The 57,671-nt window shown below is 47.0% G+C and carries 48 protein-coding genes and 1 pseudogene (2 of these 49 only partly in view); 29 read left to right on the top strand and 20 right to left on the bottom strand.

Annotation, left to right across the window (positions count from 1 at the left end):
- Positions 1 to 12, bottom strand: the start of a protein-coding gene (locus tag AC6ESO_RS20510) for a TetR/AcrR family transcriptional regulator (protein ID WP_497092993.1). It extends 537 nt beyond the left edge of the window; the window shows 12 of its 549 coding nt (coding positions 1-12); it begins with the start codon at positions 10 to 12; its stop codon lies beyond the left edge, outside the window.
- A gap of 215 nt (positions 13 to 227) precedes the next feature.
- Between AC6ESO_RS20510 and AC6ESO_RS20505 the strand changes: the two genes are divergently transcribed.
- The 7 genes from AC6ESO_RS20505 to AC6ESO_RS20475 all read left to right on the top strand — a co-directional run bounded on the left by AC6ESO_RS20505 (position 228) and on the right by AC6ESO_RS20475 (position 7,065).
- Positions 228 to 1,277, top strand: a complete 1,050-nt coding sequence (locus AC6ESO_RS20505) for an NAD(P)-dependent alcohol dehydrogenase (protein ID WP_497092992.1) — start codon at positions 228 to 230, stop codon at positions 1,275 to 1,277.
- A 34-nt stretch (positions 1,278 to 1,311) separates the two neighbouring features.
- The gene (locus AC6ESO_RS20500; RefSeq protein ID WP_497092991.1) at positions 1,312 to 2,490 is read left to right on the top strand and encodes an MFS transporter; all 1,179 of its coding nucleotides are present in this window, start codon (positions 1,312 to 1,314) and stop codon (positions 2,488 to 2,490) included.
- Positions 2,491 to 2,687: 197 nt separating this feature from the next.
- A complete protein-coding gene (locus tag AC6ESO_RS20495) occupies positions 2,688 to 3,662 on the top strand; it encodes an aldo/keto reductase (RefSeq protein ID WP_497092990.1) in 975 nt (324 codons plus the stop codon).
- Positions 3,663 to 3,748: 86 nt separating this feature from the next.
- Positions 3,749 to 4,144 (top strand): (R)-mandelonitrile lyase, encoded by a 396-nt coding sequence (locus AC6ESO_RS20490; protein ID WP_497092989.1) that lies wholly within the window; start codon positions 3,749 to 3,751, stop codon positions 4,142 to 4,144.
- A 414-nt stretch (positions 4,145 to 4,558) separates the two neighbouring features.
- Positions 4,559 to 5,161, top strand: a complete 603-nt coding sequence (locus AC6ESO_RS20485; RefSeq protein WP_497092988.1) for a hypothetical protein — start codon at positions 4,559 to 4,561, stop codon at positions 5,159 to 5,161.
- 295 nt (positions 5,162 to 5,456) lie between these two features.
- On the top strand, positions 5,457 to 5,819 hold the full coding sequence (locus AC6ESO_RS20480) for a phytanoyl-CoA dioxygenase family protein (RefSeq protein WP_497092987.1): 363 nt from the start codon (positions 5,457 to 5,459) through the stop codon (positions 5,817 to 5,819).
- A 19-nt stretch (positions 5,820 to 5,838) separates the two neighbouring features.
- The gene (locus AC6ESO_RS20475) at positions 5,839 to 7,065 is read left to right on the top strand and encodes a Gfo/Idh/MocA family protein (protein ID WP_497092986.1); all 1,227 of its coding nucleotides are present in this window, start codon (positions 5,839 to 5,841) and stop codon (positions 7,063 to 7,065) included.
- A 256-nt stretch (positions 7,066 to 7,321) separates the two neighbouring features.
- On the opposite strand, the gene AC6ESO_RS20470 is transcribed toward AC6ESO_RS20475, so the two are convergent.
- Together AC6ESO_RS20470 and AC6ESO_RS20465 are read right to left on the bottom strand one after the other, a co-directional pair.
- A complete protein-coding gene (locus tag AC6ESO_RS20470; protein WP_497093015.1) occupies positions 7,322 to 7,498 on the bottom strand; it encodes an IS3 family transposase in 177 nt (58 codons plus the stop codon).
- A 167-nt stretch (positions 7,499 to 7,665) separates the two neighbouring features.
- Positions 7,666 to 8,148: pseudogene (locus tag AC6ESO_RS20465) on the bottom strand (type I restriction endonuclease subunit R); the annotation flags it as partial.
- A gap of 529 nt (positions 8,149 to 8,677) precedes the next feature.
- Between AC6ESO_RS20465 and AC6ESO_RS20460 the strand changes: the two are divergent.
- From AC6ESO_RS20460 to AC6ESO_RS20430, 7 genes are all read left to right on the top strand, one after another.
- Positions 8,678 to 9,523, top strand: coding sequence for a TnsA endonuclease N-terminal domain-containing protein (locus tag AC6ESO_RS20460; protein WP_497092985.1), 846 nt, complete (start codon positions 8,678 to 8,680; stop codon positions 9,521 to 9,523).
- Positions 9,524 to 9,535: 12 nt separating this feature from the next.
- Complete coding sequence (locus AC6ESO_RS20455) at positions 9,536 to 11,743, top strand: TnsB C-terminal domain-containing protein (RefSeq protein WP_497092984.1); 2,208 nt, start codon at positions 9,536 to 9,538, stop codon at positions 11,741 to 11,743.
- Positions 11,730 to 13,400, top strand: coding sequence for an ATP-binding protein (locus AC6ESO_RS20450; protein ID WP_497092983.1), 1,671 nt, complete (start codon positions 11,730 to 11,732; stop codon positions 13,398 to 13,400). Before AC6ESO_RS20455 ends, AC6ESO_RS20450 begins: the two co-directional genes overlap by 14 nt.
- A 159-nt stretch (positions 13,401 to 13,559) precedes the next feature.
- Complete coding sequence (locus AC6ESO_RS20445; RefSeq protein WP_497092982.1) at positions 13,560 to 14,471, top strand: hypothetical protein; 912 nt, start codon at positions 13,560 to 13,562, stop codon at positions 14,469 to 14,471.
- Positions 14,472 to 14,626: 155 nt separating this feature from the next.
- Positions 14,627 to 17,347 carry a TrlF family AAA-like ATPase gene (locus tag AC6ESO_RS20440; protein WP_497092981.1) on the top strand — a complete coding sequence of 907 codons (2,721 nt, stop codon included), beginning with the start codon at positions 14,627 to 14,629 and terminating at the stop codon, positions 17,345 to 17,347.
- A gap of 444 nt (positions 17,348 to 17,791) precedes the next feature.
- On the top strand, positions 17,792 to 18,943 hold the full coding sequence (locus tag AC6ESO_RS20435) for a hypothetical protein (protein WP_497092980.1): 1,152 nt from the start codon (positions 17,792 to 17,794) through the stop codon (positions 18,941 to 18,943).
- 425 nt (positions 18,944 to 19,368) lie between these two features.
- Entirely contained in the window at positions 19,369 to 19,524 is a 156-nt protein-coding gene (locus tag AC6ESO_RS20430) for a helix-turn-helix domain-containing protein (RefSeq protein WP_497092979.1), read from the top strand.
- Between the two features lie 127 nt (positions 19,525 to 19,651).
- Here AC6ESO_RS20430 and AC6ESO_RS20425 read toward each other — a convergent pair whose 3' ends face one another.
- The 5 genes from AC6ESO_RS20425 to AC6ESO_RS20405 form a co-directional block, all read right to left on the bottom strand.
- Complete coding sequence (locus AC6ESO_RS20425; RefSeq protein WP_497092978.1) at positions 19,652 to 20,557, bottom strand: ABC transporter permease; 906 nt, start codon at positions 20,555 to 20,557, stop codon at positions 19,652 to 19,654.
- A 104-nt stretch (positions 20,558 to 20,661) separates the two neighbouring features.
- A complete protein-coding gene (locus tag AC6ESO_RS20420) occupies positions 20,662 to 21,441 on the bottom strand; it encodes an ABC transporter permease subunit (RefSeq protein ID WP_497092977.1) in 780 nt (259 codons plus the stop codon).
- A 326-nt stretch (positions 21,442 to 21,767) separates the two neighbouring features.
- Positions 21,768 to 22,109 carry a nuclear transport factor 2 family protein gene (locus tag AC6ESO_RS20415; protein WP_497092976.1) on the bottom strand — a complete coding sequence of 114 codons (342 nt, stop codon included), beginning with the start codon at positions 22,107 to 22,109 and terminating at the stop codon, positions 21,768 to 21,770.
- A gap of 39 nt (positions 22,110 to 22,148) precedes the next feature.
- Positions 22,149 to 22,940, bottom strand: a complete 792-nt coding sequence (locus tag AC6ESO_RS20410; RefSeq protein WP_497092975.1) for an SDR family oxidoreductase — start codon at positions 22,938 to 22,940, stop codon at positions 22,149 to 22,151.
- 136 nt (positions 22,941 to 23,076) lie between these two features.
- Positions 23,077 to 24,234 carry an MFS transporter gene (locus AC6ESO_RS20405; RefSeq protein WP_497092974.1) on the bottom strand — a complete coding sequence of 386 codons (1,158 nt, stop codon included), beginning with the start codon at positions 24,232 to 24,234 and terminating at the stop codon, positions 23,077 to 23,079.
- 274 nt (positions 24,235 to 24,508) lie between these two features.
- Between AC6ESO_RS20405 and AC6ESO_RS20400 the strand changes: the two genes are divergently transcribed.
- From AC6ESO_RS20400 to AC6ESO_RS20390, 3 genes are all read left to right on the top strand, one after another.
- Positions 24,509 to 25,384, top strand: a complete 876-nt coding sequence (locus AC6ESO_RS20400; protein WP_497092973.1) for a LysR family transcriptional regulator — start codon at positions 24,509 to 24,511, stop codon at positions 25,382 to 25,384.
- Between the two features lie 182 nt (positions 25,385 to 25,566).
- A complete protein-coding gene (locus AC6ESO_RS20395; protein WP_497092972.1) occupies positions 25,567 to 25,884 on the top strand; it encodes a DUF1330 domain-containing protein in 318 nt (105 codons plus the stop codon).
- A complete protein-coding gene (locus AC6ESO_RS20390; RefSeq protein ID WP_497092971.1) occupies positions 25,881 to 26,336 on the top strand; it encodes a DinB family protein in 456 nt (151 codons plus the stop codon). The genes AC6ESO_RS20395 and AC6ESO_RS20390 overlap by 4 nt, the downstream gene beginning before the upstream one ends.
- 270 nt (positions 26,337 to 26,606) lie before the next feature.
- On the opposite strand, the gene AC6ESO_RS20385 is transcribed toward AC6ESO_RS20390, so the two are convergent.
- The 3 genes from AC6ESO_RS20385 to AC6ESO_RS20375 are packed head-to-tail and all read right to left on the bottom strand — an operon-like array spanning position 26,607 to position 30,122.
- Positions 26,607 to 27,722: a Ger(x)C family spore germination protein gene (locus AC6ESO_RS20385; protein WP_497092970.1), complete on the bottom strand. Its 1,116-nt coding sequence runs from the start codon at positions 27,720 to 27,722 to the stop codon at positions 26,607 to 26,609.
- A gap of 13 nt (positions 27,723 to 27,735) precedes the next feature.
- Entirely contained in the window at positions 27,736 to 29,073 is a 1,338-nt protein-coding gene (locus AC6ESO_RS20380; RefSeq protein ID WP_497092969.1) for a spore germination protein, read from the bottom strand.
- The gene (locus AC6ESO_RS20375) at positions 29,070 to 30,122 is read right to left on the bottom strand and encodes a GerAB/ArcD/ProY family transporter (protein ID WP_497092968.1); all 1,053 of its coding nucleotides are present in this window, start codon (positions 30,120 to 30,122) and stop codon (positions 29,070 to 29,072) included. The genes AC6ESO_RS20380 and AC6ESO_RS20375 overlap by 4 nt, the downstream gene beginning before the upstream one ends.
- A gap of 265 nt (positions 30,123 to 30,387) precedes the next feature.
- On the opposite strand from AC6ESO_RS20375, the gene AC6ESO_RS20370 reads away from it, so the two are divergent.
- On the top strand, positions 30,388 to 30,897 hold the full coding sequence (locus AC6ESO_RS20370) for a DinB family protein (protein WP_497092967.1): 510 nt from the start codon (positions 30,388 to 30,390) through the stop codon (positions 30,895 to 30,897).
- Between the two features lie 98 nt (positions 30,898 to 30,995).
- Here AC6ESO_RS20370 and AC6ESO_RS20365 read toward each other — a convergent pair whose 3' ends face one another.
- Entirely contained in the window at positions 30,996 to 31,472 is a 477-nt protein-coding gene (locus tag AC6ESO_RS20365) for a GyrI-like domain-containing protein (RefSeq protein WP_497092966.1), read from the bottom strand.
- A 23-nt stretch (positions 31,473 to 31,495) separates the two neighbouring features.
- Positions 31,496 to 31,975, bottom strand: coding sequence for a hypothetical protein (locus tag AC6ESO_RS20360; RefSeq protein ID WP_497092965.1), 480 nt, complete (start codon positions 31,973 to 31,975; stop codon positions 31,496 to 31,498).
- A gap of 107 nt (positions 31,976 to 32,082) precedes the next feature.
- Here AC6ESO_RS20360 and AC6ESO_RS20355 point away from each other — a divergent pair, with 107 nt between their 5' ends.
- Both AC6ESO_RS20355 and AC6ESO_RS20350 read left to right on the top strand, forming a co-directional pair.
- On the top strand, positions 32,083 to 33,054 hold the full coding sequence (locus AC6ESO_RS20355; protein WP_497092964.1) for a helix-turn-helix transcriptional regulator: 972 nt from the start codon (positions 32,083 to 32,085) through the stop codon (positions 33,052 to 33,054).
- Between the two features lie 22 nt (positions 33,055 to 33,076).
- A complete protein-coding gene (locus tag AC6ESO_RS20350; RefSeq protein ID WP_497092963.1) occupies positions 33,077 to 34,030 on the top strand; it encodes a phosphotransferase enzyme family protein in 954 nt (317 codons plus the stop codon).
- Positions 34,031 to 34,111: 81 nt separating this feature from the next.
- On the opposite strand, the gene AC6ESO_RS20345 is transcribed toward AC6ESO_RS20350, so the two are convergent.
- From AC6ESO_RS20345 to AC6ESO_RS20325, 5 genes are read right to left on the bottom strand one after another with little or no spacing between them, the layout of a single operon-like run.
- Positions 34,112 to 35,176, bottom strand: a complete 1,065-nt coding sequence (locus AC6ESO_RS20345) for a BtaManbiosPhlase (protein WP_497092962.1) — start codon at positions 35,174 to 35,176, stop codon at positions 34,112 to 34,114.
- 21 nt (positions 35,177 to 35,197) lie between these two features.
- Positions 35,198 to 36,160, bottom strand: coding sequence for an MTP-1 family protein (locus AC6ESO_RS20340; protein ID WP_497092961.1), 963 nt, complete (start codon positions 36,158 to 36,160; stop codon positions 35,198 to 35,200).
- Positions 36,161 to 36,189: 29 nt separating this feature from the next.
- The gene (locus AC6ESO_RS20335) at positions 36,190 to 37,029 is read right to left on the bottom strand and encodes an ABC transporter permease subunit (RefSeq protein ID WP_494821650.1); all 840 of its coding nucleotides are present in this window, start codon (positions 37,027 to 37,029) and stop codon (positions 36,190 to 36,192) included.
- Entirely contained in the window at positions 37,016 to 37,891 is an 876-nt protein-coding gene (locus AC6ESO_RS20330; RefSeq protein ID WP_497092960.1) for a carbohydrate ABC transporter permease, read from the bottom strand. The genes AC6ESO_RS20335 and AC6ESO_RS20330 overlap by 14 nt, the downstream gene beginning before the upstream one ends.
- A gap of 14 nt (positions 37,892 to 37,905) precedes the next feature.
- The gene (locus AC6ESO_RS20325) at positions 37,906 to 39,228 is read right to left on the bottom strand and encodes an ABC transporter substrate-binding protein (RefSeq protein ID WP_497092959.1); all 1,323 of its coding nucleotides are present in this window, start codon (positions 39,226 to 39,228) and stop codon (positions 37,906 to 37,908) included.
- A 270-nt stretch (positions 39,229 to 39,498) separates the two neighbouring features.
- Here AC6ESO_RS20325 and AC6ESO_RS20320 point away from each other — a divergent pair, with 270 nt between their 5' ends.
- The 8 genes from AC6ESO_RS20320 (at position 39,499) to AC6ESO_RS20285 (ending at position 53,116) form a co-directional block, all read left to right on the top strand.
- A complete protein-coding gene (locus tag AC6ESO_RS20320; RefSeq protein WP_497092958.1) occupies positions 39,499 to 40,521 on the top strand; it encodes a LacI family DNA-binding transcriptional regulator in 1,023 nt (340 codons plus the stop codon).
- Positions 40,522 to 40,525: 4 nt separating this feature from the next.
- A complete protein-coding gene (locus tag AC6ESO_RS20315) occupies positions 40,526 to 41,164 on the top strand; it encodes a peptide-methionine (S)-S-oxide reductase MsrA (protein ID WP_497092957.1) in 639 nt (212 codons plus the stop codon).
- A 1,092-nt stretch (positions 41,165 to 42,256) separates the two neighbouring features.
- Positions 42,257 to 45,967 (top strand): S-layer homology domain-containing protein, encoded by a 3,711-nt coding sequence (locus AC6ESO_RS20310; protein ID WP_497092956.1) that lies wholly within the window; start codon positions 42,257 to 42,259, stop codon positions 45,965 to 45,967.
- A 114-nt stretch (positions 45,968 to 46,081) separates the two neighbouring features.
- Entirely contained in the window at positions 46,082 to 47,803 is a 1,722-nt protein-coding gene (locus AC6ESO_RS20305; protein ID WP_497092955.1) for an extracellular solute-binding protein, read from the top strand.
- A gap of 103 nt (positions 47,804 to 47,906) precedes the next feature.
- Positions 47,907 to 48,806, top strand: coding sequence for an ABC transporter permease (locus AC6ESO_RS20300; protein ID WP_497092954.1), 900 nt, complete (start codon positions 47,907 to 47,909; stop codon positions 48,804 to 48,806).
- Between the two features lie 15 nt (positions 48,807 to 48,821).
- Positions 48,822 to 49,706 (top strand): carbohydrate ABC transporter permease, encoded by an 885-nt coding sequence (locus AC6ESO_RS20295; RefSeq protein ID WP_497092953.1) that lies wholly within the window; start codon positions 48,822 to 48,824, stop codon positions 49,704 to 49,706.
- 34 nt (positions 49,707 to 49,740) lie between these two features.
- A complete protein-coding gene (locus tag AC6ESO_RS20290) occupies positions 49,741 to 50,778 on the top strand; it encodes a glycoside hydrolase family protein (protein ID WP_497092952.1) in 1,038 nt (345 codons plus the stop codon).
- A 208-nt stretch (positions 50,779 to 50,986) separates the two neighbouring features.
- Positions 50,987 to 53,116 carry a galactose-binding domain-containing protein gene (locus AC6ESO_RS20285; RefSeq protein WP_497092951.1) on the top strand — a complete coding sequence of 710 codons (2,130 nt, stop codon included), beginning with the start codon at positions 50,987 to 50,989 and terminating at the stop codon, positions 53,114 to 53,116.
- A 41-nt stretch (positions 53,117 to 53,157) separates the two neighbouring features.
- Here the strand turns inward: AC6ESO_RS20285 and AC6ESO_RS20280 are convergent, their stop codons facing one another.
- Together AC6ESO_RS20280 and AC6ESO_RS20275 are read right to left on the bottom strand one after the other, a co-directional pair.
- A complete protein-coding gene (locus AC6ESO_RS20280; protein ID WP_497092950.1) occupies positions 53,158 to 54,792 on the bottom strand; it encodes a response regulator transcription factor in 1,635 nt (544 codons plus the stop codon).
- A 4-nt stretch (positions 54,793 to 54,796) separates the two neighbouring features.
- Positions 54,797 to 56,521 (bottom strand): sensor histidine kinase, encoded by a 1,725-nt coding sequence (locus AC6ESO_RS20275; protein ID WP_497092949.1) that lies wholly within the window; start codon positions 56,519 to 56,521, stop codon positions 54,797 to 54,799.
- 256 nt (positions 56,522 to 56,777) lie between these two features.
- Here AC6ESO_RS20275 and AC6ESO_RS20270 point away from each other — a divergent pair, with 256 nt between their 5' ends.
- Positions 56,778 to 57,671 carry the start of a carbohydrate-binding protein gene (locus AC6ESO_RS20270; protein WP_497092948.1) on the top strand. The gene runs 2,040 nt beyond the window's last position, so the window shows 894 of its 2,934 coding nt (coding positions 1-894); its start codon is at positions 56,778 to 56,780; the stop codon falls past the right edge of the window.

The following is a 57,671-nucleotide window of genomic DNA, read 5'->3' as shown; positions in this document are numbered from 1 at the left end:
CACTTTTGCCATTACAGCCCCACCAAACTCTTTATTTTATTAGACAGATTTCGTTTTTCTGTTGAGATATTGACACATTGCTTGATTTTAACCATTGAGTAACTGTTACTTCACAATATAATAATAGACATGAGTTGATTAAACAAATCAATATGTTTTTTTGATTGCTGTTCATAAGTCAATAATGGCTCATGTAAAAAATATGAAATCCTTGGAGGTTATATACGATGATTACTGCTCATGCACGTGCTACATTCAGCCCTGAAGGTCCATTCAAGCTTACAACGATCGAGCGTAGAGAGCTTGAACCGCATGATGTCCTAATTGAAATTAAATATGCCGGAATTTGCCACTCTGACATTCATACAGCCCGCGGGGATTGGGGGCCGGTAAAGTATCCGCTTGTACCGGGTCATGAAATCGCCGGTATTGTCGCAGCTGTTGGCGCGGCAGTTACAAAGCATGCAATCGGCGATCGAGTAGGGGTAGGATGTATGGTTGATTCATGCAGAGAGTGCGCACATTGCAGCAAAGGTGATGAACAGTATTGTTTGAATGGAAATACGGGAACCTATGCTGCAACCGATAGATATGGTCAATATACTCAAGGCGGTTACTCCACCCATATCGTAGTGACAGAAGACTTCGTGGTTCGAATTCCTGACAGCATCGGATTAGATGCCGCTGCGCCGCTGCTGTGCGCCGGAATTACAACCTACTCGCCGCTGCGCCACTGGGGAGCTGGTCCTGGCAAGAAGGTTGCCGTCGTTGGATTTGGCGGACTTGGTCATATGGCGGTCAAGCTCGCACATGCCATGGGAGCAGAAGTTACGGTACTATCACAAACCTTGAAGAAGCAAGAAGATGGACTACGCCTCGGTGCAAGCCATTATTATGCGACAAGTCATCCAGACACGTTTAAGATATTGGCAAATTCTTTCGATTTGATCATTAATACGGTTAGTGCGCCAATTGATACAAATGCGTACCTTTCATTACTCGCGCTGGACGGTACTCTAGTGAATGTCGGTGCCCCGGCCGAACCGATGTCCATTAACGTATTCCCACTTATCCTTCATCGTCGCTCGTTCGCAGGCTCTACAATCGGAGGGATTCGCGAAACGCAAGAGATGCTTGATTTCTGTGCAGAGCACATGATTACTCCCGAGATCGAGGTTATTTCTGCCAACCAGATTGATGAGGCATGGGAACGCGTCTTAGCTTCTGATATAAGATACCGTTTTGTCATTGATATCAGCACAATGATTGACGAGTAACAGGTCCCCCTTGAAGGACCTGGAAGGAATAATTATGAAAACTGAGCGAAATCAATTGCTTGTCTATATCTTGACCCTTGGTGTATTCGGTATCCTTAATACCGAAATGGGCGTGATCGGTATCTTGCCACTGATAGCGGATCATTACCATGTGAGCATCCCATCCGCAGGGTTAATCGTGAGTTTATTTGCGCTTGCAGTTGCCGTCTCTGGGCCGATATTGCCATTACTCTTCTCGGGGATGAACCGTAAGTATGTGATGTTGCTTGTGCTTGGCATCTTTATTGCAGGCAGCCTTGTTTCTGCCTTCACTTCAAATTTCATGGTGTTATTGGTTGCACGGGTTATTCCGGGCTTTTTCCATCCGGTTTATTGTTCATTGGCGTTTACAGTCGCAGCAGCAACTGTCAGCAAGGAAGATGCTTCAAAGGCGGTTGCAAAAGTATTCATTGGCGTGTCTGCGGGAATGGTGCTCGGCGTACCGGTTTCAAGTGTAATCGCATCCGCCACTTCGCTTTCCTATGCGATGTTGTTCTTTGCCGCAGTAACACTGATCGCTTTCATCGCGACACTACTGTTCGTACCTTCAATGCCTGCTTCGACAAGGCTCACTTACGGTACTCAATTGCGTGTTCTACGAAGAGGAATGACTTGGTTCTCCATTGCCGGTGTTATCTTCATGAACGGAGCCGTGTTCGGGGTGTACAGTTACCTTGGCGAGTATCTGAAAACCGTGACGCATTATGCTTGGAACACAATCAGTTTGATGTTGTTCATGTACGGTGTGGCCAACATTGTTGGAAACATGGTCGCTGGGAAGCTGCTGGCGAAGAGTCCATCTAGAACGGTTCTGTCTTATTTGTTCGCAATGCTTGCAGTTTACATCCTGCTTTTCATTTTGGGACAGTTCAGTATGCCTATGGCTTTCATAATCGTGATCTGGGGGATATTGGGCGGCATAGGAGGAAATATCAATCAATATTGGATCGTTTCTGCAGCACCAGAAGCTCCTGAGTTCGCGAATGGTATCTTTCTGACCTCAGCTAACTTAGGTACTACGATCGGTGCAGCAGTATGCGGGCTATTCATAACCGGTGTAAGTACGCAATACGTAGTACTTGGGGGAATCTTGTTCTTAATCCTAAGCGTCGGAACAATTTATCCAAGAATATATCGGAATGGTCAATTCTGGGAACTCAAAGGTGAAGGATAAGTCAACAGCTCTTGTTACTGGGGCGAATAGGTGAATCGGATATGAACTCGTCAAACAAATTTGCCTCGACGGGGTTCAAGGTTTTGTTGACAAGCAGGGCTAGTCGCAAACATTAACTTTTGAAGATTATTCGAATACAGAGAAATTAAGCAGATTATCCAGGTGGATGATTAGAGGAAATAAGGAGGAAGAAGAAAATGGACTACACGAAACTTGGGAATACCGGCTTGGATGTATCCCGGATTTGTCTTGGTTGTATGGGCTTTGGCGACTCCACGAAAGGGCATCATCAATGGGTGCTTGATGAGGAGCGAGCTCGTCCAATTATAAAAAAAGCGCTCGAGCTTGGAATCAATTTTTTCGATACAGCTAATGTGTATGCGGACGGAACAAGCGAGGAAATAGTTGGCGGGGCTTTAAAAGATTATGCAAACCGCGATGAAATTGTCATTGCAACCAAGATCCATGGGCGCATGCATCAAGGGCCCAATGGTGCCGGACTTTCCCGCAAAGCGATTATGAGCGAAATCGATAAGAGTCTAAAACGTTTGAAAACCGACTATGTTGATTTATACCAAATTCATCGCTGGGACTACCATACGCCCATTGAAGAGACCATGGAGGCGCTTCACGACGTAGTAAGGGCTGGGAAAGCACGATATATTGGTGCTTCTGCCATGTGGACGTGGCAGTTTCAGAAGGCGTTACATGTCGCCGAGCGGAATGGGTGGACGCGGTTTGTATCGATGCAAAACCATTTAAATCTCATCTACCGTGAAGAAGAACGGGAGATGCTACCGCTTTGCAAGGAAGAAAAGATCGGAATCATTCCTTATAGCCCGCTCGCTGGAGGGAGATTGGCGAGAGAGGAAGCAACACATCGTGCAGAAACTGATGAAATAGCAAAACAAAAGTACGATGCAACAATAGACGCAGATCAATTGGTTATAGACAGGGTTGCAAGTCTCGCGAATCAGCATGGTGTTCGCCGAGTTCATATTGCACTAACGTGGCTGCTGCATAAAGATCCAGTAACCGCGCCTATCGTGGGTGCTACGAAAATTTCCAATCTCGAAGATGCGAAAGCCGCGCTTTCCATCACATTAACACCCGAAGAGATCGCTTTTCTAGAAGAACCGTATGTACCGCACCGAGTCGTTGGTCATTTCTAAACGCAACGTGGGAGGTTACCTTTAATGTCTTTGGTACAAGCCAACTTTTTGCTAGTAGAATCACAGTCCAAATGGAGGAATTAATTATGGAAATCAGAAGAGTTGGAACACAACCTTCGGGCAAAGGACCATCGGATTACTTTACAGGTACAGTTCGCATCGATCCCTTAGTTGAAGCAACAGATCCAGCGCGAGTAGCTGCAGCAAGCGTAACGTTTGAACCGGGGGCACGGACTGCATGGCATATGCACCCATTGGGACAAACGCTGATCGTCACCGCTGGAAAAGGACGCGTCCAGCGCGAAGGTGGCCAAATTGAGGAAATCAGTCCAGGAGACGTAGTCTGGTTCCCGCCAGGTGAGAAGCATTGGCATGGTGCATCTCCGACCACAGCGATGACACATATTGCCATTCAAGAACGCCTTGACGGAAAAGCGGTTGAATGGCTGGAGAAAGTAAGTGACGAACAATATAGTTCCTAAGACCATCAAGCCGTAACATAGAAATGGAGGGATACTGTGAATAGCTGTGTGAAGGATAGAGAACATCTATTATCGTCCAATCAAATCATTCGTAGCATTGTCAATGAAATGATGGTGGAAGGCGAGAAGGTGATCCGCATTCATACGGCGTGGCAATTAGAGAACGGTTCTATCCTGCTCTACGAATATTCGTCCAGAAACAATCCCTCAAGCACGTTCATCATTTATGACAATTTGAATTGTTATGAACAAATATGTGAAGAACTTCAATGGATTTTAAAAGGGTAGAGGAATAGCTGCAGCAGTCTTAGACTACTTTATTGCGTCTAAGGCTGCTGTTGTTATTTAGTGCTCATCATATAATATCTGTCAGATATCGGACGGATTATCAATGAAGACACCAAGTGGATCGATATGTTGAGACGCATCTTGTACACGCGCAGCAGAGTCGTACCCGGGTATACGTTAAACTTTGGGTCCTGCCATCTGACAGACCCGGTATCCCGATCTTACGGTTTTTGGTCTGCGCTGCTGTCTCACGGCTTGTATTACGGCGATCTGCGGAAGCTGACCCAAGCGGAGAAGGAACATTACCGCAAATGGATCTCATGGGTAAAAACATATCGCGGCAAACATGATTTTTACGAAGACTTCAAAGCTTCCGATGTGTTTCCTCACCCGGATACCCCCGACCATCGGGACCGGAGATATGACCCGTATTCCTATTATGAAGCGGGAAGAATCGATACCTTTGCGGCAAAATGGGACGGTGCTGCGAAAGTAGATGAATTCGGCGAGGGGCTGATTCTCGTGTTCAGACCGGAACACAGCCAAGTGGAGTCCGATACGCTGCCCATGCCTTGGGTACAGGGAAATGCCAACTTCCTCTTAACCAGCGTGACTGAGGAAAAACCAATCGGCGTTTTCTCCGGGGAGGCGCTAAGAGCCGGGATTACGATCACGATAAGCGAATCGCCCGGCGTCATGGTGCTGGAGCTGGAAAGACAGTCGGAGTAGGTCACAGGGGAGGAAGTGCCGGCATGCGAGGGTTAATGAATAAGACGGCAATCGTCACGGGCGGTGCGCAAGGATTAGGGAAAGCCATCGTGAAGAGTCTTAGCGAGGAAGTCTGCAAAGTTTAGCTCCTGGATTTGCAGGAAGAAGGATCCGTTTCAATTTATTTTTTCAGATCTCAAGACTTTTTCAAATAAACGAATAAATAATATAAAAGGGGTTGTAAGGAAGAGGAGATATAGTATTTATCAGATCTTCTAGATCAAGACATTCTCCAGTTAACGAGGAAAACGGCGGCATGTTGATCGTGCCGAAGACGCAAGATTACGACATTGTCTGCCCGGAGGAAGTGGACAGCAACGAATCGTTCGCGGCACACTTTGTTAAACCGCCGAAGGATCGTCAAGCTATACCCACAATTAAGGATCGGGGAGACTTACTCTTTCTCAACGGCAACCTGATTCACGGCTCCTATCGCAACAAGAGCAAAAACCGCTTTCGTCGGGCATTCATTTGCAATTACGCAAACAATTCCTTGACCAAGATTGCAGACTACTACCGCCCTTGTACCACGTGGACGGCACAGTCATCAATAAAGAACCGAACGCCACGGGAGGCCCTTGCGGCGTGGAATTCGCCAATGTCTATCCGCACTGATTAAATCAAGAGGAGCTATGAAGATGGGATTAAAAATAGGTGTATTGGGCGCCGGCGGTCAGTTCGCCCCTTGCTTCATTCCGCTGTTTCAGGCACATCCCCTGGTGGACGATGTGTATTTGGCGGAAATTGTTCCCGAGCGCCTGAATGAAGTATCCCGCCGTTTCGGGATTTCGAACACGTTCTCCTCTCTCGAGGGCTTGTGCCGCAGCGATGTAGATGCGATCGCTATCTTTACGCAGCGTCATTTACACGGGGAACATACGTTGCAAGCGCTGCAGGCAGGCAAGCATGTCTATTGTGCCGTGCCGATGGCACAAACTCTGGAAGAAATATCGGCGATCATCGAGGAAGTGGAACGCCGTCGGCTCATCTATATGACGGGTGAAACGAGTTATTATTATCCGAGCACGATCTATTGCCGTGACCGCTTCGCCAAGGGTGACTTCGGTTCCTTTGTTTACGGAGAAGCGCAGTATATCCACGATATGGCTCACGGGTTCTACGATGCATACAAGTATTCTGGCGGCGAGCGCTGGAAACGGGTGGCCGGCATACCGCCGATGTATTATCCGACTCACTCGGTCAGTATGATTCTATCCGTAACTGGTGCTCGGGCCACGAAGGTGGCGTGTCTCGGATACGTGGATCAAAGCGGCGATGGTGTGTTTGGCAAAGGCAACAATTTATGGGACAACCCATTCAGCAATGAGACCGCTCTGGTTCGGACTTCGGATGGCGGCGTTTGTCGCTTCAATGAGCTCCGCAGGGCTGGTTGGTCAGGGAAGAACAGCGTCTATCTGAGCATGTTCGGAACCGAAGGCAGCTTCGAGGAACATGGTCTATCGCAGCTATGGTCGTCGTTGTCGCATGAGTTGACGGATATAAGCGACCTTATCGCATGCAATGGGTGGCTGGATGAAGAAAGTGCACGAGCGATAGCTCATGTCAGCAAAGAGCTGCAAGGCGATTTCCTCAAGGGTACGGCGAAAGTTCACCCTGCAGATCGTCTTCCTGCGGAATTCATCGACAAGCCGAACGGACATTTCGGCTCCCATCAATTCCTGGTCGACGACTTCGTGAAATCTGTTGTATCAGGCACTTTGCCCCCGAATCACGCATGGAGCGCAGCGAAATATTGCGCCCCCGGCTTGATCGCCCACCAATCGTCACTCAAGGAAGGTGAGTGGATGGATATTCCAGATTTTGGCAATCCCCCGGCGGATTGGGCAATGTTGAACCCCTATTGACTGTAGGCCAGAAGGGACCGTCCAATTCAAGATCGTAAAGGAAGGTTCTTGTGATGAGCATTATTTGTAAAGTCGTCATGATTACCTGACAAGGACTCAAGGGACGCTAGTTTGTCCGCACCTCGATTTTGGAGGTGAAACAACTTTGAGAGAACTTTTTCTAACAAGAGCTTATAATCAAGTAGGAAACGGATGCTCCTGGCATGTGTGAACTGTGACCCGTAAAGGAGACAGTCTATAAAAAGACTTTTCCGTATTACGCAGTTAGAAGATGGCTCCTGAACTCATCAGGAGTCATCTTTTTTAATGTCCATTGGAAGCGTTCAGAATTGTAATAATTAATGTGCTCATTGATCCGTATGCGCAGTTCCGCAAGGGATTTGCAATCGTTGTACTCAAGTTCGTCTTTCATGTGACCGAAGAACGACTCCATATAGGCATTGTCCCAGCAGTTTCCTTTCCGGGACATTGATTGTTTAAACCCAGCCTCTGCAACGAGGAGGCGGATTTTTAGGATGTGTGTAGTACATGCCTTGGTCAGAATGGAAGATCGCTTCAGGATGGACATTGCCATCCAGCCGTCTGATCTTGCTCAATGGGTCCGTCCCACTCAGGGTCGGCAAACAGTCGTGTTACATTGCGGAAATCCATGACAATAAAGTGTGTTTTTCCTTCCTTCTCACGGAGCCGAGTACCACGACCGATAATCTGCTTGAATTCAGTCATAGAGCCAATCATCTGGTCGAGGACAATCAACTTCGTCATCTTGCAATCCGCACCGGTGGAGAGAAGTTTCGATGTAGTTGCAATCACAGGGTACGGAGCAGAAACGGAGATGAAATAATCGAGTTTGCTCTTGCCATATACATCACTGCCTGTTATGCGAACCACATAATCCGGGTTGTTCTTTACCATATCCGAGTTAAGGTTAACCAACGCGATTCTCATCCGCTCGGCATGATCCTCGTTAGCGCAGAAAACAATTGTTTTCTGCATTCTATCCGTATTTTTTAAGTATTCCGTGATTTCCTTGGCGACCTCGTACGTGCGATCTTCGAGGATGATGTTGTAGTCAAAGTCGCTGTCTCATTGTCCCTCATGTAGCCTGCCATTAGCTGATATCGAGTATATGGTATTCCAACCAACCTCGGAATGTTGTCCTCATTGTGGAGTAACTCTTACAACTAAAATACCAGAGTATAATGATACTACAGTTTTTTTAATGAACCTAGCAATTGATTGCAAGTCTTTATTGGATATAAAAGAACATCCTCAACAGGTAACACAACAAAAGTATGATGCCCAGTTAGTGTTAAAAGGCTATTTAACAATTAGTGAGAATCAGTATGTTCTGAAAAGTTTTACATTATCTGACGATCTAGTCTCCTACTTCAAGATTGAGAATTTACAAATAGTTGAACTTACCATTGCATACTTAATATCGCGTCTTGCTTTATCAAGGGGGAACATTAGCAAATCTAAAACAAACCCTCTTGTACATCTCCTGCAAATAAGATACTTATTTGGTTCTTCGAAGAATTTTTTAGAATACGCTACTCCTGCCATTAACTGACCAGTGTGTAAGCATGGAAAATGTATTAGGAGGTATAACATGGCGAAAAGAGATCGGGCATGGACTGATGCAAAGATACAAAAGCGTATTAAGGAAGGCAGAGGCCAAGGTAGCGGTAAAGATTATAAGCCTTGGCTCACTATACATGATGTCCCCTCGAACGGGGTAGTTACCAGAATTAAAAGCTGGACGGTAGGTAGAATTCATCACACCATGTCAAATTTTGAACGATCTTATTTTTACATGGTGGATTGGTCTGACCGCATTACTGATATAAGGGAGCAGTACCCTTTATTACCTCTTCAAAAAACAATTGAGATTGCTAAAGAGTTAGGCATTGAACATCCCAAAGACCCTAAAACAAAGGAAGAAATTGTACTAACAACAGATTTTATGCTGACAGAGAGCGATGAGACGCAGTTTGCTCGTACATTAAAACATGCGGGGGATATGGATATAAGAACTATTGAGAAGCTTACCATTGAGCAACGATATTACCTCGAACTGGGAATTAATTGGAAGGTTGTTACGGACCGAGAACTTCCAAAGGCTTTTGTGCTCAATGTAGAGTGGCTTCATCGATCAAGGTTGTTGGAATTCGCTCCTCAAGAAGTTAATCAGAAGCTTATCGATATACTTGCACCTAAGTTGCTATCTGAGATACGAAAAAAAAATAGACCCTTATCATCGATTACAATCGATTTTGATGAGAAAACAGGCTTGTCTATCGGCTCATCAATGTTTATCGTGCAGCACATGCTCGCAACAAAAAAATGGTCCACTGACATGTATAAGAAGATAAATCCATCGGAAATTATTCATATCTCTGTAAGTGATCAAACGGCTATTCCTCAGACTTTCAACCAGTCTGTCCAATTGGGATAGGAGGTACTTATAATGGATCTCGTGAAAAATGCAATTATTGAATACTTTGATGAAGAAAATAGGAGTACTAAAACAGAACGAATCCTTTGGATATCATATGATAAGGAACAAGTAGTTATTATTAATTTAGACGACAAGTCGAGTTTACCGGAATGGAACAGTTATGCAAGTGTGGTAGAAAGCCTCTCTCAGAATAGAGCAAGGATTTTAGAGAGTGATCCTTATATTGCTGCTTTGGCTTTTGATTCACCAACCCAGAAGAACATTCAATCCAGAGATAAAGCATGGAACCTAATTCGTGACCTTGTCTTGGATGAACCAGATATTTATGACTCAAAGCTTCGCGGAATTATGATAAGCGAATACATTGCCAAAGAACCGAACGCCAAAATCCATAAAACTGAAATATATAGGAAGCTACGCCGTTACTGGAGAGGCGGTAAAACAAAGAATGCACTATTAAACAATTATAAAAACTGCGGCGGACCTGGAAAATCTCGTGAATCTAAAACCGGAATAAAGCGTGGTAGGAAGTCGGCTATAACATTACTTGACCCAACTCGAGTAGTTGGTGTCAATATCACAGAAGAAGATCTACAATTATTCCGAATAGCTATTGCCCGGCACTATCATACTCGAAAAAGAAATCCTTTAAAATATGCTTATGATCGAATGATCGATGAGCTATATAATATAGGCTATTTTTATGAGAATGGGATTAAGAAGCCTGTTCTACCACCTAGTGGGCAGTTGCCAAGATTCGAACAGTTTAAGTACTACTACTACAAAGAAAGAAAAGTAAAGGAGGCATTAAAGAAGCGCTTTGGAGAGCGGAATTTCAATTTAAGAATGAGAGCTGCTACAGGGAATGCAACTGAAAGAGCCCATGGGCCGGGCTTTGAGTATGAAATAGATGCAACAATAGGTACGTTTCATCTCGTACACTCATTAAATCGCTTGAATGTTGGGAAACCAATAACATACTACTCTAAGGATGTATTTAGTCGTCTAGTTTCAGGTTTCTCGATAGGGTTCGAGAACATTAGTTGGCGAACTGCAATTATAAGTCTAGAAAATGCTAGCGTTGATAAGGTTAAGTTCTGTGCGGATTACGGTATAGAAATATCAAGTGAAGATTGGCCAAGTCTATATTTACCGAGACGCTTATTGGCTGACCGTGGTGAGTTTGAAAGCGATTATGTTGAAGACTTAATAGAAAATCTAGGAGTCGATGTATCAAATACACCACCATATAGAGGAGATTTTAAACCTTTCATTGAGCAACACTTTCGCATTATGGATAGTCGAGCTCGTCCAATGCTCCCTGGCGGTGTAGAGAAAGGTGTACCTGAACGCGGAGAGAAAGATCATCGTCTTGACGCCAAACTATCATTGGAAGCTTACTTACAAATTATGATTCTTCTGATTAGAGAATATAATCATTCAATATTACCCGATTATCCGATGGATCAAGATATGGTGAGGGCCGGTCTGGTTCCAACCCCTATTAATTTATGGAACTGGGGCATGAAACATCGATATGTTGGGTTGCATAGTAAACCAGAAGATATTATTAGACTGAATCTTCTGCCCAATGCTGTTGCATCTGTTACTTACGATAAAGGCATATACTTTCGCAAACTGAAGTTGGGCTATACATGTGATAAGGCAATAGAAGAGGGATGGTTTGAAAAGGCGCGTAATAGGGGGACGTGGAAGCTTAAAATAACTTACGATCCGAGAAACGATAATCACATTTATATACCGGATAAAGACGGATTAGGGTTCATTAAATGTAATCTATTGCCACAATATGCTAAGCATTTCGGCGGACTGAGTGAAAGAGAAGTTGAGATCCTTCATATCGCAGAACGAGCAAATATTCAGGAAAGCATGACTGGGCAGAAGGACCTGAAAGCTAACACAATTGCAGAGGTTAGCAAAATTATCGAAAATGAAACAAAAATAACAGATGCATTACGTGATCCTGATTTATCCAAAGCAGAGCTCATACGTCAAACGGATGAAAACAGACTTGATCAAAAGGCTAGATCCCAAGTTGTGTGGGAGCTTGGTGAAGAGTCGGTTGGAGCAGAACTAAAAGGAGCAGTAATCCCGTTTAGAGGTATGAATCAGGTTGAGAGTAAAGACGACGATGATGAAATCTATAATATCCTTATGTCGGAAATCAACCGGAGGAATACAAATGAAACATGTTGATGGAAGAGCTATTTTAAAGGGAACTCAGGTTGAAGCAAATTATGCAGAGCAACAGGTTCCAGCATATAGAGGAAATCCTCTTATAGAGTCACAACCACAGATTAAATCAATCGTGGAAGTAGCAAATTCTTTTGCTCAATATCCAGATTTTGATCATTCGCAGCGCGAATGGCCGGCTAATATCCGGATGCACTGCGTATACCAACTCCAGAACTTTCTGCAACCACTCCCTCTTCATTTCGATATGGAAACAAGGTTCTCAGTAATGATTAGACAAGGTTACGTATCAAGAAACCCAGCATTACCCATTTTTCAAAGACAGTTCTCAACAGGAATTCAGAAGCTTCTTAAGCAAGGCATAGATGAAAATGGTTACAACACTATTGGTAATAGGGCATCAGCTAATGGTTTTTGTATTCTGGGACCTAGTGGAATAGGAAAATCAACTTCAGTCGAGAAAATTTTACTCACATATCCTCAAGTTATTCTTCACAAAAGCATCAAGGGAATGGGAATGCTCAAGCAACTCAACTGGCTGAAGCTTGAATGCCCTTCTGATGGCTCACTTAAAAGTTTATGTGTGGATTTTTTTCACACAGTTGATGAAATATTGAAGGAGAATTACTCAAATATTCACGTTAAGGAACGCTCGACAGCTGAAACGCTGACAGTGCCAATGGCTCAGATCGCCTCATTGCACTGTTTAGGTGTTCTTGTAATTGATGAAATTCAAAACTTGAACTTATCTAAGACTGGTGGTGAAGAGAGGACTCTAAATTTCTTCACTAAGTTGGTTAACGTTTTAGGCATTCCTATTGTGCTTGTTGGGACAGGAAGAGCCACCTATTTATTTGAGAGTGTCTTTGCACAGGCAAGAAGGGCATCAGGAATGGGGGATATGGTTCTAGATCGTCTAACGAAAGGTAAAGAGTGGGAGGTCTTGCTGAATTCAATCTGGAGTTATCAATGGACAAAAAACTACGCAGAAAGAACCGAGGAATTGAGCGGGGTTTTGTATTCTGAATCACAAGGAATTGTAGATATTGCAGTTAAACTGTTTATGCATTCACAGTGGAAGGCAATCTCAACAAAGAAAGAAATCATTAGTGTTGAGATGGTAAGAAAGGCCGCAAGTGAAAACTTGAAACTTATTCAACCAATGATTAGGGCGTTGAGGAGTGGTAACAGGGAGAAGCTAGCTAAAATAAAGGATTTGAAGCCTGAATGGCTTTCTATCAATCAGTATGTACTTGAGTCAGAAGTACCGGTTGAGTTATATGGGAAGGCAGCCATAGATCATAGACGTGCTCAAGAGCAACGGGGAGATATGGACTTGTTGGTTGAATTAATGAAACTGGGGGAGATTCTTGGGATAGGAGCCACTGCTGCGGAGGAACTGGGTAAAAGGATACTTAAAACTGATGTGACTGATATCACGGCAATAAAGAAGTCATATGCAGAAGAAGCAATCGAACTTATCAGTGTTCAATCTAAAAATGCCGGCAGAAGGATTAGGAGAGGTGCCTCAGTCAAAAATAATAAATTGAGAGTAACAGATGCTCTTTCAATTGTTAAAAAAGGGCTAGAAAAAGGAAAGGCTGCAGCGCAGTCCCTGAAGGATGCAGGGTTAACGGCAGGATTTGATGAGTTTGTATAACTTACTTACTAGTCGAGTTAGAACAAGAAGCAATAATTCACTACTTGAGGCCCGCCTTTTGAAGGAGGGCCTCCTAGTTTTGTCTTTATTAAAAACTATTCATATAGTAAAATAGTGGGAAATAACCGTATGCACTATAAGAAGTGGGGAGAATAAAGAATGACCGATGATAATGTGAAAAAGCTATTCAAAAAAGGCTTAGATTACATAATGTATGCCTTTGAAGAAATGTCATCTTTTACAGTACCTGATATAAACACCTCCAAAGAAATACTTGACCAGAATGAAAGATATCTTGATAAATCCGTGTCTTACTTCCATAGTGGGTTAGAAAAAATACTTAAGTGTAAACTAGCTAATTTTCATTTTGCATTTACATTTACAGATATGAAGGCCGCCGATTTGGGGAAATTCGCGAATGGAGATTTACGAAGTGTTTCTCCTGGAGATTCAATGGAGAGACTACAGACTTTACTATCTTCAGTGTCTGCTCAGGAAAAAGCTCTAATAAAGAGTTTTTCAGAAGAAAGAAACAAACTTGAACATTGGTTTATTGAATGGGACTGGGTTAAACAAAAAGAAATACAAAAACTAATGTTTAAAATTTTTACATTTTTAATTAAGTTTATTAATAATCCCGACAATTACGATATTCATGCTCACAAAGATTATTTTGACTTTTTGGGAGAAATTATTCATAAAGCAAATCAGATTGGATACAAAGAGTATAGAACTGCCGAGATATCAAATGAAATTAGTCAGGCAGCTAGTACCGGAGAACACCTAATACAATGTCCATGTTGTGGTGAAGAAGCGTTAAAACTACTTGCAGATCCTATTGGCTCTAAGAACATTAAATCTACTCTGTGCTTGTATTGTGGTGCTGTTTTGTGGAAAGGTGGTTGGTTAGAGTCAGAATACCAGCAGAAATTCGGAAATAAAATAAATACAACATGGAAGTGTTATTACTCCGGTACAGATTGCGACGATGGTAGTTTGTATGACTTACCTGAGAAACATTACTTTTGTTTACAATGCTACAGCATAAAGACGTCTAAAAAAAGAAAGTAATACTAAGAAGAAATCATATACAGAGAAAAAAGAGCCCGCTATTATCTAGGGCTCTTTGGTATTTAAGCACAATGTTCTAATACATTCGCAAGCATAGAATTAATATCTCTTGCATTAAACAATCGAGATTAGTAGACCTATTTGGAGGTAATAAATTGGAATTTCATGGAGCCCACTGGTGGAAGTTTGATTTTCATACACACACACCTATCTCGAAAGACTATGGTAAAGGACAAAACTTTTCCACATTGCAGAAGCGTACCCTACGCGAATGGTTACTAGATTATATGATTAAAGAAATTGATTGTGTTGCAGTTACAGATCATAATTCAGGTGAATGGATCGACAGCCTAAAAAATGAATTACTTCAAATGGAAAATGAGAATGTTCTCGGGTATAGAGCTATTACTATTTTCCCAGGTGTTGAAATAACTGTTCACGGTAATATACATCTTCTAGCAATCTTTGACCCATCTGAATCGTCAACCCACATCAGTAATTTGTTAAGTAGATGCGGTTACTATGGAACTTTAGGTGATTCAGATGATTGCACTGAAAAGTCATTTAACGAAGTGGTAGATATTATTAATAATATGAAAGGTATTGCAATTCCAGCACATGTTGATCAAACTCGTGGTCTATTTCACTCCCAAGAAGGTACTTCCTTAAAAAAGTGTCTAAGTTCAAGTGGATTATTGGCAATGCAAGTATGTGATTATGCTACCCCTAAGCCACAAATTTATGAGGATATGAAGTTGCGTTTAACAGAAGTTTCAGGCTCGGATAGCCACCACCCAGAGACGGCAGGATCAAATTTTACTTGGGTGAAGATGGAGACGCCAAACCTAGAAGCACTTCGGTTAGCTTTACATGATGGTGAAGATGGGGTTAAAAGAAGTGATTCTACAGATTTGAATCCTAATGATGTACATTCTAGGTTCTTCATTAAGTCTATTGAAATTAGAGACGGAGCAAAGGCAGGGAGATCTACGCCATTGCAAATAAACTTAAGTCCCTGGTTAAACACGATTATTGGTGGTAGGGGTTCCGGAAAATCTAGTATCATAGAATACCTAAGATTACCACTAGCTAAGACCTCAGGTCTCCCATTAAGAATTAACGACGAATTTAAGGAATTTAATCAGATTAGAAGAGAACGTGGCAGACCTGGAATGCTCACATCATCAACCCAAATACGTGTGGAAATGAAAAAGGACGGAAGAAATGTTGCCCTGACTTGGCACGAAAATAAGATAACTGAAGAGGTAATGAATGAGGATTTTCAGTGGGTAAGAACTGAGGAGAGTACCAATATTGATGATAGGTTCCCTGTTCGAATCTTTAGTCAAAAGCACTTGTACTCTTTAACTGAGGATCCTAATCATATATTAAATATTGTTGACCAAAATCTTGAAAAGGTTGCATGGACTGAAAAGAAAGAAAGTCTTTCAAAGAAATGGTTGCAATCACGGGCTAGAGAAAGAGATTTAATTTCTAAAATTAATGAAAAAGGTAATATTAAAACTGAGTTAGACGATATAACAGCAAAAATGAAGCTCTATGAAGAGTCAGGGCATAGAACTATTCTGGAGGAGTTTCAGCATTCACAATACGTTCATGACATGTTAAATAATGATGTCAATGAGCTTAATAAGTTTTATGAGACTTTAAATTCTACATTAGGTGATGCACCACGATTAATATTCGGTCATAGTATTTATTCATTTATGGATAATGATTCTTTTGAGGTTATAAAAGGAGAGTCAGAAGAATTTTTACATATTGTCCGAAATATTGATGAATTGTTACAGAAGTTAGTTGAGTTTAAAAATGGTGTCGTACAGAAAGTAGAAAACTTATCTTGGCAAAATGAAAGGAAAAGTCAGGAGCAGAAATATAAGAGTTTCGTAGAGCTTCTCGAATCTAATGGAGAAAAGAATCCTAACTCGTATAGTGAATTTGCTTCGAAAAAGCGAATATTGGAACAAAAGTTAGGGGAATTAGAAATACTCGAAAATCAACTAAGAAAACAGAAAGAAACTTCAAAAGGTATTTATCAAGAGATTGAGCATAATGAGATTAATTTGAGAGAGATGAGGCAAGCGTTTATTACTTCATGGCAAGGTAGTAACCTTAGTGTGAAAATACACCTTAAATTAATGGGCGACATTGCAAGTGCTGAGTCGTCATTTAGAAATATAATTAGGAAACCTGGTAAAGAGTTTGCTAAGGATATTCTGGATAGAGATGAAGACTATAATCCAGAAAAAGGGCTCCTACTTGGACTGCTATCCGAGAATCCATGGGAAGAAAGGGAAAAAATTATAAAAAGGCTTATCGAGGCCGACGAAATCGATAACAAAGGTTTGGGGAAATTATTTGTTAATCATATAAAGTCATTAAAAAACAGCACCCCAGAGGATATTGATAGACTAGTTATCTGGTACCCAGAGGATAAGATCTTATTAAAGTTACTTAACTCAAACAGCCGAGAAGAGGATATTGAAACAGGGTCAGCAGGACAGCGTACTGCGGCTATGCTATCTTTGATGCTGTTATTGGAGGACTCACCAATAATTATTGATCAACCAGAGGAAGATTTAGATACGAAAAGGATTACGGACCTAGTCGTTTCAGGCATTAGAGGTTTTAAGGTGAAACAGCAGATTATCATTATTACTCATAATCCTAATATACCGGTAAATGGAGCAGCTGAAAATATTATTCAGATGAATTTCGCAGGAGGACAGATTCAAAAGCAAATTAGTGGAGCCCTGCAAAAGACGGAAGTAAGGGAAGCCATTTGTGAAGTAATGGAAGGTGGTAAGGATGCGCTGGATAAGAGATACTTTAGAATTTCTAAAGCTCTAGAGTAACCACGTCAAAAAGCTACCAGTTACTTGGTAGGCTTCTTAATTCGGTATATTATCACAGGTGTCGAAAAAGCTGAGTTTAGATTATTGAAGTGCTCTGTATATCCAGAAAAAGTTCCTCTTGTCACAGAATAAAATGTCATTGCTTCTTCAATACGTTCCCATCGTGCAATTTGCTGTGCAAGCTTATTAGCCTCTAGGTTGAGTATTTCGGTTCTAGATAACTGAACAAACATTGCTACACCTCATTTAATCTTTTTTCAAGAATATGATAGAGTGGCGCATAATATAACCTTTATTTTGTGAGAGTTGTTTGGTTTCAAAGCTTTTTCATTCAAGTGGACTATCTGACAGTGTGATAATATAGAATAAGGATTTTGTGATTTGAGGTATAGCATTATGTTAATGCCGAAAAAGATTTGATTTCATCACAAGGGGCCATGAATCATGCATCAATTTCCGAAGAAAATAAAAAGGTGGAAAACATCGCAAAGTTTAATACCTTCTGCTAGTTTAAAGCCATCCAGAACTGTGCAGACTTTCATGTTTTCTACACCTAGCCGTTTAGTAGGTGAGTATGCATCCAGTGATATTCTGATTACCCATGCATTCGGTAAGAAATACGAGCAGTCAATTGAAGGCCCGTATTCTCGAAGCTACTATATATTATCCTATCGCGTACCGGACCCATATAGAGATTTTAAGGGAGGTACAATGCTATTTCCGAGCTATAACTCGCAGTTTTTCCTTATATGTTTATCTGTTCTATTTGGAAAGAGGTTTGATGATAATGGATCGTTGCAGACACATGGGAGTTACAACCTTCCGGACGTTGGAAATTATCCACTATTATCTTCATATTCTGAAGGTTATCATAGTCATTCACCACGTGCGAATATCAGTGTTCCTCTTAATTTGGAGCATTTTAAAATTATGATCCCATTGTTGATGGACGAAAGTATTAACCGCAAGGTAATAGATACTTTTTCAGCAGCTGGAAGGTTTTATTTACAAGCACTTCAAGGGGCAGAAGGGGATTCTGAGGGGGCATATTTAGATCTCATTACATGTGGTGAGATTTTATCTAATTACTATGAATATACAGAAGAGCAGCTTTATGATTCGGCACTATTGGAGCAGTTTAGAATTATTGAAGCGCATGTCCCGAAAGGTGAGTCTGTGGTTCGCAGTCTTAAGAGCAGATTATATCAAGTCAAACGAAAATTTGCCCATTCACTTTTAAATTTTTTGGATCCAGAGTTTTTTACGATAAACGAACAAACTACAGATGTTCCAATTGGGGCATTAAGTTCTGATACTATCGAGAAAGCCGTTAAGGCATCATATGATATTCGCAGCGCTTATGTCCATACAGGTAAATCCTTTGGTGATTATATACAAAGGGAAGGTTGCGAAATGCCAGTAGGTCAATGGAGGAGTGATGATCCTGAGATGAAGGATTTCCTTAAAGCTTTAAATGCTGCTCCAACACTGAAGGGCTTAGAGAGAATAATGCGTTATTGTTTATTGCAGTTTCTTGAATCAAACGAAGTGATCTCTTTACCAAAGTTTCCGTTAGAGGGTACTTCAAATAAGTGAAGAGGAAACAGATTTCGAAGATATATAGAATAGATATTTAATCTATATAGACTAAAAATAGTTCAGAAACAATCCGTGTCATTAAATTGATACGAATTGTTCAGTTACAATATTTATTTATCTGTGGAAAATTATCAAGTTACAAACATTGTCTCTTCAAGAGTTCTGATTAAGTGAATAGATATATGCTTTTACAGTTACAAGGAATATTTAACGCATTCATATTGGTCCGTTGATAAAAATGTGTGGAACCAGTAAAAAACTATGGAACCAGTAGAAGATGTATGGAACTAGTGAAAAAACTGTGGAACCACTGATGCATTGGATTATTAATCAACTAGAAAAGTCCCGATGATGCTCTACATATCATCGGGACTTTTTATGAAGGAGCCTATCCGTGTGAAAAGGATACGTAAATTAATGAGATGACTCAAGTGGAATTCTCCTCATTATTAGGAATTTCGCAAGGAAGAATGAGTGAAATTGAGAAAGATATAACTAAACCTTCGGCTGAAACATTAATTGCATTAAGGAAGAGGTTTGGAGTTGATTTGAATGAGCTTTTGGGCGATGTGGATTGATCCGCTGCTCATTCATATATCGACCGTCTGGGGCTTGCTGGATGCTGCATGACTTCAAAAGGAGTCATGCAGTTTTTTATTCTAACCGAGGCTGACAGTTCACACACCTGCGTGTTTTTTGAAAGCCTTATATTTGCGATACCTTCGCGTATGTCATGCGGTAATGCTTCTCCAACCCGAGTGAGATAAGATGGAAGCCTAGGATGAAGACAATATAAGCGGCGAGTGGCATGAACAGTACCCATTGGTACGCGAACAGGTAGTTGCGCGACTGACCGATGAGGCCGCTCCATTCATTCGTCCGGCTGATGTATTCAAGCGGATCTCTAAGCTGTTTAGTACCGCCGACGAAGATGTTCAGTATCGCCAGCTGTCCGAACAACCCTAGAATGAGCACAATTTCCTGCACGAAAAGGATAAGGAAACTTTCCTTCAAATGCTGCAAGACGTGCTTCCGCAATATGGACCAAGAATCGGCTCCTATCGAGCGGGCTGACAACACGAACTGTTTCTCGCGGATGATCGCCGTCTTGTCCTTCATCGTGCCGGCGATGGAAGGAATACCGAGAATCGTCAGTACGAACGCTAGGATGAGCGCCATCGTTGGCCCGGAAGATGCAGGATTCATCGTTATACCGATCATAATCATCCAGACGATGACGAAGACGGGAATGCCGTTCAGCATGTTCCAGTTTGGCATTCGGTGATTGCGCAACGCTTTCGCCTTGCCGAAGTAGCCGAGCAGCATGCCGATTGCGCCGCCGATCGCTGTGCGGGAGAAGGCAACCGCGACCGAGACAAAAATGGTGTACTTGGATCCAGCGAAGAGCTTGGCGAGGATATCGTATCCGTATTTGTCGGTGCCGAGCGGGTAATCCTTCGACGGCGGGAGCGGCGGAACGATCAACTCGCCGCCTATGGAGCTCACCTGTGCGGACTCGTTGAGATCATGAGGCGCGACGTATTTGCCGAACAGGGAAGCGCAAAGCATGAAGGCTGTAATGATCAAGCCGATTAACAGTGTTTTGTTCATCGAACGATCACCTTCTCCCATCCAAAGATGACGGCGCGAAGTAATGCGTACACGATGGCGTACAGCACAAGCAGCGTGAACAGTCCGTTGACCACAAAGCTGTATTAATATCCGCTGTAATCGAATGCATTAGAGAAGACGAGCAGGGTCACGCCGTTCAGGTTGTACAGATATTCAAAGATAAACAGGTTGCCAAACAGGATGCCCATGAATTTATGAAGATCTGCTTTAATAAAGGGCAGCACGTTCGGCAGGGCATGGAAGAACACGATGTACGATTTGCCGAGACCGCGCGCTCTAGCGAAGGTAATATAATCCTCCGTGAAGGCGTTGTTCATTTGTAGAGCCACGTTCCGGATCATGTAATTGGTCGGAATCAAGATGGCTGAGATCAGTGGTAGGGCAATCGCGGGATCGTCCGTGGACACGCTGGCCACCTTGAAGACGACAATACCGGTTATCGATGCCAAGTACACGACGAGAAACTGCAATAATAGAACGATGACGAAGTCCGGCAAGATGCTCGTAAGTTCGAGAACACTCTTCATCCATCGGGATCGGGAAATCGCGAAATACACGCCGAGCAATATCCCACCCGTCAAACCGGCCACCCCGCCAATGGCAGTATAAAAAAACGAGACTTTGAAATAATCGCCGATTTGCTCCCAGAACGAATGCTCTGTTCTGCCCGCTAAAAAATGAAACGATTCACCGGATAAGATACCTCGGAGATAATGACGTATACTTGCCATGCCGTTTACCCAATGAAACTGTAGAGTGCCATCGCGCAAGTCGGCTTGAAGCATGGTGGGGAACAACGCGAATAAGAGTACGAACAACATAAATCCGATTAAAACTAACATGAAATGTGATGTTTTTGGCAATTCGTACATTCCTTTCGGCATAATTAAACAATCATCGTTCAATTATAGCTCGTATTACGTTTGTTTCAAGTGAAAATCGACAAAATTCACGAAAATAAAATATTAAATGTCACTTTATCTAACACAAAATGCTAACGGAGGCTTGCAGAGCATGCTGAAGCCTTGTTTCTATAAGCCGCTTTTTCAAAATCATGCATTTATTAATATAATCGCTCTCCACAAGGCTTGAAATGCCAAGTAGAGAGCGATTATTTATCTTATCTATGTTGAAGCATATAAATAGTAATCTGCCAGCGTAATAGGAGCACAAATCAGTGATTTCTTTGTTAGGGCAAAGAAATATGCAACTCTTGTATTTTACCGTCAGCCAGCTTGAACGTATGCTTCAATAAAAATGGATCGGGGAGATTGGTTTTATCAAACTCTCCGTCTAGCGACGCGACGACAGCATAGGTACCGTCTTGCTCCCAATCATCTGTTAATTCAAAGCGAACGTGAGCGCCAAATATGTCTGTCTTACACCAATTACGAATAGCATCAATACCCTTGAATTCCCTGTTATCGTCAAAGATGTAAGCATCCTCTTTAAAAGCATCAAGAAACGAATCCAATTGTTCATCATTCGCAGCATGAAAATAAGCTTTAATGGAGTTTGGTAATTGAATCATAATTATTTCCTCCTTTATTTACGAACATAACTGTAACTATTAAACTGTAGGCACTGTACCGCCATCAATGACATACTCGCTTCCCGTAATAGAGGCTGAGCGTTCGGAAACCAGGAAAGCGGCGAGTTCCGCGACTTCCTCGGGCAGGCCAGGACGACCAATCGGGATACCTCCGAGCGAGTTCATAAGCTCCTGCAACGCTGCATCACGGCTACCGGCGACCGTTGCAATTCGATCAATCATCCGATCTGCTGCTTCTGTTTGGATAAAGCCAGGCGCAATCGTATTGACACGAATTCCTTTTGGCGAGAACTCTTTTGACAGTCCTTTACTGTAGTTGGTTAGCGCCGCTTTTGATGCAGCATATGCCAAAGTCGTTTCATACAGGGGCAATTTTCTTTGAATAGAGCTTATATGAATAATGACGCCCTTCCCTTGGGCTACCATCATAGGTAGTAAACCTTTGTCCAAACGGACAGAACCAAGCAAATTCATGTTCAACGTTTCCAGCCAATCATCCTCGGTTAAGGCTAATGCCCCGCCTGGAGGGGTAGAGGCTCCCCCGACAGTATTAATTAGAATGTCGATACCACCTAACTTCTCTTTAACAGCCTCGACAAGAACCGCAGTGCCTTCGGGCTTTGTAATATCAGCTTGAATGAATTGGACTCCAGAAATATCGTAGTTAGTCGGGATTGTGCGCGCCGTTGTAAGCACTGTGGCTCCTGCTAAGGCCAACCGCTTCACGATTGCATAGCCCATCCCTTTTGTTCCTCCCGTAACCAATGCCCGTTTGCCTTGAAACTCATTCTCATACGAAGCAAAATTCATACTTGTATATCCTCCTTGTGGGTTAACATTAATTTTTACAATCACATTCAGTAGCATACTCCGGTTATAAACATAAATCTAATCTATAATTTTAATGATTCTAATTACTATTTTTCATGTAAAGTAAGCAAAGTTCTTAGTAGCTTCGGTTGAATTCAGGTCGAATAACGCGGATCGCGATGATTGCAGCAATTGCTACCCCAAGTGACCCTAACCATACAACTGTGTTAATTGACGTGCTCTGAAGGACAATACCTCCAAGACCAGCGCCGATTGCCATGGATAGCTGCTGCGTTGACGAATACAAGCTGATCATAATGCTGGATGCTTCCGGAGCCTGACTCACTAGGTTAACCTGCTGAGTTGGACCAGAGGACCACAGTGACAAAGACCAGAGCACAAGAACAAAGAAGACAGCGACAACTGAGTGAGCACTAAGCGCAAGAAGAGCGAGAGAGATGGCGTGTATAATGAGACCAGAAAGCAATGTTTTTCGAACTCCCCATTTATCCGTTGCGGATCCGCCAATTTTAGCGCCAATCATGCTCGCAACACCGAAGATGAACAAGGCTACACTAATTGTGCTCGTACTCATGTGGGCTGCATTCAGAAGAAATGGGGTAATATAGGTGAAAGCGATCGAGTAACCTAGAATCCAAAAGAAAATCACAACAAGCGCCATTAAAATCTTTGTGTTTTTAAGGAAAGCCAGTTGTTTACCTAACGGTATAGGCGCTTCGCCTTTAGTGCGTGGGATGGCTGCCATCAATACGACAATAGAAGCCAATCCGAGTATCCCCAGTGCAGCAAAATTTATTTTCCAATTCATATTTGCAGCAACCAATCGACCAAGTGGGATGCCAATTACAAAGGAAGTGCTAAAGCCCATTACGACTGTAGAAATTGCGCTGCCGATTTTCTCGGGTTTTGCCAACTTAGTAGCCATTGTGATTGATATCGTAAGAAATATGCCGGCACTGAGAGCAAGAACAATTCTTGAGAGAAGCAGCGGCAGGTATCCAGGCAAGGAAATAACCATTGCATTGCCGATAACAAAAGTAGTCAGTGATGCAAGCAGAAGCTTTTTTCTATCCATTCTAGCGGTCAACGCGACAAGTATTGGTGTACCGATTGCGTAGCTGAGTGAAAAAATCGAAATCAGCTGACCAGCAGATGCAACGGATATTCCTGTGTCTTTTGCGATGATATCCAGAAAACCTGCGATAACGTACTCTGAAGTCCCTACGAAGAAAGTAACAAGGGCGAGAAGTATAATTTTAAATGAATTTGACATGATAATTCCCCTTTATATAAAGTATTGGTCTATTCACCAATTCCGAGATTTCGTGAATTAGCATATAGTTTGCATACACTATTGCTAATGTGGCAACCAATAATAAAACTGAAACATTTATGATCTTCCTTTCTGTGAAATGCGACTAAGGTGTGAGGTCAATCTGAACATCTGAATCATAACAACGCATGTCCGATGAGTCTAATGCATGATTTCTATGGTTTATATAATTAATTTTCATGTATAATAACAGAAAATTACTCAGGGGGATGTTATGGAGCTTACACAGTTGGAGTATTTCTTGGCCGTTGCCCGAATGGAGCATTTAACGAAAGCTTCAGAAAACTTATCCGTTACACAACCTGCACTAAGTCACTCGATTTCAAAACTAGAAGCGGAGCTGGGTGTACCTTTATTTGAACGAAAGGGCAGAAATCTGCAAATTAACCGATACGGTACAATGTTTGCAAAGCGTGTGGAGAAAATACTGAAGGAGGTAGAGCGCGGAAAACAGGAAATCGAAGAGTGTTCAAATCCGAATTCAGGTTTTATTCATCTTTCATATTTAAATATCTTGGGCGTTGATCTAATTCCACATCTCATCCGAGAGTATCAGCAAGCCAATCCCCAAATTACGTTTAAATTGTCGCAAGGTGACAAAGGATTAATATTAGAACAGATTGAGAGTGGAGATTCGGATATAATGATTACCTCTGAAAAACCCGAAGGAGACACCTTTGAGTGGCTGCCGATTGTTTCGTTGCCCCTTTACCTTGTCGTCTCTTCCGATCATCCGCTTGCCAATCAGGAATCCATTAGCTTGAAGGAGATAAGCGGAGAGCCGTTTGTAGGCTTAAAGCAAAACTGTTCACTAAAGGATTCGCTCCTGGCTCGAGTCCATCATATGAATTTCACTTTGGCTTCTACGTACGATGCTGATGATTTACCGACAGTGGCGGGTTTTGTCTCGGCAGGTCTCGGAGTATCTGTATTGCCAAGAACAGTTGGATTGGAGCTAAAGGGATTACAATGGATCAAGATCCAGGATAAAGGGTGGATTTGGGAAGTTGGTCTGCAATACAAAAAGAATAGGTTCCTTTCACCGGCTACCCAAAGATTCGTCAGCTATCTTAAAGAAAAGTTCAGTTAAGTCTTATCTTAACTGGATTATGGCTGTATTGTGTTTTTCATTAGTTTTATTCATTGATTTTATTATTATTATGAAATATACAAATCGATCTCTCTTGACTATAGTTGTTTTATGCAAGCAGCAATCTCTTCTTTAATAGAATTGTGTTTGCTAAAATAATCTGGAGAGGATTTGATATTCGAATGTCAGCATACGTTATTTTTATCAGAGAAAAAACAAATAATATAGAAGAGTTAGGTATCTACGCGACTAAAGCGCCGGCTGGTCTTGCCGGTCATTCGCTGAAACCTCTTGCTATGTATGGAACGCATGAAGTCATTGAAGGGCCGGATGTGGAAGGTGTAGCTGTGCTGGAATTTCCGAACATGGAGGAAGCAAAAGCGTGGTATTACAGTCCCGCTTATCAAGATGCTCTTCAGCATCGATTGAAGGGCGGCATTTATCGGGGGGTTATAGTAGAGGGGCTCTCAAAACATTCGAAAGAAAGATTGGAATCATGAGAACGGATTTTGCAATCCAGCAGTTTGACAGACAACTGGACGCGTTTATCGAAATAATGAACAGATGTCCACAAGACAAACGCAATGTGATCCCGAATAAATTCGAAACTAGTCTTCATTGGCATTTAGGGCATGTACTGACCGTTACAGAGAACCATATATATGGTTCAATCGAGCGGCCGCTCAAACTTCCGAAATCTTATCAAGAGATGTTCACATACAGCACGAAACCAGCAAATTGGACTTCAGAACCGCCATCATGGGAGCGATTGATTGCTCAGTTGGAAGATCTGCGCAATCTGATTCACACGTCATTAAGAGCAAGGCTGGACGTTCCCGTAAGGACTAATATTCTTAAGGCTAGTAATTATGAAGAATTGCTTCTCGCTACATCTGGGCACTTGGCCACTCATACCGGAGTAGTCACTGCTATGCTTCAAATTCTGATGTGATATAAGGCATGGTTGACAAAGATACAGCTAGAAAGACAAAAGAGCAGTAGTCAAGGACTTATTTTCTCGTCCAATGACTGCTGCTGTTTTGGTTTTATGTGTCACGATGCATACTCTTGTTAGCTTATAAGATAAACGTTTGTATAGAAGACGATAATCCCTAATTCTTAAAACAGCCAAAGCCAAGCGTTGATTTACCAGACCCGGGAAAATCGGACATTTGTAAAAAACATATCTTTAGGGAAGTCTTATATAATCCCTTTTCGTTCATCAGATCGTTCTTTTTCCTGCATGATCGATATACACCTTCACGTTTACATCTTTTAAGGAGGATTCATTGATCTTAATCGTTTTCCAGTTCTTTACCCTGCCTCTAAAGAGGTGGTGCCTGAAATTGTACAGATCGATTCCCTTCTTAATATTGATCTCGTATGTATTCCTTATCTCGCGTGCAATGCTTTCAGTAACTTCGTTGACGACGGATGACTCTTCCCCTTCATCGCTCATCCATTCGACTATATTTCCATGGGTAGTCACATCAATCGTAAAGAAAACCTCTTCACCTTTTCGGGTGAACGTAATTTTCGATTTCGCCTTCTCCATGGATACGATACCTTTAGAGACCTGTACAGGGGTGCGAATCATATCGGATTCAAACCACCGCAGTCCCATCATCCCTTTTTCTGAAATATAGCCCTGGGACGTGGTTTCGTCCATAACGAAAATCCCATCTATTTTAAGATGCGGGTCACGTTTGTTTTGATCATTGGACCACTTCTCCGTATCCAGCGCCAGCGCAGGAATTGTAGTTGTATAACCGGGATCAAGCATGCCGAGTACCAATTCTTGAAAGGTTAGCAGCGGATAGATCGAACGTTGGCTATGGCTGTCTCGCGGCGATTGCATGGAGGTGGTTAATGGACTTAACGCAAAAAAGGACTGTGCCTTTAACACCTGATCCATGGGTTCCTTTGTTCCATATACCCATGATGAGTATCGAAACTCTCGGTATCTTTTGTAGGAATCAAGTCCATTTGATCCCATATGGCTGAGCATACGTTCCGAAATCAGAACCGATCTTACGTGGCTCCATTCAAGCTTACGCTGAGCGGTACTATACAAATCGCCCACGGCCTCGCTAGGTGTCTTGCCAACCCCTCGCCCCACCCATATTTGAGGTTGATTGCCCGAACTGCCCTGTTCGGCATTGTTAGAGGATAGGCTTATGATCTGTACGTATGCTATCGTCCTCCCCTTGTCGTAATCGTATCCGATGGCGGTCACATATAGGACTTCTTCGATGTTTTTGTAATCCCAGCATCCGGTCAGCAGTAAAGTTACGGTTAGGAGTAAAGCGACCAATTTAGCTACCAGTTTGATGCTCAAGGATAACGCTCCTTTACTTGGTTTTATCTTTGGGATGGAGTGCCTTGAAGCGTTCCCTCTTCATATGAAAAGGTAAATTGATGATGGAAAGGATAATCGGTTTGACTTTCATCTGGCTTATGGGTTCCAGATAAGGTACACCGAATGACTTCAATGTGGCCATGTACGCGATCACGGAAAGAGATGCAATAAAAAAACCGAACAACCCCAAAATGCAGGATACCAATAGTACGTATATGCGGATGAGCGTGACTGTTCCGCTTAAGGATTGGTTCACGAGCGTGAATGTAGCGACGACGGCAGACGCCGTGACCATTAACATCGAAGGCGATGCCAATCCCGAGCGAATGGCGGCATCTCCGATAATAAGTCCGCCAACGACCGCTACCGTTTGACCTACCGCCGTCGGCAGCCTGATTCCCGCTTCCCGAAACATTTCAAACAAGGCAAGAATAATGAACGTTTCGATCGGCGCAGGATAGGGGATTCCTGTTCGGGCGGTAACGAGCGTAGACAGGAGCGGAAATGGCAGTTGGTCGATATTATACGCGAATAAACTCACCCAGAATCCCGGCAAAAACATAGCAACCAGGAGACCGACAAATCTCAGCATGCGCTGGAAAATCGTATAGTAAAATGGAAAATGGATATCTTCCGGCGATTTGATGAGCTCCAAAAAGTTGATCGGTCCGATGATGGCCATCGGAGATCCGTCTATGAGGATGACGAAGCGCCCCGTCATAAGGGCTTGAACCGCAAAATCAGGTCGTCCGATATAATCGACAAGCGGGAAAATGGAGTTTGGCGAATCGCTCAAATATTCCTCCAGCTGAGCTGCGCCTAATAGGACATCAATGTCTATTTTGGCAAGTCGTGCTCTGAGTTCCTTCAGAATCGCCTCATCGGTGATGTCTTTACAATAAAGCAGTGCTACAGTCGAGTTTCCGCGCCTTCCGATTTTCACTTGCTCATAGTTCAGCGACGTTGTTTTCATCCGTTTACGGATGAGCGCCACGTTTGTCTGTACTTCCTCCGTAAAGCCGTCCCTTGGTCCTTTAATGGAGACCTCGCTTGTTGACTCTTCTACGCTTCGGCTTCGCGGCTCATGAAGTTCATATTTAAGCTGACCAGGGAACATCACGACCGCCCCTGCGAATATTTCCTCCGTTATGGTTTGCTCTATCGGCTTCCACTCGTTATTTTGAATCATTTGCTTCCAACTCGGGATAACGATGGTTTTGAGGCGATCCATATTCACTAAACTCTCACAATATAATAATGAGATCTCGCCTATGTGCTCCAGTTTGACATCATGCGCTTCTTGAACTAAGGCTTCTACCTCTTTGTTCATGAGAGTACCTTCTTTCTCAAACGAATGGCCCAAGCGTACCCAATAATGGCCACTATAAGCCAGGCTGAATAAGGAATATAATACTCGCTTAATACGGTTAAATAACTTAATTCCCCCCATGGTAATGCTAAGGCAATAATGAGGAGCACCCCCATAAGAAGCACCGGCAGTTTGGCTTTCGGTTTAACGATGTCACCGATCAGAAATAACAAGACCGATGTATTGACTACGGTAAATGTCATCCAAATATACACGGAAATGAAGTCCATCTTCTCGATATACTCTGTAATTTGAATTAATCGAACTTCGCTATAGATGGGGAAGGCCAGTCTTGCTGCTTCCACGGGTCCAAATGTAGCTAGCAGCACTGCCGTTACGATGATGGCGAGTATGCCCAGCGTTAGGCAAGCCCATATTAGCTTCCGTTTTTTGACAGTGCCGTCCGTATGATGGGACAAAAATAGCAGAAACGCAATATTGCCCTCTCCACGCCACGTATCCCACATAGATTCCAGCAATGAAGGGATGGGAGTTGTACCAACCGGCCGAAGAAAGCTGTAGTGAACATACTTCATAGCTAATAGATCTTGAAAAAAAACAGCGCAGAGCGCCGGGAAAAATACGACAGTTGCAACGATGCCGATGGGCTCAATTCCTTTAACGCCCAAATACATGGCAAGTCCGACTAAAGCCACGATGACGATGATTTTAGGTGTGAAAGGAAGCAGTACAATCTTGGCCCACGATACAATGTCACGGCATTCAATGTACGCGTTGGTTGCTAAGTAAAGTAAGGACAACGCTTTGAAAATAGCCGTAACAAAGCCTCCGACTTGGCGTTTCGATTCAGCCAATAGCGATGTATTCGCGTCATACGCAGCATATACGATGCATGCGAAGGCGATAAAGGGTACGATCGATAATGCGACAGCTATCCATGCGTCCCGCCCACCAGCGGCCAAAACGGAGTTCACGGACGTGGTTTGCAAAAAAGAAGCGACAGCGAAAGAAATTAAAATATAAGTTTGTGCTGCATTGATCTTCGTCACTTTTTTCCACCTCCACTAGTTAGAATGCGCCAATTGTGGTAAATTATGAAATCCGCATGGGATAAAGGGAAAATAAAAAGCCGCCGCATCCACTAGGATACGGGCGAAAAGAAGTGGCGCGAACCGGCAGCCTATTATGCTAACAGGCAGAATAGTTCCTATAAGTGGTAGTATATAGTTAACGAGAAGGACGATTCGACATTAGGTTCTTTGTTCGACAGCTTAGTAAGCTTAAATTAAAGGGAGAAAGAAGCGGAGGAATATCATGCAAATTATGTTCCGTTACAATTGGTTGGTCAGGGAAGAATGGTACCGGTGGTGTGAGGAGGTACCGGAGGAGGAACTGCTTCGTATTCGTACAGGTGGAGTCGGAGGTATTTTGCATACTCTTTTTCACATAATCGATGTGGAGTGGAGTTGGATTCGTTCCCTGCAGGGGAAATCAGATTTTCAAGAAAGTTTTGAAAGTTACAGTAGTTTGGAGAAAGTTCGTAACCTGGATGCTGCGTTCCGGCATGAAGTGCAACCGTTTGTACACTCCTGGGACGTAGGTATGGAAACTCGCCCATTTTATGCTCCTCAACCGGACGGGAAAATGGCCGTCGATGCGTGGGGTGAAGTGATGCGTCACATAATCGCGCATGAAATCCACCATATTGGCCAACTGTCGGTCTGGGCGAGAGAAGTTGGCAAAAAGCCTGTGTCGGCTAATGTTATTGGTAAAGATCTCATTAAACCCCAGCTGTACGGACAGGATAACATATTAATAAGTTGAATCATCATCATCATTTTATTAGCAATGGCAATTTGTCTGTTATATAAAAATGGAACCAAAGCATTTGCTTTGGTTCCATTTTTTTTATTCCCGGGCCTTTATTTCTTAACCACAGGCACCCAAAATTCGCCGTAGAAGGTGCCGTCGCCGTTATCTTTGCGATAAGTCGCATTTGGACCGCCGATGTAAGCATAATCCGTGATTTGGGCCAAGACTTCGCCAAAAGCACGGTAAGTCAGCTGATCAAACAAAGTCTCCTTGTCGCCAATTCCTGCGAGGACGATATACTCGCTCTCCGGAAACTCGATGATGCGCGTTGCGTCAGCCACTGATTTGCCGGCTTCTACCGCGAAGTAGTTCCACGGCTTGCCTTGATAAACCTCATTGACTGACCATTCGCGGTCGTTTTTTGCTGCGTCCTTGAGCTTATTAAAACGCCCGTCGGCCTTGAGTTTGCCCCAAAACTCGGCTTTTTCCTGTTGCATGGCCGGCATGTCTTGAAAATTCGATTGGATCGAAAAACCATAAGCGGTCAATGTGAATGATTTTTTGTGTTCAAGTGTGTACTCTGCCATGTGCGTGCTCCTTTTTCCAGAGATTAGCCTTCGACTTTTTTTACACGAAGCCACATTTCGCCGTAAAATTCACTGTTTCCATCTGCTTTGACGAACGTTGAGTTACCGGGACCAACGTATTTGTATGCTGTGATTTCTTCCAGCAAGCCGCCGAAAACCTTACCCGTGATTTCGTCAGCAAGTCGGTCTTTGTCAGCGCCTGTGCCAGGCACGACGAGGTAGTCGCCAGCGAGGAAATCGAGGACGACCGCGCCTTCCACATCGAACTCGCCCATCACGCCGAATCCGCGCCAAGCCTTGCGGTCGATGGCGTAGTTGATTTGATATTCTTGCCCGTCAGCGAGCGCGAGAAGCTCGGCAAGCTGGCCGTTTTCCGTGATTTCAGCTTTTTTCGCTGCGGTTTTTGCTGCATTACCAGCCCAGTCGTTGTAGTCTTCAAGCGTAACACCGAAAGCGGTCATTTTGTAGTTTTCTGATATTGTTCTGATGGAGTAGTTAGACATATTATTCTCTCCTCTGTGGGATTATTAATTACAAGACTGATTCTATTGGCTGAATGTATCAAAAAATGATACTCTTTATTTTGCTACATTTTTGATACAATAAAATCATGAAAAAAACAGAACGAGTGAACCTGATCATGCGCTACATCAATAACCGCGCGCATTTTACGATTGCCGAGATTCAGCGGGAGTTCAAGATTTCCCGCGCGACGGCGATCCGCGACATTAACGAGATTCAGGCGATGGGATTTCCGATGACGACCGAGCTTGGGCGCGGTGGCGGGTACAATGTTCTGCAGAATCAGTATCTGCCTGCCGCTCGCTTCACGACGGAGGAACTGAAAGCGATTTTTATCAGCTTTATCGCCTCGAAAAATTCGCAGCTGCCTTATCTGCAAAACCGCCGCTCCATCACTGAAAAACTCATCGGCATCGCGTCGCAAACCCAACAGGACGAGCTGATTGAGCTAAATAACATTTTGCTTTTTGAAAATACGAACCCTGCCAACCCAAGCCTTTTGGAGCTCGACGATGCGGCGCCTGCGGAGCTGAACCAGCTGATCTCGCTTGCCGTGCGGGATAAGCATTTGCGCGTGACTTATGAGCTGAGCCCGGGCTGGCCGCAGTTGCTGGACGTTTTTTTGCTGCATATTTTCAACTCGAACGCCCGGTGGCTGGTCGAGGTCTATGATCTGGATACGGAGGAGTTTCGCTATTTGCCTGTTGAAATGCTTCGGGATTCGGCCATTTCGGAGCGGGAAATGAAGTGGTCGGAGCAAGAAATTTTAAACAAAAAGCTGCTTCGGGCACGTGAGGCCAATCTTGTTGTGAAGCTCGATATGACTGGGATTCAGCGCTTTAAGCGGATGCACCCGCCGGGGATCATTTTATCCCTTACCGGGATGTTTCAGTCGAGCGGGATTTTCAATGTTCAGTTGGATGTGACCGATGATGAGGCGCTGGTGTATTATGCGGATTGGCTTTTGTTTTTGGGGAAAGGGGTCGAGTTTGTACGGATTCCTAATGAATTGCGTGTGATTTTGGAAGAGCGCCTAGCCAATTTGAGATTCTTGCGATGAAGGAAGAGTGATAAATAGAACGATGCGTAATTCACTTGGGATTTCAGAGGAACTCCTTCTGTTCTGTTTACTGGAGCAATATGATTGCACTCCTGCGGCAATAGAGTTTCTTCCGCTGGGTCTTGATTACAGTTCCGCGGTGTATCATGTGGTTAGCGAGCAGGGAACTGCCTATCTGCTTAAAGTCACATCTAGGCCTTTATACGAACCGCAATATCTGGTTCCTCGATATCTCAACGAACGTGGGATTACAGGTGTCGTAGCTCCTATTTCTACTAAGAGCGGTAACCTGTGGACCGATCTAGAGGATTGGACGGTCGTTGTCTATCCCTTTATCAAAGGGGATTCAAGATTCGAAGGGATGACATCAGAGCAGTGGAATGAGCTGGGGAGCATCTTACAAAGGATTCACCAGATCATACTGCCGCCTGAAGGATTGAGGTCACTTCGACAGGAGGCCTTTGATCCCGCGGAATATGTTCGATGGATACGAGTCTTTGAAGATCAACTGGCACGCTTTGAAGTCGGAAGTCCTTTGGATCGTACACTTCATGCTTCTTGGGTAGGTTACAGGTCGACGATACACACGAAGTTGGCCTCATTGGAACAACTGGCCGGAGCGCTTCAATCACGAAAAATCCCGTATGTCGTCTGCCACGCGGACCTGCATCCGGCCAATGTGATTCGAGATCAGGCGGGACAAGTGTTTGTTATCGATTGGGACGAGGTGATGTTCGCTCCCAAAGAACGTGATTTCATTTTTGTGAGTCATCCTCATGCCCAAGCATTTTTCCAGGGGTACGGGGCCGTAGAGGTCGATGAGGAAGTGCTCGACTATTACCGTTTGGAAAGGGTCCTTCAGGATCTGATTGCCTGTGCCCGAAACGTGTGGATCGAGGATGATTTAGGAGAAGAAACCAAGGCGGAAGCCCTCAAGTTGTTTCAGACTATCTTGGCGGAGGAAGCTGCTAGGTAGACCGTAATACTCATCTTATAAACAAAGAAGAACCTCCGGGACGCCGTCCCGGAGGTTCTTCTTTGTTTATAGCAGCGTGCGTTACTCGACCGGTACCAAGCTGTCCAAAATTTCCTGCAGGCTCAGCTCGCAAGCCGCCATGGACGTGTCCGCGACGCCATAATACATTTTGACGACATCGCCTTCCACAAGAGCTCCGCAGGAGAAGACGACGTCTCCGAAGAAGCCATTTCGTTCATAGTCGGCTTCCGGCTCCAGGATCGGTTTGCCCGAGCGGGCAATTACTTTCGACGGGTCGTTCAAATCAAGAAGCACGGCCCCCATGCAGTAGCGATGCTCGAGCGTCGCACCATGGTACAGCTCCAGCCAGCCGCGTTCGGTTCTAAACGGTACGCAGCCGCCGCCAATGCGGCCGCTGTCCCACATGCCTTGGCGAAGACCGATCAGATGCTTGTGATTGCCCCAGTACAGCAGGTTGTCCGACTCGGCGATCCACATTTCCGGATTACCGGTGCTCTTGGTTGTCGGACGGTGAAGCGCGTAATATTTGCCGTTCACCTTCTCGGGGAAAATGAGCACATCCTTATTATCCGGCCCGAAAATCATGCCGTGGTAAGTGACGTTCACAAAGTCGGTTGTCGATACCATCGACTCGCCGACGCCGACCGGGCTTACCGCTGAGTAGTAAATGTAATAAGTATCGCCGATTTGCGTAATCCGCGGATCCTCGATCCCGAACGTTTCGAGCGAGTTTGACGGATAATGGAATGGCTTCTCGTCGACCGTGAAGTTGTGGCCATCCTTGCTGCGCGCGATCCGCAGGTAAGAGATCGAAGTTAAATACTCGAACGTAGCGCTGTGCGACTTGTTTCGGATAACGCGCGGGTCGGAGAAATCATAGCGCTCGTCATCCAGGCGTAGCTCGATCAGGTCCAGATCTTTCGTTGCCGTATTATAAACCGGTGCCAGTACGGTGTCCGGATTGGGGCTGATTGGCCGTTCCGCCACGCGCAGCAGCATAATGATTTCATTATTGTAGGACGCGATGCCGGCGTTGAACGCGCCGATGACCTCGAAATTGTCACGGTGCGGTTTCACGTCGAGCGGCGTAAGCAATGGATTTTCTTCATAGCGATAGATGTTCATTTACAATCGATAACTCCCTTATCAAGCAAATTCGTGTTCAAACCGTACAAACGGATCCGCGATGGTGATCCGCTGCGCTTCTGCATCGCTTATACCGGCGTACAGGACTGCCGTTCCATCTCCCTGGCGTACAAGGCCGCCGCTGAAGACAACGTCCTGCAGATCCGGGCGCTTCGACGGCCCTGGAAGAAAGGCGGCGCGAACGGCGATCAACTCGATATCCGAGAAAGTCCCGTTCGCTGGATCGAAGACGAACGCCATCGGGTAATAGTGACGATCCCCTTGTTCATCGAAGGAGGCGATGTGGCCGAGTACGCCAACAAGCCCGTTCTGAAGCAGGTGAGCTTCATTGGCGCCGCCCCACTCTTCATCGGTGAACTGTCCGTCAAGCAGCGGTGCTTCGTTGATCCGATCAACGGTAAGCTCATCCAGCGAGGCTACTCGGACGTAGCCGATTTTTCCACGGCCCCCTTTGTCGTTGCCTTGCGGACGTGTGAATACGCCGATTGAACCGTCCGCAAGCTCGACGAGGCGGATATCCTTCATGCCGTCAGGCCCTTTGAAGAACGGCTGCAGCGAAGCGATCTTCTCGCCGCGGTAGAAAACGGTTCGCCATTTCAGCGCATCCGGCTTCATTGAATCAGGGAAGATTTCCACGCCGCCGAGCACGAGCTCTCCGGCGATTCGCGTGAAGAAAGGATCTTGCAAGCGGAATGTCGGCGCACCGGCGCGCGGTGTCCAGCTTCCGTTCTGCTCCGTGAAGAACAGGACATCCGAATGCTCGCTGTCACGCGATTCTACGCGACCCGCAATGACTAGTTCGCCTTCGTCCGTGAATGGAGCGGTAATGTTGTAAACATCCTTGTTGTCAACGTCAGCGCCGGTAAAGGCAATCTTCTGCGCATCGCGCAGCACCGCGCTCGAGGACTGGAATGCCCGCAGAAGCTCTTCGCATGTTTTAATAGCCGTTTTGTTCAAACCCAAGTTGTTCGACTCCTCTCACCCAAAAAAATCTATTTCAAGTTAAATTGCATGCCTTCTTGGAATTTCTTGCCGAAGAAGATAAACAGGATGATGATTGGCAAGGTCAGCAGCACTGACGCGGCGTATAGCGGCCCAGGATAGGTGCCGTACGGGCCGAACATTTGCGACAGCAATACGTTCAACGTTAGCATATTGTCGCTGCGCACGATGATCATATCCCACAGCAGTTCCGTCCAGCGTTCCATGATCAGGAACAGGAAAATGACAGTCGTGATCGATTTGGACATCGGAAGCATAATGCGGTACATAATTTTGAAATCATTGGCGCCGTCCAGTTTAGCCGCTTCGATAAACACCGACGGAATGGCCTTGAAGAAGTTCGTGTACATGAAGATGGCCCACAGGCTAACCGCCTTAGGGAGAATCATCCCCCAGTAAGTGTCGTACAAGCCGACCTTCTGAACAATCAGAAACGTCGGAATGAGCAGAATGATCGCCGGGAAAAACATATGGAACAAGACGAAGTTGTTAATCGTGTCCCGCCCGCGGAAATTCAGCTTGGAAAGCGCGTAAGCAACCATGATGCCCGACATCATCATCAGGGCAGTAGAAGCGATCGATACGAGCACGCTGTTGAAGAACGAGCTTACCCAAGGGCGTGTAATGCCTGTTTCGCCGCCGGAAAACAGCCAATTGTACGATTTCGTCGAATACGAACTCGGTATGAATTTCTGGTCGACCTGGCTCCAATCCGCGAACGAATTTAGTACCATGTATAAATACGGGTAGACCATAATGAACAGAAGTATGACAGCCAGCCCATAGCGGACGGTCAGCTTGCTTTTACTGTTTCGGTTAGTCCCAACCATAGCGTTTCCCCCACAGTTCCAGCAGTTTACGGATGATGAAGATCGAGATGAAGGTTGCGATCGATGCGAGCAGCGCCACGGCGGATGCGTAGCCGGCTTTCAAGTTTTTGAACGCTTGGTTGAAAATCTCCATCTGCCACGTGTTCGTAGCAAAATTCGGTCCGCCGCCGGTTAATTGATACACTTCCGTGAAAATACCGAACGTGACGCCGAACGCTAAAATAAGCGTCGTATAGAATGCCGGGTAGAGCAGCGGCAGCGTAACGCGCCAAAATCGCTGTCGTTCCGTGATGCCATCGATCGCGGCGGCTTCGTAGATCTCAGCGTCGATGCTATTCAGTCCTGAAGTCAGAATCAAAGCGTAATATCCCGTGAATTTCCACGCCAAGATCAAGCCGACGACGAACAACGCTGACATCGGAGTGCCGAGCCAGTCGATGTGAATGCCTGCCTTGCGAAGAACCGTATTGAGCGGACTCGAATAGGACAGGAACCCTTTCACAATCAGAGACGATACAACCCCGGAAGACAAGTAGGGCAGGAAGAAACCGATTAGAAACAGGCTCTTAAATCGTGGCAGGTTGTGCACAACGACCGCAACGCACAGGGCCAGTACTGTCACGAGCGGGACAAAAATCATCATGAATTTGTAAGTCACCCAGAACGCGGCGTGCACGCCGGGCGATTTCAGCGCATCCGTAAAATTCTTAAACCCAAGAAAATTGTAATCCGGCGCGATCAAGTCCCAGTCCGTAAAGGACAGGTAAAACGACCAGATCAGCGGGCCAAAGAAAAATATCAACGAATAAATGAGGTAGGGGCTGGTAAATAACCAGCCCAACCGATTGTTTTTTTGATCCATTAGGACAACTCCCTCTATTGAAGAGCGGCTTCAATGGCTTTCTTCATATTAGCCCAGCCTTCGGCCGGCGCGATTTCGCCGCGTACCACCTTGTTGAAGGCTTCTTGACCGATAAGCGTTTGTAGGTCGTTATATTTTGCATTGTCCATCGGCGGCACGGCATTCGGCACATTTTCCGCGTATGGCTTCAATTCCGGATTCGCATCGAGCACGGTTTTGAACGATTCATTGGTCGTCAGATCGTCACGTGCAGGCGGCAGTTTTGTTTGCTCGAGCCATTTCACGTCGTTCTTCGGATCGGAGTAAACCCACTTGATGAAGTCAACCGCGGCAGTCTGCTCCGCTTTCGAAGCTTGCGCGAAGATGACGAGACCTTTCGTATCCGCGAACGTCTTGCTTGTAGCCGGGTCAGTACCATCTGGCACGATAGGCATGCTCAGCGCGAACGTTTCGTTTATTTTAAGCTTAGGGAACTTCTCTTTCCACATGTTGAACGTCCAAGGACCGATATCGGTAAAGACGCCAACGCCGGTTTCGAAAGGATCTGTAACGGTTTGCGACAGAATGCCTTTTTCCTTGCGCAGGTTGTCCACGAACGTCAATACTTCCGTGCCTGCTTTGTCGTCGCCGACAAATTTGCTGCCTTCGACGAAATGGTTACCGCCGGATGCCGCATTGTACAGCATGAAGAAGTCGAACCAGCGTTTCCAAGCCGTTGGATCAGCCAAATCAGGTTTAGCCCATACGTATTTATCCGGGAATTTCGCTTTCAGCTTCTTGGCCGCGTCCAGCATTTCGCTGTAGGTTTTCGGGATCTCGTTAACGCCGGCTTGCTTTAGAATGTCAATGCGCCAGCCGAACAACATAGGGTTGGAGTAGATCGGCAGTACATATTGGTGGCCATCAGAAAATTTCCAAGGCCCGATCGTGTTTGTCATGTTACGGCCTTTTATGAGATCCTCGAAGCCCGGCAGCGTTTCAAGCGGAATTAGCGCTTTGCTATTAGCCAGCTGAGCTGCGAATCCGCGGTTGATGTTCTCCGATATCGTCGGCGCGCTCTTGCCGGCAATAGCCGATTGAATGCTTGCTTCAGAGGTTGGTGATTCTTTAATGGCGCTGACGTTGATTTTAACTTTGTCATTGACTTTCTCGTAAGCTTTGGCTAAATCGGTCCAGTAAGCTTGCTGAGTCGGGTTGGGAGCAGCCCAAAACTCGATTGTTGTGACGCCATTCTCCGATGTCCCGCCTTGATTTTGGTTATCGGTGGTTTTGCCGCAGCCTGCGAGCACCGAACCGGCTATTGCGGTGATGAGAAGTGTAGAAGCGAGCTTTTTCATTACGTGAAATTCCTCCTTTGATGTGTCAAACGAAAATAAGTAATGAGGTTTGTCATGACTAAAGTAACGTTACAATATTTTTGTAAGCGCTTGTGTCATCAATTATTGATTATTTGTAACGCAAAGTCAAGTGATTAATTCGATTTCCAAATGGTGTGTCATTGGACAGAATGTTTACAATTTTATTTTGTAACGTTACAATAGAAGAAAGTGATTCGCGGTAAAAAAGTCTATGAATTTGCTATGCTGCGTCGAAAGGATGTTTGGGTCATGAAATTGAAAGTAACGATGCAGAATATTGCCGACGAGCTTAAATTGTCCAAAAACTCCGTCTCGCAAGCGCTGACTGGAAAAGATGGCGTCAGTGAAGACACGCGCAAGCTGATTATCGAGACGGCCCAGCGTATGGGTTATGTATATAGCAAGGGCAAGAAGGAGGAGAGCAGTCTCCCTATAAGCGGCAAGCTCGCGCTGATTGCCTCTGATTTCGCCTTTAGCATGCACAGCTTTTTTGGCCAAATCTATTTGAGCGTTGAGAAAGAAGTGAAACAGCAGGGCTACGAGCTGCTTATTCAATCGATCGGCCCCGATTCTGTCAAGGAACTCCTTATGCCGGCAATCGTGCAGAACCGTTCGGTGGACGGCATGATTATCTTGTCCCATATCACAACAGATTATATTAATGCCCTTCTGGATACGGGCATACCCGCCGTTCTGATCGACCATCACCACCCGCAAATCAAAGCAGACAGTATTCTGACTAACAATCGTTTCGGTGCTTATGAAGCGGTCAGCCATTTAATTGGGTTAGGTCACTCCAACATCGGTTTTGCAGGCGATATTGCTTTCTCGCCAAGCTACTACGAGCGATTAGACGGCTATAGAATGGCGATGTATGAATTCGGCCTTCCTATAAGGGAGGAATGGGTTCATACCTCGGCGATTGAAGACGGCTCGTTCATTTGTTCCTATATAAACGGACTGAGCGAGATGCCGACCGCTTGGTTTTGCGTGAATGACGGTCTCGGCTTCTTCTTGAACGCTGCTGTACAGCAGCAAGGACTGTCGGTCCCGGAAGACGTATCTATTGTTAGTTTCGATAACGGCTACCTTTCCCGTATCTCCACGCCGCCATCAACGACGGTAGAGGTTGACCTGAAGCTATACGCAGTCAAAGCAGTGGAAAGGCTGATAGAGCGCATTCATTTTCCGGACGCCCCTTATACGGAGCTGCTGCTTCCAACCCGATTGATCGTGCGCGGGTCAACCGTTAGTCCGCGCGGAGCGGAGTAACGTGATGAACAAGACCAATACGCAAACCATTACACTTGGTATGGGTTGCTTCTGGAGCCCTGACGCTTTGTTCGGACAACTGGCGGGCATCATGCGAACGCGCGTAGGCTATGCCGGAGGAACGACCGATAATCCGCCACGGAGCCGGCATTCGGGAGACCATACCGAGATGGTCGAAATCGAGTTCGATCCAGCTATAGTGAAGCTGGAGACGATCTTAAATTTGTTCTGGAGCAGCCATAAACCGACCAATATCAATAATTACAGAGACCGTTTGTACAATTCCTTGGTATTGTATCGTGACAAGGCGCAGCTAAATGTCATACAAGAGGTTATGAAGAACAGAGGGGAACAAGGAAGCGGAGTACCGGACACCGAGGTTTCGCCCTATACTGTTTTCTATCCTGCTGAGGATCGGCATCAGAAGTATTATTTGAAACGGTATCCGGATGCTTTGGACAAGCTGAGACCGCTCTTCAAGACCGAGGATGACCTGACAAATGCAACTTTGGCTGCCCGATTAAACGGCATTGCGAAAGGTTTCGCCAATATGGATCAAATCGTCCAAGAAATCCGGACTTGGCAGATCAGTCACGAGGAACAAGAGGAGATCATTCATCTCATCAAGCAAATCAAATGGTAAGTGCATGGCTCGTGGGCGATGTGCTTAAGCATAAAATGCTTGAGCTTTTTTTTCTGAGATTCGTAGAGTAAATCAAATCTTAATCGATTTCGACAAAAATCATCGTATTCTCGCAGACAGTATGACACTCTTTTTTCACCGGACCGCATAGAATGTAGATACGCATTAGTTCCTACTTTCTCTATGAACAACAATGGGGGGATGGGCCGGTGGACGAGCAGTTTCTAAAGAGGCTACATACATTGAATCGTCGTGACGAGTTGCGATCGAGACTATTAATTGATGGTGCTAAGTTTATCCTTGAACGAAATAAGAAGATGAGTTGGTTCGGGAGATATTTAAAAAATAAAAAGAAATCGATTACTCCGGCTAGATACTGAGCGGGGAAGGCGCGTACGGTTCAAATCTATAAACGAAGCAGCGGCTCATGCTGCTGATATTATCCCCTTACGGTAGACAGTGAAAAAAGAGTTCATGCTAGGATGAATTCGACACTGTTGACCGAAGGGGATTTTTTCATGGTGGATGTGGAGAGTCCGGGCAAGTGCTCGTGGGTCTCCGGAGGTCTGGCGAATTAATAGTGCCGCGAAAAGCTAACGAACCATAGAGGCGTTATTGGGCTCAATTTCTGGACTTCGAAATTCTAACGAACCGTAGAGGTGTTATTTGGTGCAAAACGGCTCCCAAATACTCATAAACAGTCAAATAGAGCCCCCACGGTTCGTTAGCATTTTTTTGGAGCTATTTTGGGCCAAATAAGTGCCGTACGGTTCGTTAGAGTATTCCTCACCTCGTATTCCGCTTGCCGAGTCTATTATGTCAACGTCCACAATGATGAACGGTGTGCTACCAACCTACGGGAGCGGGAGTGCGGTGGATCGGAATAATCGTTCATATCGTTAATTAAGCAAGGCTCCTTCCTTTACTGGCAGGAGCCTTTTGCTCGTTCGCCCGAAATAGTAAAGAATTGTAGATTCGATGTCGGCAACGGACGATATTCGCGAGCCGAGCCCTCCCGTAAGATAAAGCTATCGGCGTTCAGGGCCCTGAATGCCGATCACCTTCTGAGGAGAATGGAGTGGTCTAAACGCAATGAAACGGCAATCCGTGCTCAAATGGTTCTCTATGGTTGTAACCTTAGGTTTGATCGTAAGCTGCTTTCCCATCTTGCCGGCAGCCGCCGCTGGGGATGCCTCGGCTACGTTGACGGCATCTTACACGTACCACGGCGACCGTCTGGATGATGCCAACGATGGCATTGTCTCCTATGACGATGATCCGAAGAGTCGCTGGACTTCTTATGAATCCACCAACCCGCAGGATTGGGTACAGTTCGAATACGCAAGTACCAATTCGAAAAACACGGCGGGCATTTATATTTTCGACGATGGCGGGGGGATCAAGGCTCCCAGTTCGTACGACGTTCAATACTGGAGCGGAACAGACTGGGCGAACGTCCCGAACCAAACGAAATCGCCGGCTCAGCCTACCGGCAATGAGCTGAATCTCGTTACCTTCGATTCCGTGGCCGCCACGAAATTCCGCGTGCTCTTCACGCATTCCGGCTCGAAGAGCGGCGTGACGGAAATCGTCTTCGCCGATTCGAATACCGAGCCAATCCCCGGTGCGGAAGTATCGCCGCTTGGCAATGCTTCGGCTTCTTATACGTTCCGTCTGGATCAGGTAAGCCACGTTAACGACGGTATCGTATCGTACGAAGCGGCTCCCGCGAATCGCTGGACATCGTACGAATCTCCGAACGAATCCGATTGGGTGCAGACGAACTTTGGCTCGCCCAAGCGCAAGGACGCGGTCGGTATCTATCTCTTCGCCGATGGCGGAGGTATCAAGCCGCCTGCTTCGTACGACGTGCAATATTTGAATGAAAGCAACGAATGGGTGAGTGCTGCGAATCAAGTGAAAACGCCGGCAGAGCCTGCAGGCAATGCGCTTAACCTGGTTACGTTCACGTCGGTGGAAGCGCAGAAGTTCCGAATTGTCTTTACACACAGCACGGCAAAGACCGGCGTTACCGAAATCCAGTATGTGGATTCCGCTATACAGTCGCTGCCGACAGAGCCTTCCGCGGGCGAGGCGACGGCTTCTTACTCAAACAACGGCGATGACGCCGGCTTCGTCAATGACGGCATCATCTCGTTGAACGATTTTCCGCGTAACCGCTGGACCGCCTATGGTTCTCCGAATAGTACGGATTGGGTGCAGACGGAGTACGAAAGCGCGCTTTCCAAAAATATGGCCGGGATCTACCTCTATGACGATGGCGGCGGAGTGAAAACGCCGGCTTCGTACGATGTTCAGTATTTGAGCGGCAGCGACTGGGTAAGCCTTCCCGGGCAAGTACGCACACCTGCCGAGCCGGTGGCTGGCTTGAATCTCGTTGCGTTCAACACGGTTATCGCGAGCAAGTATCGCGTCGTGTTCACGCACCAAGGCGATTCCAAATCAGGGGCGACCGAAATCTCGTATGTCGACACGAATAAAGAACCGGTGCCGGCGGCACCTCCGGTTGTGGAAGTTGAGCCTGCGATCGAAATCATTTCCCCCGCGATCGGATCGACCGTGTCGGGCAACGTGACCATCGACTTCAAAGCACCGGAGATGAAGAATGTATGGGCGAGAGTATGGCATCAGCCGGATGAAGCGCATCCGGATCCGAACGGCTATGACGCCTGGATCCAGCACGTTGCGCCGGATGCGGAGGGGAATGGTTCGATCCAAATCGATGCTGCTACCTTGCCGCACGGCCCGCTCAACGTCATGCTGAATGCTTGGAACTCTCCGGAAGGAGATCCAAACTTCACGAAATCAACGACGAGCTATTTGCAGCTGTATAACGATGGCGGAGTCGTGTGGAAGAAAGGACTTCCTCCCGCGCCACCGCAAACGGAAGGGATGCATGTGCTGTTCGAGGACGATTTTACAGGTCCGCTGTCGATATCCAAGACGGGCGAAGGCACGCGGTACGCTTCGCTTAAACCGGATTGGCCGAACGGCTCGGAATTCGGCGAGGCGATCTTCGCGGATCCAACGGACGCGGTTAACCCGTTCGCCATTCTCGGGGACGATCATCTGCGCATCCGAGTAACGAAGGCACCGGACGGTTACGCCGATCCGCAAGGATGGAACCGCAAATATATCGGCGGCTTGCTCTCGTCCGTCGGTTTAGACGGAACAGGCATTGCCGCGACGAACGGCTACTTCGAGGCGAGAATTCAAATGCCTGCGGGCAAAGGAGCATGGCCGGCATTCTGGTTAATGTCGCAAAACAGTACAGGTCCGAATCATCTGGCATCGACAGCGGAGATCGATACGGTGGAAGCTTACGGCCATGATCCTAGCGGTGCATGCCAAGCCAAGCACTGGTGGTCAGGCAGCCCGGAAACGCATCAAACGAACTGTTCTTCGACCAACTTTGCCTATGGGGACAACGCATCAACCTGGCATACGTACGGCACGAGAATCACTCCGACAGAGGTTATCTATTACATCGATAACGTTGAGGTTTGGAGGCATGCATCTTTCGAGCAAGCGAATACACCGATGTATTTCATGCTCAATCTGGCGCTCGGTGGAGGCTGGCCGATTGATCTGGCGAAATACGGCAACCAAATCGACATGTACGTCGATTACGTAAGGGTGTTTGAGCCGGATGCAGCTGTTCCACCGCCAACAACCGGCCCATCTGCGCCTGCGTCGATCCCGGCAACGAAGGTAGTAGGCGATACGGTGGTCGTTGCACCCGCTGTATCCACGAATGCAACGACCACCGCGTTAACCGTGAGCAAAGAGGTATGGAAGCAAGCCCAAGACAGCGCGGCAACCAGCGGTATCCATAAAATCGTAATCGAAGCGCCTGCATCCCAAGAGGCTGCATCAACCTACGAAATCAAGCTGCCTGCCGATGCTTTGTCTGGCGGGTCGCCGCTATCCATTACGGTGAAAACACCGCACGCTACGGTGTTGCTGCCAAGCGGTATGTTAAAGGGTCAGTCTATCGTTTCAAGCGAGATTTCGATTCAGATTGGCCGCGGTGAGACCGATACTTGGCCGGCAGAGACGAAACAGCTAATTGGCAATCATCCCGTAATCGAGCTGACCGCCCTAGACGGAGATAAGGTCATTTCATGGAACAATCCACAAGCTCCGGTCCAGCTGAGTATCCCTTATATGCCGACAGAGGAGGAGTTACGGAATCCCGAGCATATCGTCGTGTGGTATTTGGATGGAGCGGGCTATATCCATGCTGTGCCGAACGGACATTACGATGCCGAGGCGAAATCGGTCGTCTTTACGACAACCCATTTCAGCACGTATGCGGTCGCATATGTCCATAAGACGTTCGATGACATCGGCTCATCGCCTGCCAAACGAGCCATCGAAGTTTTAGCATCCAAAGGGATTATCAAAGGGACGACGAATAACCGATTTAGCCCCGATAAAACGATATCCCGCGCGGATTTCGTCTTGCTGCTCTCACGCATTCTCGAATGGAAGGGACAAAAGTCAGGTGATCGTTTCTCCGACGTGCCCGGCAATGCCTATTACTCGGATGCCGTGCTTACAGCCAGAGCATTAGGTATCGTCGCAGGCAGCGGGAAAAATAAATTCAATCCGACCGCATCCATCACGAAGGTGGAAATGATCGCGGTCGTGAAGCGGGCATCGACAGCTTCTCATCTCGATCCTGCTGCGATCGAGAGCCTGTTCGAGCACCTCAGCCAAACACCGACCCGCGCGGAGATGGCGGAACTCCTCTACAATCTCTACAGCGCAAGAAGTTGAAATCGGTCGATCCGATGTCAACAACGGACGATAGGCTCGGAAGTAAACCTGCTTTATTATTAAGCACAGAAGGAACGATTCCTTACGACATACACATAATCGGGGAGGCACAGTATGAACAAGAAGCTGCGCAACAGAAGCTTGACCGCATCATTTGCTCTTCTGCTGGCGGTTACGACTGCATGCGGCAATAGCGACAATACCAATGGCGGGAATAACGCCAAGACCAACACCGCAACAACAAACGAATCCACATCCACAAACGCTACAAACGAACCGGCACCTGCCGAGACGGAAGCTCCGGCGATCGATCCAAACGCCAAATACGATCCGCCGATCGAAGTTGCGGCTGTCCGCTACACAGATCCTACTTACAAATTCAAAGACGGCGACACGATCGAGAACAACGTATGGACGAGAGCTTACGAGAGCGAGCTAGGCATTAAGATCAAGTACAAATGGATCGTCAACGGCGACCAATACGGCCAGAAGATGAATCTGACGATTACGTCGAACGATTTGCCGGACATTTTCCAAGTCGATTCGGTGCAATTCCGCCAATTGGCAGAAGGCGGCCAGCTTGAGGATTTGACGCAGTACGTCGCGGACTACGGTTCCGATTTGACGAAAACGATGATCGACCGCGGTACGAACGCCAAATCGGCAGCTATGTATGACGGCAAGCTGATGGGGATCCCGCCTGCTGAAGATTACCTGGGCGGAGCACCGCTGCTCTATGTCAGAACCGATTGGCTTAAGAAGCTCAATTTGCCGGAACCGAAGACAATGGATGATTTCTACAAGATCGCGGATGCCTTCACGACGCAAGACCCGGACGGCAACGGCAAGAACGATACTTACGGCCTCGCCGCTTCGAAGGACTTGTTCGGCGGATACCCGGACTTCTCCGGCTTCATGAACGGGTTCCACGCTTACGCGAACATCTGGATCAAAGACAGCTCCGGCAAACTCGTCAACGGCAGCACGCAGCCGGAAATGAAGACCGCCCTTGCGAAGCTGCAAGAGCTGTATAAAGCAGGCGTGATTGATAAAGAATTCGGCGTCAAAGACGGCGGTAAAGCGGCCGAGCTGCAAACGGCGGGCAAAGTGGGCATGAGCTTCGGCGCGATGTGGAATCCGCTGTGGCCGCTGCAAGACGGCGTGAACAAAGATCCAAACGCCGAGTGGGGCGTGTTCCCGGTTCCTTCCGTGGACGGAACGCCTGCCAAAGCGCAATCGAAAGCCGATTTCAACGCCTTCTGGGTCGTCAAGAAAGGTGCCGCGCATCCGGAAGCGATCGTCAAGCTGTTCAACTTCTACAATGAGAAGATCATTGGCGAAACAGCTGAACCAGCGAAGTACCACAGCGCAGACGGCATCGAATTCTTCAAATACGCGCTGCTGCAAGGCGGCTTCGGAACGCCGCAAGGTCTGCTCTCCGTGCATAAGAATGTCGTCGCGGCACTTCAAGCCAATGATGCAGCCAAGTTAACGCCGGAAGAGAAGAGCTACTATGACAAAATCGTTCTGTTCAACGGCGGCGACAGAACAAACTGGGCAACGAACAAAGTATTCGGAGCCGGCGGTTCGTGGGATGTGATCGGAGCGAATTACGTCGATCAAAGCTTGCTGATGAAGAGTGAGTTCTTCGGCGCTCCAACGCCGGGCATGACGGACAAACAAGCGATTTTGGATAAATTGGTGCTCGAGAAGTTTACGAAAATCATCCTAGGCGCACCAATCTCCGATTTCGATCAATTCGTATCGGACTGGAATAAGTTGGGCGGCGAGCAAATCACGCAGGAAGTGAACGATTGGTACGCCAAAAAATCATAAACGCCATGAATCATGAATCCTCATAAGTATTCGCGTCATCGGGAGGTCGGGACTTGCTTCCGGCCTCCCTTCTTATCTTGTACCGGGAAGGCGGTGTCCGTAGATGTTGAAACCGAAAATGCGCCGACAGCTGCCTTTGCATCTGATGGTGGCCCCCTCGTTCCTGCTGGTGCTGGTGTTTAGTTACGGCCCGATTGCAGGACTCGTTATAGCGTTCCAGAAGTTTTCTGTCGTGAAGAGCTTTGCCCACTCCCCGTTCGTGGGGTGGGATAACTTCGATTATATGTTTAAGCTGCCGGACATTTGGCAAGTCATCGGCAATACGGTCTTCATCGCGGTTATGAAAATCGCAGCAGGATTGGTCGTGCCGATTGTCGTGGCGCTTCTGCTGAACGAAGTACGTAAGCATACGTTTAAGCGTTCGATTCAAACGCTGATCTATCTCCCTCACTTTCTATCGTGGATTATTCTGGGCGGCGTGCTCATCGATATTTTGTCGCCGACTTCGGGTGTTGTGAACCAATTCCTCGGCGTGTTCGGCATCGAACCGATCTTTTTCCTCGGCAATGTGCATTGGTTTCCGGCCGTCGTCGTGATATCGGACGTGTGGAAGGAGTTTGGCTTCAGCACGATCGTCTATTTGGCCGCGCTTGCGGGCATTAACCCGGCGCTGTATGAGGCGGCCGTTATCGATGGGGCGAACCGCTGGAAGCAGATGGTGCATATTACCCTCCCGGGCATGGCCCCGGTCATTGTACTTCTTGCGACCCTGAGCTTAGGCAACGTGCTGAATGCCGGGTTCGATCAAATTTACAATTTGTACAGTCCGATCGTTTACGAAAGCGGAGACATCATCGACACACTCGTGTACAGGCTCGGACTTGAACAAGCCCAGTACAGCCTGGCGACGGCCGTAGGGTTGATGAAATCAGGCGTATCGATCGTTTTGATATCCGTTTCCTATTATCTAGCCTATCGCTTGGCCAACTACCGAATCTTCTAATAAGGAGCGGAACAAATGATGAAGACAACTTCCGTATCCGGAAAACTATTTAATGTCTTTAACGCGCTATTTCTCATCCTGCTGGCCTTTCTCTGCTTGTTCCCGCTCATAAACGTGCTTGCGGTGTCGCTCAGCTCGAGCACCGCGGCGAGCTCCGGAGAGGTGTCGCTGTGGCCGGTCGATTTCACCTGGCAATCGTATAACTTCGTGCTGCAAAAGCCCGAGTTCTTGAGGGCACTCGGCGTCAGCGCGGAGCGGGTGCTGCTAGGAACTGCACTGAACATGCTGCTGACGATTACGCTGGCATACCCGTTGTCCAAAGAATCGTTCGCGTTTAGGGGCAGATTGTTTTACGTCTGGTTCTTCGTCTTGACGATGCTGGTCGGGGGCGGAATCGTGCCTTGGTACCTCGTGATTCAGAAGCTTCATCTACTCGGCACGATGGGCGCGCTCATTCTGCCCGGAGCGGTGAACGTGTTTAACGCCGTATTGCTCCTTAATTTCTACCGCGGCTTGCCCAAAGAGTTAGAGGAAGCGGCTTTCGTCGACGGAGCAGGACATTGGAAAATTTTATGGAAAGTATATGTACCGCTGTCGATGCCGGCGATTGCCACGCTCATTTTGTTCTCCATGGTGGGGCATTGGAATTCCTGGTTCGACGGTCTCATCTTGATGAACTCACCGGACAAATATCCCTTGCAAAGCTATTTACAGACCGTTGTAATCAACCGCGATCTCAGCCTCGTCTCGATGGTGGATGCGGAGGCACTGGCAGACATATCGGACCGGACGCTAAAAGGCGCGCAAATTTTTCTGGCTGCCTTGCCGATCATTTGCGTGTATCCGTTCCTGCAACGATTCTTTATTAAAGGCGTCATCGTAGGCAGCGTGAAAGAGTAGCTGAGTTGAAGGAGAGAGAGGAGCTCCGGAGCGTATGGAAAGTTTAGGAATAAGTGAATTGGGGCATTTGCGCACGCCGTATAAGCGGGAAGTGCCGGTGCTGCAAGGATCGGGCGAGGCTGGCGCATACGATGCGATGTCGGTGGATTGTCCGTTTGTTTTCTACCACAACGATAGGTTTTATATGATGCATATCGGCTTCGATGGCTTAGGCTATCGGACGGCGCTGGCTACGAGCGACAATTTAGTCGAGTGGAAGCATGAAGGCATCATTCTGGACCGTGGAGAGGATGCCTCACGCTGGGATTATGTAGGTGCAGCGTACTCCTGGGTACTGCTGGAGAACAATGATTTATACGAGCTGCCCCGCTTGAAGAAATCGGACGGAAAGTACTGGATGATCTATCATTCGTATCCCGAGTTCGGTTACGAGGCCGGGGGAGCGAAGATGGGGCTGGCTTGGTGCGAGAGCGAGAGCTTGCTGGACTGGCATCGTCTCGAAGAACCGGTTTTCTCGTATGAGAACGGCGGAGATTGGGAACGGGCCGGATTGTACAAGTGCTGCTTCGTCGAGTTCGAGGGCCGGTATTGGATGTTCTACAATGCCAAGGACAAACCGAATTGGCCATGGACGGAGGAGACGGGACTCGCCGTGTCGGATGATCTGCGGCACTGGTCGAGGTTCAGCGGCGGTGAGCCCGTCATGGGCGTGCATCCGGGTTCGTTCTACAGCCAATACGTCAGCGATCCCTATATCCGGTTTGATAGCCGGACGGGCAATTGGGTGAATTTTGGCTTCGGATTCGACGGCAAGCATGCGCAAGGGCTGCTTGCGGTATCGAAGGATTTGACCGACTGGGAGATCATGAACGAGCCGTGGATTCCACATGGACAACCGGGTGAAGCGGATGGGACGCATGCGCACAAGTCCTCGGTGATCTATTGGAATGACAGCTTGTATCACTTCTACTGTGCATGCAGACCTGCCAAGCCTGGGGATGCATCCATGATTGCGGAAGGTGAAGGCGAATTCCGCTGCATCATGCTTCGGACCAGCTCGCCATTGGATTAAACAAGAGCTAAGTGTCAAACAAGAGCGCAGTCCACTATGGGCTGCGCTCTTGTTATAACAGCCAAAAAGTAGAAATCGGTAGAGCGAAAGTAGCGAACGGCTGATGGCAGCAGCACGCGGCTTCGCTATAATACACTTGCAACCCAATTTAGCGAAAAGGTAGTGATGATTAATGAAAAAGCAGAGATTAAGGCCCAGGATAGTATTTTTGCCGCTCCTAATTGTAAGCGTTCTCTTGTCTACGCTGTTCTCCGGCATGCAAGCCTTCGCGTATGACACCGGGGCTACTGTCACTGCATCTTACACCTTCTTCATGGACTCGACGAGCAGCGTAAATGACGGAATCTTGTCTTACGACGATACCCCGAAAAACCGCTGGACGGCATACGAATCACCGAACGCGACGGACTGGGTACAGACGGATTTCGGCTCGGCGGTAACGAAAAGCAGCGCCGGGATCTATTTGTATGACGACGGAGCCGGTGTGAAGGTACCGAGCTCCTACAAGGTGCAGTACTTGAACGGCAGCACATGGACGGATGCCGCCGGCCAAGTGAAATCCCCGGCCAATCCGACCGGTAACCAAGTCAACACGGTAACCTTCACGTCCGTGTCGGCCAGCAAGTTCAGAATCGTCTTCACTCACCAATCCGGCTCCAAGTCCGGCGTAACCGAAATCGCCTATGGCACGGATTCTTCCACGCCGCCGCCTACCGATCCTCCAACTACGCCGCCATCATCGCCGCTGACAGGAACTTCAACGGCCTCGTATACGTTCCACATGGATGAGGTGGACGATGTAGATGACGGCACGATCTCCTATGTCAATTCGCCGCATAATCGCTGGACCAGCTACCAGTCGCCGAATGCAACCGACTGGGTGCAGAAGGATTTGAGCGCAAGCAGCACCGTAGCCCAAGCTGAAATTTATATTTACGATGATGGAGGCGGCGTTAAAGCACCGGCTTCCTACAACGTGCAGTATTGGAACGGCACAGCATGGACGAACGCGGCAAGCCAATCCAAGTCGCCCGCAACGCCGACAGGCGGGCAGGTCAACACGGTCACGTTTACGCCCATTACGACTTCCAAGATGAGAATTGTCTTCACGCCGCAAGCCGGTTCTGCTTCCGGGGCGACGGAAATTAAGTATTACGGCACCGGAGGCGGAACGACGCCTCCAACGGAGCCGCCGACAACGACCTATCCGAATTACCAAGTAAGCGTGATTTCGCCATCCTACGGCGCTTCGATTAACGGCACGATTACGATCAAGTTCTACGCGCCGGGCATGCAGAACGTATGGGCAAGATCCTGGCATCAGCCGGATACCGCGCATCCGAATGCGAATGGTTATGACAGCTGGTTCCAGCGGGTGACACCCGATGCGAATGGGTACGGCGAAGTGACCTTCCCGGCCGCAGACTTCCCGCATGGACCGATCTCCGTTATCCTGAGCGCATGGGATTCGCCGGAAGGCAACCCGAACTATGCGCACTCGGATAACTGTTATGTGCAGCTGTATAACGAAGGCGGCGTCACTTGGAAGCAGGGCATTCCGTCCGCGCCTTCCCAAGCTTCGGGCATGAGCGTGCTGTTCCAAGATGATTTCACAGGACCGTTGTCGGCATCCCGTACAGGCGCAGGCGCCACCTACGCAACAGCCAAACCGGATGCGCCGAACGGCACGGAGTTCGGTGAAGCGATCTTCGCCGATTACGGCAGTGCGAATGATCCGTTTGCGATCCTCGGAAGCAACTATCTGCGTATTCGCGCTAAGAAAGCACCGGCTGGCACTGTCGATCCAATGGGCTGGAACCGTACCTATACCGGCGGCTTGTTGTCTTCCGTACGTACTAACGGAACGGGCGTCGCAGCAACCTACGGCTACTTTGAAGCGCGCATTCTGATGCCGGCAGGCAAAGGGACATGGCCGGCGTTCTGGCTCATGTCGCAGAACAGCATTTCGCAAGGCGTGCCATCGACGGCGGAGATCGATACGGTCGAAGCCTACGGGCAAGATCCGAACGGCGCTTGCCAGGCAAAGCACTGGTGGGCAGGCAGTCCGGAAATGCACGACACGCATTGCTCCTCCTCTAACTTCGCTTTCGGAGACAACGCATCAACCTGGCATATTTACGGCACCAAAATTACGCCGACCGACACGATCTACTACATCGACAACGTAGAGGTATGGCGCCATACGACGTTCGACCAAGCCAAAACGCCGATGTATTTCATGCTCAACCTGGCGCTTGGCGGCGGTTGGCCGATCGATCTCGCCAGATACAACAATCAAGTCGACATGTTCGTCGATTATGTCCGCGTGTTCCAATAAACAAGAAAGCCGCCGGTCAACGTACAACCGGCGGCTTTTCTTTATGATGCAGATGCGCTTTCCCGATATTCGTGGGGCGTGGCGTTCATTTCTCTCTTAAAGAACCTTCCGAAGGATGTCGCAGAATCAAACCCGACCTTCAAGGCGATATCTTGTATTTTCAGATTCGAGAATTTGAGCAGATCACAGGATTTCGTCAGCCGAAGCTCCGCGATATATTCGGAGATGCCTTGGCCGGTCTGCTGCTTGAACAGCCGAGACAGGTAGGTCGGATTCAAGTAGACGGTTTCAGCTAGCCGAACGAGCGACAGGTCTTCGTTCAGGTGGCCGTCGATGAAGGATTTCAGCTTGGCGATCAGCAGATGAGCACCTGCTTCGCTCTCTTGATTGCGTATGTCGAGCAGTCGGCGAATGATATCCCGCAAATAATCGAGTGCTTCCTCCCAAGACGAATGAGCATCCAAGGAGACAAGCTTCGTCAGCCAATCCGAAGGAAACGCCTCCGTCCGCGGCTGATGATTAATGGCGGATAACAGCATGTAGGCGATGCCGTTATACATTTCATACAGAAAAGGATGATTGCCCATCAGCTGGCGAGAGAGCGCCGCGAGCTCGTCGAAGTCGCCCATCAGCCGATTCTCCAGCGCCATCTCGGAGGATAACAGCTGCTTTAACCGACTTTGGGCTTTGATGATCGTCTCGTTTGTTTGCGGGCTTCCCGAAGCGAAGTTCCGGTTAACGCCGTCCGTCAGCAGCATCTCGGTACGCTGGCCAAAGCCATAGAACAAGATCTGCTTGAGCTCCGAGTATTTCAAATGAATGTCAGCCCAACGGACCGTCTCCGAGCTGGCGACAAAGGAAACAGGCAGCTTCAAATACTGTTTGCAGGCGGCTTGGATTGTTTCCAGCTGACCATGCACAAACCGGATCCACCGCTGGCTCACCGGCTCCCACCGACTGTTCGAAGCAGGCTGGACGAACGTCACCATCGCGGACGGATCGAGCATAACGCTGAAAGCCCGGCAGCCCGACCAGAACTCGCCGGCGATATTTTGCAGCGCGTAATACATGAGCGTTTTATCCGCATCGGAATGCGACGGGGCAAAGCGGTCCACGCGCGAGATCAGCAGAAGCGGGGGCGTGGATACGTCCATCGCTATTTCCAGTTCATCCATTCGTACTTGCTTGGCGGACGCAAGGCCGTGGATCAACTGGCTTACGTAATCTCTCTGCAAAGGGGCAAGCGATTGCTGCAGTTTATGTTTAGCTTGATCCATTAATTGGTTCATGGAGCTCGCACGCGACAGCTCATCGATGGCCTTCTGGATGGCCGCTATAATCGCTTCATCGCCGTCCATCTTGAGCACATAATCGACGCCGCCGTTACGGAAAGCCGTCTGAATATAAGAAAAGTCATCGTAACCGGACAGGAAAACGACTTTACAGTCCGGCCATTGTTCCACGATCTTGGCCTGCAGCTCAAGGCCGTTCATCCCGGGCATACGGATATCGAGCAAAGCGATATCGATCTTCATTATACCCAGCAGCCGCAAAGCTTCTTCCGCCGAATGCGCGCCGTATACTTCGCCCAGATCCAGCGGTGCTTCTTCTCCCAAGAGCTGCTGAAGCCCTCTTACGATAATCGGTTCGTTATCCACGATCAACAGTCGGTACATCGCCTCATGCCTCCTTAAATGGAATGATGATCGTCATTCGCAGGCCACCGAGCATGCCTCGGCTCGCAAGCAGATCGGCATGTTCGCCGAAGTTAAGCCGAATGCGCAGTTGAACGTTGCGCAAGCCTTCGCTGTCGGACTTGTACTCCGAGTCGGTCAAGAGAGCAACGATATGCGCCAGCTCCCCCTCATTCAGCGATCCGTTATCTTCCACCTCGATTTCGGCATGATCCCCGCAATCTTTGAACGCTACCATGACGAGCCCTTCTTCAACTTGGTCCTCTAACCCATGCTGGTAGGCGTTCTCGACAAGCGGCTGAAGCAGCAGCTTAGGCACGGCAAGCGAGCCGACGCGTTCCGGGACTTCGCCGAATTCTACGCGGACATGATCGTTGAACCGGATGCCTTGAATGGCCGCATAGGATCGGCAGAACTTGATTTCCTGATCAAGCGGCACGGAGTCGGCGTTCTTGGTGACGTATTTGAAGTATTCGCCCAGATGCTTGGAGAAGGCGACGACTTTGTCATTCTCTTGGAGTTTGGCCAGCCGGTGCAGGTTGAAGAAGCTATTGTACAAGAAATGCGGGTTGATCTGCGATTGCAGCTGCTTGAGTTCGGCAACCTTGATTTGGTATTGATGGACGTATGCTTCATTAATCAGATCCTGCAGTCTGGAGACGGTTCGGTTGTATTGCAAATACAAGTAATTGAATTCGTCTCGTGAACGGTAATTCAGCTGGGCCGAGAGATCGCCTTTCTCAAGCCCTTTGAACGCGCCGACAAGCCGCTTCAGCGGTGTATGGATGACCTGATAGAGCCGATAGGAAAACAGCAGAATGAGTATCGGAGCGGCAATCGAGATCGCCCATAACCAAACCGCGTATTGTTTAAGCGGACCGATGAAGCTGCTTTCTTCCACGAATATCGCAAGCGTAAGCCCTAATTTCGACGATTTCTCAAAAAAGCCATAGTACGTGGAGTCTCCGTCCTCGATGATTTCGTATCCGCTTTTCTGTCCGGCTTGCAGCTGTGCTCTGATCAGGGATTGCAGCTTCGCGCGATCGGACGGCACATTGCCGCTCGTCTCGCTCCAGGACAAATCCTGATCCAAGAGCATAGCGCCGCCATTGCCGTCGATGAGGAAGCCGGACAGCGAATCCCTGACCGCCTGGCTCGATATCTCGAGCGCGATCGTGAACCCGCGGCCGATGGCCTGACTGTTCGGATAGGGCAAACTCATCCATAGCCGGTTCTGATAGAGCAGGAATGGCGATTCAAACGTATCGGCCATTTGGTTTAAGGCGGCTGCTTCCTCGTGGTTCAATTCGTTGAAGGATAAAGCCGATATTTTGCGATCGAGCACGGGGAAGTTAACGAAGGCGTCCTCTACGTACGGGCTCATATTTTTTAAAATCTGCAGCTTCTTCTGAACGTTTCTGACCGCATTCGTATACTGCTCGCTGGTCATAATGATCGAAGAGTAGGCGAGGTTGAAAATGTCATCGTCGAGCGTATATTGCTGCTCCAATGTGACGAGGGGGCCGAAATCGTCCTCGAGCGCGTTGATATAGTAATTGACCTTCGCTTGCATGGAGCTGGTAATCTCGTTGCGGACAAGCCGCTCGCTGCGGATATTCATGAGCAGGCTGATGGTAACAAGAGGAATAATGATGACCAGAAAGGTCAGAACGAGCTTGGGATAAAGGGTGAGCCGGCGCAGAAAGCTCATTCGTAACTTTCTCCTTTGGGGGATTTTCTCTTAAGTATAGCGTGTAAACGCTATCTTACAACGAACATTCCGAAAGAAGTTGAGGATGGTAGATCGAAAGTAGAGAACGGATGATGAATCGCAACAGAGCCTCGGAATCGGCTGCCGGTATTCCTTTATTTTGCGGTATGTTTCGTAAGATATTGGGATTGAACGGCTATTCGCGCTGCATTACATTGAGAGATGTATCCAAATAAAAGGTTGGAAGGAGTTCATTATGAAAACGCTCACAACTTGTTTGGCACTCTTGCTGCTTGTTTGTAGTTTTTCATTCGGTACGTCTACGCTCTCCAATGCAGACGCCTCGGTAAGCTCAGCGAACGAAGCCATCTACAGCTACGAAGCGGAAGCGGCGGGGAACACGATGACGGGCAACGCCTCTATTGCCGACTGCAGCGTCTGCTCGGGCAGCAAGAAGGTGGGGGGCTTGTACCAAGGCAGCGGCATGCGTTTTACCGATATTGGGGTGCCGGAGGCCGGTTCGTATAACGTGGTGTTCTCCTATATTTCCGGAGATCCGAGAAGCGCGGACATCAGCGTGAACGGCGGCACTTCCCGTCATATTGACTTCGACAAGACGGCGGACTGGAATACGTTAGGTACGTTAACGATTCCGATGACCCTAGTTCAAGGCAGCAACTATATCGATATCTCAGATGGCAGCGGCTATTCGCCCGATTTTGATAAAATCGACGTTTATCCGATCGCACAGGGCTATGAGGCAGAAGCTTCAGGTAACACCTTGACCGGGAATGCGGCAGTATCGAATTGCGGCGCCTGCTCCGGCGGGCAAAAGGTAGGGAATCTCTATCAAGGCGCTTCCTTGCAATTTAATGCCGTTAATGTCCCGGCAGCTGGCAGCTACAACCTGACTGTATTTTATATTTCCGGAGATCCGCGCGCTGCCGATGTAAGCACCAATGGCGGTCCGGCTCAAAATATTCTGTTCCAAAGCACGAATGATTGGAATACCGTGGGTTCACAGACCATCAGCGTCAACTTAGCGGCCGGAAGCAATACCATTCTGTTCTCGGATGGAGGCGGGTATTCACCTGATATGGACAAAATCGTCGTAACGCCGGTAGAAGCGGATCAAGTGCAGCCTTGTGAG

The sequence above is a fragment of the Paenibacillus rhizoryzae genome (assembly GCF_059686995.1).
Note: the sequence above shows the minus strand (reverse complement) of the source record. Positions and strands in the feature narration are given on the sequence as shown.

What these genes read in the sequence shown, in the direction of transcription:
- AC6ESO_RS20435 (WP_497092980.1), top strand. Translation starts at nt 17,792, where the DNA reads ATGCATCAATTTCCGAAGAAAATAAAAAGGTGGAAAACATCGCAAAGT.
- AC6ESO_RS20330 (WP_497092960.1), bottom strand. Translation starts at nt 37,891, where the DNA reads ATGGATCAAAAAAACAATCGGTTGGGCTGGTTATTTACCAGCCCCTAC.
- AC6ESO_RS20415 (WP_497092976.1), bottom strand. Translation starts at nt 22,109, where the DNA reads ATGATTCAATTACCAAACTCCATTAAAGCTTATTTTCATGCTGCGAAT.
- AC6ESO_RS20335 (WP_494821650.1), bottom strand. Translation starts at nt 37,029, where the DNA reads ATGGTTGGGACTAACCGAAACAGTAAAAGCAAGCTGACCGTCCGCTAT.
- AC6ESO_RS20425 (WP_497092978.1), bottom strand. Translation starts at nt 20,557, where the DNA reads ATGAACAAAACACTGTTAATCGGCTTGATCATTACAGCCTTCATGCTT.
- AC6ESO_RS20505 (WP_497092992.1), top strand. Translation starts at nt 228, where the DNA reads ATGATTACTGCTCATGCACGTGCTACATTCAGCCCTGAAGGTCCATTC.
- AC6ESO_RS20450 (WP_497092983.1), top strand. Translation starts at nt 11,730, where the DNA reads ATGAAACATGTTGATGGAAGAGCTATTTTAAAGGGAACTCAGGTTGAA.
- AC6ESO_RS20360 (WP_497092965.1), bottom strand. Translation starts at nt 31,975, where the DNA reads ATGTCTAACTACTCCATCAGAACAATATCAGAAAACTACAAAATGACC.
- AC6ESO_RS20455 (WP_497092984.1), top strand. Translation starts at nt 9,536, where the DNA reads ATGGATCTCGTGAAAAATGCAATTATTGAATACTTTGATGAAGAAAAT.
- AC6ESO_RS20480 (WP_497092987.1), top strand. Translation starts at nt 5,457, where the DNA reads ATGTTGATCGTGCCGAAGACGCAAGATTACGACATTGTCTGCCCGGAG.
- AC6ESO_RS20445 (WP_497092982.1), top strand. Translation starts at nt 13,560, where the DNA reads ATGACCGATGATAATGTGAAAAAGCTATTCAAAAAAGGCTTAGATTAC.
- AC6ESO_RS20405 (WP_497092974.1), bottom strand. Translation starts at nt 24,234, where the DNA reads ATGTCAAATTCATTTAAAATTATACTTCTCGCCCTTGTTACTTTCTTC.
- AC6ESO_RS20485 (WP_497092988.1), top strand. Translation starts at nt 4,559, where the DNA reads ATGTTGAGACGCATCTTGTACACGCGCAGCAGAGTCGTACCCGGGTAT.
- AC6ESO_RS20500 (WP_497092991.1), top strand. Translation starts at nt 1,312, where the DNA reads ATGAAAACTGAGCGAAATCAATTGCTTGTCTATATCTTGACCCTTGGT.
- AC6ESO_RS20305 (WP_497092955.1), top strand. Translation starts at nt 46,082, where the DNA reads ATGAACAAGAAGCTGCGCAACAGAAGCTTGACCGCATCATTTGCTCTT.
- AC6ESO_RS20295 (WP_497092953.1), top strand. Translation starts at nt 48,822, where the DNA reads ATGATGAAGACAACTTCCGTATCCGGAAAACTATTTAATGTCTTTAAC.
- AC6ESO_RS20310 (WP_497092956.1), top strand. Translation starts at nt 42,257, where the DNA reads ATGAAACGGCAATCCGTGCTCAAATGGTTCTCTATGGTTGTAACCTTA.
- AC6ESO_RS20490 (WP_497092989.1), top strand. Translation starts at nt 3,749, where the DNA reads ATGGAAATCAGAAGAGTTGGAACACAACCTTCGGGCAAAGGACCATCG.
- AC6ESO_RS20380 (WP_497092969.1), bottom strand. Translation starts at nt 29,073, where the DNA reads ATGAACAAAGAGGTAGAAGCCTTAGTTCAAGAAGCGCATGATGTCAAA.
- AC6ESO_RS20470 (WP_497093015.1), bottom strand. Translation starts at nt 7,498, where the DNA reads ATGGAGTCGTTCTTCGGTCACATGAAAGACGAACTTGAGTACAACGAT.
- AC6ESO_RS20275 (WP_497092949.1), bottom strand. Translation starts at nt 56,521, where the DNA reads ATGAGCTTTCTGCGCCGGCTCACCCTTTATCCCAAGCTCGTTCTGACC.
- AC6ESO_RS20410 (WP_497092975.1), bottom strand. Translation starts at nt 22,940, where the DNA reads ATGAATTTTGCTTCGTATGAGAATGAGTTTCAAGGCAAACGGGCATTG.
- AC6ESO_RS20395 (WP_497092972.1), top strand. Translation starts at nt 25,567, where the DNA reads ATGTCAGCATACGTTATTTTTATCAGAGAAAAAACAAATAATATAGAA.
- AC6ESO_RS20370 (WP_497092967.1), top strand. Translation starts at nt 30,388, where the DNA reads ATGCAAATTATGTTCCGTTACAATTGGTTGGTCAGGGAAGAATGGTAC.
- AC6ESO_RS20355 (WP_497092964.1), top strand. Translation starts at nt 32,083, where the DNA reads ATGAAAAAAACAGAACGAGTGAACCTGATCATGCGCTACATCAATAAC.
- AC6ESO_RS20390 (WP_497092971.1), top strand. Translation starts at nt 25,881, where the DNA reads ATGAGAACGGATTTTGCAATCCAGCAGTTTGACAGACAACTGGACGCG.
- AC6ESO_RS20460 (WP_497092985.1), top strand. Translation starts at nt 8,678, where the DNA reads ATGGCGAAAAGAGATCGGGCATGGACTGATGCAAAGATACAAAAGCGT.
- AC6ESO_RS20400 (WP_497092973.1), top strand. Translation starts at nt 24,509, where the DNA reads ATGGAGCTTACACAGTTGGAGTATTTCTTGGCCGTTGCCCGAATGGAG.
- AC6ESO_RS20280 (WP_497092950.1), bottom strand. Translation starts at nt 54,792, where the DNA reads ATGTACCGACTGTTGATCGTGGATAACGAACCGATTATCGTAAGAGGG.
- AC6ESO_RS20320 (WP_497092958.1), top strand. Translation starts at nt 39,499, where the DNA reads ATGAAATTGAAAGTAACGATGCAGAATATTGCCGACGAGCTTAAATTG.
- AC6ESO_RS20290 (WP_497092952.1), top strand. Translation starts at nt 49,741, where the DNA reads ATGGAAAGTTTAGGAATAAGTGAATTGGGGCATTTGCGCACGCCGTAT.
- AC6ESO_RS20325 (WP_497092959.1), bottom strand. Translation starts at nt 39,228, where the DNA reads ATGAAAAAGCTCGCTTCTACACTTCTCATCACCGCAATAGCCGGTTCG.
- AC6ESO_RS20345 (WP_497092962.1), bottom strand. Translation starts at nt 35,176, where the DNA reads ATGAACATCTATCGCTATGAAGAAAATCCATTGCTTACGCCGCTCGAC.
- AC6ESO_RS20350 (WP_497092963.1), top strand. Translation starts at nt 33,077, where the DNA reads ATGCGTAATTCACTTGGGATTTCAGAGGAACTCCTTCTGTTCTGTTTA.
- AC6ESO_RS20430 (WP_497092979.1), top strand. Translation starts at nt 19,369, where the DNA reads ATGACTCAAGTGGAATTCTCCTCATTATTAGGAATTTCGCAAGGAAGA.
- AC6ESO_RS20475 (WP_497092986.1), top strand. Translation starts at nt 5,839, where the DNA reads ATGGGATTAAAAATAGGTGTATTGGGCGCCGGCGGTCAGTTCGCCCCT.
- AC6ESO_RS20300 (WP_497092954.1), top strand. Translation starts at nt 47,907, where the DNA reads ATGTTGAAACCGAAAATGCGCCGACAGCTGCCTTTGCATCTGATGGTG.
- AC6ESO_RS20495 (WP_497092990.1), top strand. Translation starts at nt 2,688, where the DNA reads ATGGACTACACGAAACTTGGGAATACCGGCTTGGATGTATCCCGGATT.
- AC6ESO_RS20315 (WP_497092957.1), top strand. Translation starts at nt 40,526, where the DNA reads ATGAACAAGACCAATACGCAAACCATTACACTTGGTATGGGTTGCTTC.
- AC6ESO_RS20365 (WP_497092966.1), bottom strand. Translation starts at nt 31,472, where the DNA reads ATGGCAGAGTACACACTTGAACACAAAAAATCATTCACATTGACCGCT.